This is a genomic window from Bradyrhizobium sp. Unk1 (assembly GCF_059512345.1).
Genome location: NZ_JCAMOP010000047.1, coordinates 1 through 55,546, shown reverse-complemented (window position 1 = coordinate 55,546; position 55,546 = coordinate 1). Strand labels below are relative to the sequence as shown.

Below are 55,546 nucleotides of genomic sequence, written 5' to 3'. Positions count from 1 at the left end.
CCCACGGCGTCTATGGCGTCACCCATCTCGCCTCGATTGCGCGGCTGCTGCCGGAGCGCGATCCGCACGAAGACATCTTTGCGATGCTCGAACATTCGTTCGATGATTTCGACGATATCGGCAGTGCCGCCGTGCACCTCATCCATTTCGAGCTGGCGATGCTCGCCGAGCTCGGCTTTGGGCTCGCGTTGGAAAACTGTGCGGTGACCGGCGAGACCACGGACCTGATCTATGTTTCGCCGAAATCCGGCGGCGCGGTGTCGCGCGGGGCCGGCGAACCTTGGCGCGACCGGCTGTTGCGCCTGCCGCCGTTCCTGCGTCGTGGCGAGGCCGCGAGCGACCTCACCGACCAGGATCTCCAGGACGGCTTCCGGCTTACCGGCCTGTTCTTGCTGCGCCATGTGCTGGAGCCGCGCGGCCAGGGCCATTCCGACGCGCGCGCCGGCTTCATCAATGCGCTGACGCGGCAGCAGGCGAAGGCGGCGATTCCGGCGCCATGACCTGGGGGGGCCTCTGCCTTGCCTGAGGGCATGATATTCCCCGGAACCAAATCCGCCTGGTTGAATTGGCCTCGCTGGGTTCCACAACGGGGACAGCCTAAATGTTGATCAAGGGATTCGCCTTGTCGGCGGCGCTGCTTGCATTCGCGCCTGACGCGGTGGCTGGCGAGCCGCAACCGGGTGTCTTTCGCCGGGCATCCTGCACCGTGGTCCGGTATTACGTGGCGAAATATTCCGCTGCGGCCGCAGAGGCATGGGCGCGGTCCAAGGGGGCAACGGAGGCCGAAATCGAGGTCGCCCGGCGTTGCCTGACCAATGCGCCGGTCACCGCGCAAGCCAAGACCCAGCAGCCAGTGACCGCCGGCTGGGCAGGGCAATAGCCGCCCACAGGGAACCAATCGATCCTTGCCCGATTCGCTTCCACGGTTTAACCGGGCGGCATGGGAAAACGATTGATTCCGCCGGAGGAACCGGCCGAAATTCACGAGGTGCCGCTGCGTGAGGCGCTGGAAGAGCGCTATCTCGCCTATGCGCTCTCCACCATCATGCACCGCGCGCTGCCGGATGCGCGCGACGGCCTCAAGCCGGTGCACAGGCGCATCCTCTACGGCATGCGCCTGCTCAGGCTCGACCCCGGCACGGCCTTCAAGAAGTCCGCGAAGATCGTCGGCGACGTGATGGGCTCGTTCCATCCGCATGGCGACCAGGCGATCTACGACGCTATGGTCCGCCTCGCGCAGGATTTCTCCTCGCGCTACCCGCTGGTCGACGGCCAGGGCAATTTCGGCAATATCGACGGCGATAACCCGGCCGCCTACCGCTACACCGAAGCGCGCATGACCGACGTCGCGCGGCTTCTGCTCGACGGCATCGACGAGGACGGTGTCGAGTTCCGCGCCAATTACGACGGCCAGTCGAAAGAGCCGGTCGTGCTGCCCGGCGGCTTCCCGAACCTGCTTGCCAACGGAGCGCAGGGCATCGCGGTCGGCATGGCGACCTCGATCCCGCCGCACAACGCGGCCGAGCTCTGCGACGCCGCGCTGCATCTGATCGAGAAGCCCGACGCGAAGTCGAAGGCGCTGCTGAAGTGGGTGAAGGGCCCGGATTTCCCGACCGGCGGCATCTGCGTCGATTCCAAGCAGGCGATCGCTGAGGCCTATACGACCGGTCGCGGCTCGTTCCGTGTTCGCGCGCGATGGGAGCAGGAAGAGGGTACGCGCGGTACCTGGGTCGTCGTCGTCACCGAGATTCCCTTCCTGGTGCAGAAGTCGCGCCTGATCGAGAAGGTCGCCGAGCTGCTGGACCAGAAGAAGCTGCCGCTGGTCGGCGACATCAGGGACGAGTCGGCCGAAGACGTCCGCATCGTGATCGAGCCGAAGTCGAAGAACGTCGATCCCGCCCTGATGATGGAATCGTTGTTCCGGCTGACCGAGCTCGAAAACAAGATTCCGCTGAACCTCAACGTGCTGATCAAGGGCCGCATCCCCAAGGTCGTGGGGCTCGCGGAGTGCTTGCGCGAATGGCTCGACCATCTGCGCGACGTCCTGATCCGCCGGACCAACTTCCGCAAGACGCAGATCGAGCACCGGCTCGAAGTTCTGGGCGGTTTGTTGATCGCGTACTTGAACCTCGACGAGGTGATCAGGATCATCCGCACCGTGGACGAGCCGAAGCCGGCGCTGATCAAGGCGTTCAAGCTTACCGAGGTGCAGGCCGAAGCCATCCTCAACATGCGCCTGCGCAGCTTGCGCAAGCTTGAGGAAATGGAGATCCGCACCGAGGACAAGAACCTCCGCGCCGAGCTCAAGGGCATCAACGCGGTGCTCGCCTCGGAGCCGGAGCAGTGGAAGAAGGTCGGCGAGCAGGTCGGCAAGGTCCGCGATATGTTTGGACCGAAGACGCCGCTCGGCAGGCGCCGCACCACCTTTGCGGATGCGCCCGAGCATGACCTCGCCGCGATGGAGGAAGCCCTCGTCGAGCGCGAGCCGGTGACGGTCGTGGTCTCCGACAAGGGCTGGATCCGCACCATGAAGGGCCATGTCGAGGATCTCTCGGGGCTGGCCTTCAAGCAGGACGACAAGCTCGGCTTTGCCTTCTTCGCGGAGACGACCTCGAAGCTGCTGCTGTTCGCCACCAACGGCAAATTCTACTCGCTCGATGTCGCAAAGCTTCCGGGCGGTCGCGGCCATGGCGAGCCGATCCGTCTGTTCATCGACCTCGAGCAGGAGGCCGCTCCCGTCGCGCTGTTCGTCAACAAGGGCGGGCGCAAATTCCTGGTCGCGAGCCACGAGGGCCAGGGCTTCGTCGTCAACGAGGACGATTGCGTCGGCACGACCAAGAAGGGCAAGCAGGTCCTCAACGTCGACATGCCGAACGAGGCGCGCACGGTCACCGAGGTGATCGGCGACACCGTCGCGGTCATCGGCGAGAACCGCAAGATGCTGATCTTCCCGCTCGACCAAGTGCCGGAGATGGCCCGCGGTCGCGGCGTGCGGCTGCAGAAGTACAAGGACGGCGGCCTGTCCGACGTCGCCGTGTTCGAGGCCAAGGCGGCCCTGACCTGGAAGGACTCCGCCGGCCGCGAATTCTCCGCGACCATGAAGGAGCTCGCCGAGTGGCAAGGCACCCGTGCGGATGCCGGCCGCATGCCGCCGAAGGGTTTCCCGAAGTCGAACAAGTTCGGCAAGGTGATCGGGTAAGCAGGCTCGTGTCCCGGATGCGCTGCAGCGTGAAACGCTGCTGCGCAGAGCCGGGATGCCACAACACAGGTGTCATGCCCCGGCTTGACCGGGGCATCCAGTACGCCGCGGCTTCTCGGTTTCATCACGCCCCTCTCCGGAATACTGGATCGCCCGCCCCTGTGCGCAATTGCGCACTAGGCGGGCGATGACAGCGAGTGTGGCGCAAACGCTTGGCAGATAGGCGTGAGCGCATAAGTGCCTGCGTCGATCGGGCACGAACATTGCTTTTTCTTTGCCTGCAAATGAACTCTCAAGAAGAAGCAAAAGGCACAATGTTCAAACTGAAGGCTTTTATTCCGGCGCTGTTCGGCCTCGCGCTGGTCGCGGCGCCCGCGCATGCGGCGGGCAATCTCGTTGCAGTGCTCGAGGCGGAGATCGTCACGCTCGATCCGCATTTTTCCACGGCCTACATTTCGCGCACGTTTGGCTACATGGTGTTCGACACGCTCTTTGCGAAAGACTCCAAGGGCGACATCAAGCCGCAGATGGTGCAGGACTGGAAAGTCTCATCCGACGGATTGACCTATACGTTCACGCTGCGCGACGGCCTGAAATGGCATGACGGCCAGCCGGTCACGGCGGCCGATTGCGTGGCGTCGCTGCGCCGCTGGGGCACCCGCAGCGCTCTCGGCCGTCGGATCTTCGCGATCACAGCCTCGCTCGAGCCGACGGATGCGAAAACCTTCGTGCTGACGCTGAAGGAGCCGTCCGGCCTCGTGATCGATGCGCTCGGCAATCCCGTCAGCCCCGTCGCCTTCATGATGCCCGAGCGCATCGCGAAAACACCCGGCGACCAGCGCATCACGGAGATCATCGGCTCCGGCCCGTTCGTCTATAGCAAGGGCGATCACCGAACCGGCGATCGCATGATCCTGAAGAAATTCGCCGACTATGTGCCGCGCCCTGAGCCCGCCGATTTCCTCGCCGGCGGCAAGCGCGTCGGCATCGACACGCTCGAGATCCGCGTCATCCCGGATGGCGCGACCGCCGCGTCCGCGCTGCAGGCCGGCGAGGTCGACTTCATGCAATATGCGCCGTTCGATCTGTTGCCGCAGCTGGAAAAGAACTCCCGCGTCAAGCTGGTCAATTTCACCGGCGGCAACATGTTCGCCGGCGCCTATCGTCTCAACGCCGCATCGAAGCCGTTTGATGATCCGGAAATTCGCCGCGTGCTGTGGAAGCTGGTCGACCAGCGCGAAGTGCTGGATGCGCTCGGGCTCGATGCCAAATACGCCGCTCCTTGCGCGACGTTCTTCACCTGCGGCACCACCTATGAGAGCAAGGCGGGCACGGAAGCCGCCGCGAAGACGTCGATTGAAGCGGCGAAAGCTGCGCTGAAGGCGACCAAATATGCCGGCGAGCCCGTGGTCGTCATGGAAGCCAACGACCTCGAAGCCCCGCGTGTCTCGGCGCAGGTGCTGGCCGAGCGGCTGAAGCAGGCCGGGTTCAACGTCGATCTCCAGGTGATGGACTGGGCGAGCGTGCTGGCGCGCCGCGCCAAGAAAGAGGGCTGGAGCGTCTATGGCGTTCACGCCGGCGGTTTTGACCTGGGCTCGCCGCTGACCAACGTCATGGTCGCCTTCAACTGCGCCGACTTCACCGGCTGGCAATGCGATGCGCGCATCACGCCGCTGATGGAAGCCTTCGCCAAGGCGCCCGCCGAGGAGGATCGCTAGAAGATCGCCGGCGAGATTCAGAGCGTCATGTACGATCAGGCGCCCGCGATCCCGTGGGGCCAGTTCGCGCAGCCGGCGGCCTATCGCGCCACCCTGCGTGGTCTGATACCGTCCGCCATCCCGGTGTTCTGGAACGTTGAGAAGTAACGCGATGTACGATGTCATTGTTGTCGGCGGCGGCTCCGCCGGCGCCGCTGTTGCGGCGCGGTTGTCCGAAGATCCCGCAAGGCGCGTCCTGTTGCTCGAAGCGGGGCTGGACTGGCGCGCGGACGAGGCGCCCTGGGAGGTGATAACCCCAAATCCGATCCCGATCATCCACAAGCGTGAGTACCAGGAGAAATGGCAATGGCCCGAACTCCTGACGCGCCGGGTGGCCGGGCAGGAGCCGCGCTTCTACTGGCGCGGCAAGGGGCTTGGCGGCTCATCGATGATGAACGGCCAGATTGCCATCCGCGGCGTCGCCGACGCGTTCGACGAATGGGCAGCCAATGGCTGCACCGGCTGGTCGGCCAAGGACGTGATGCCGCTGTTCTCGGTGATCGAAGATGATTTGGAATTTGGTGACGCCCCGGGCCATGGAAGCGGCGGACCGCTGCCGGTCTATCGGGCTCCGCCCGAGAAGTGGGGCCCGATCGATCGCGGCCTGCGCGATGCGGCGCTGGCGAGCGGCTATCCCTGGTGCGCCGACCTCAACAGTCCCGATGGCGAGGGCGTCGCCTGCTATCCCATCAACAGCCGCGACAGCCGCCGCATCACAACCAACGAGGGCTATCTCGAGCCGGCGCGCGGCCGTGCCAATCTCGAGATTCGCGGGCATGCGCTGGTCGATCGCGTGCTGATCAGCGACGGCCGGGCGACCGGCCTTCGGGTTCACATCGAAGGGCAGGGCACCCACGAGATCAGCGCGCGCCAGATCGTGCTCTGCGCCGGCGCCATCCACAGTCCGGCGATCCTGCTGCGTTCGGGCATCGGACCGGCGGATGAGCTGAAGGCGATGGGGATCGCGGTCGAGCGCGATCTGCCGGTCGGCCGCCACTTCTTCGACCACCCGCTGTTTCGCGCCACGATCCAGCTCCACGAAAACCTGCGGCCGACCGATCCAGACACCCGCCACACCAATTGCTGCGTGACTTATTCGTCAGGCCTCGCCGATGGCGGCAAGCGCGACATGATCCTGATCGCCTTCAACCACCGCGGCATCGGCGTGCCCGGAGCGATCGGCGCCGGCCTGTTCAACGCCTATTCGCGCGGCACGCTCAAGCTGGCTTCGACCGATCCGGCGATCGATCCCATCGTCGAGGAGAACATGCTGGCCGATCCCCGCGACATGCTGCGGATGAAGGATGCGGTGAAGCGACTGGCCGTGATCACCTCGCAGCCGGCGCTCTCGGGCGTTGCCGACTGGATACGGCTTGCCGACACCGATCTGACGCTTCCGCAGGCAGCTAGCCTGCCGGATCACGAGCTCGATGCGGTGCTGCGCCGTGAGACCGGAGACATCCAGCACGCAGCCGGCAGTTGCCGCATGAGCGGCGTTAACGACGCTGAGGGCGTGGTCAATCCGGACGGTACGGTGAAAGGCATTTCGGGTCTACGCGTCGCCGACGCCTCGATCATGCCGTCGGACTGTCGCGCCAACACCCATTTCACGACGGTGGTGATCGGCGAAGCCATCGCGCGGATGATGATGCGGTAGTTGTCGCAATACAGGTGGCATGCCCGCCTTCGTGGGCGTTGACGCTGAGAGTGGGGCTGGACGGGGCATCGCTCGGTTACACATTTCAAACAGCGGGCGAGCGTTCGCATTCTCGCGGCGCATTTCGCCCGAGCTTTGCTCCGTCACATTGCCCTCATCATAACAAGGGCGCAGGGAAGGCCGGGCGCCGGCTGGCACCCGCAGGTCCGTGCACCTTAGAAATGCACACGGGGTGGACCACAGGTTTCGCCGGATCGCCCGGCCTTCCCTGCGCAATGGTTTACGGCTTACTTCGCGCTCTCCCCGGGGAGCGATGCACTATTGCCCCCGTCGGCTTGCGGATGGCTGACGCGCGCACCCGGTTGGGCAGCACACATCACCACAAGACTTGACGCACAGACCCCGGGCGTCAGGACCACACGACTTGGCCGTCCGCGCACGTTTTCGCTGGGACTCCGAGAGGTGGCGTGTGCTCGCTCCCGAAGCCATGCGAAGATGCTGTCAGCGTCGTGTCGTATGCGCAAGAGCCATTGCTCACGGTGTCCCGCCCTGCAATGCCGATCGCGCCCGACGCTGTCGCGTCCATCGCTGCCCGGCCCGCGGTTCGTGACGATCGCGATCCGCCCCTTGTCTCGGGCCAGGATGTTTCGGACATACGACAAATCCGAATTTCGGTAAAGTGGAATATTTTAAGAGGCGGAGCTTGACACGTCATGAGGTCACGCAGCGCGGCTGTGTTGCCCGACAGGCAATCGTCGACGAGGGCGTAGGTGACGAGCTTTCGGCCAGAGGCGTGTACTCATCAAAGGCAGCTTCTGGAGTTTAAGCGGAAGTCGTCCCGCTTGCTCATCATCGACGGCTTGTGACCCGTTGCGGATCTTCGAGGGGCGGTCCAAGATGACGGACTTCACCGGCTTGAGCAGGGCGGATGGCAGTCGCAATCAATATCCGAGCTGATAACGATTCCGCGGACGAGATCGAACAGTTATGGGACCAAGTTGCTGCGTTGGAGGACGGGCCGTCGATGCGCACTCTGGCGTACCGACCACATCTGACATTCGCGATCTATGATGCGCCCGAGATTGACGAAAAGACGGCGTGGAAAGCAATGCTGTCTGCAAGCGCAGGCGAAACACAATTGCCTGTCACATTCGGGCGAATTAGGTGGTTCGTAGGCTCGCCACTTGTATTGTGGGCTGAGCCCGAACCGAGCGAGACCCTCAGAAGGTGGCACGCTTCAATCAGCGCTGCCATCGACCCGACCTACTGTCGGCCACATTATCGGCCCGGTGCGTGGACGCCCCACTGCACACTTGGCACACGCATCGCCGATAAAAACAGCAAAGGCGCTATTGCCTTTGCGCAGTCGTTCGACCGGCGCATTCAAGTCAATTTCGACGTAGTGGATTGCGTCGTTTTTCCACCTGTGCGGGTCGTTGCGCAACGGGAGCTGTCGAAGGGGCGTTCCGTTGCATAGCGATCCGCGAAGATGCTTCCTGCCGCTTAAGGTCTGCTCAGGGGAGGCTAGCAGACCGGAATTGCTCAGGTTGAGTGCTTCGCACCCAAATCCCTAATTGACGCCAGCTTTTCTCGGCCGTTGAATGCTTCTTGGAACGCCTAATGGAGGAACGCCTGCCCGCAGATTTCTGCGGCACTGCCTCGCGAGCGGCCGATCTTCACGCTTTCGGCTTCGAAGGTCTCGGTCCGCCGATGCGCATGGAGGTCTTAGCCATGAGGATTTCTTCGGCGCTTTTGGCCCTTTCGCTGACGTCGCTTGCTCCAGCGGGGGCGCTTGCACAAAGCCAAGACGGCCCGCCAGCATGGGCCTATCCGGTAAACCCGCCGAATTTCCAACGCGCCCCCGACGACGGCACGATCCGGCGAGTCCCTGACAGCGCCGCCGGTTTTACGCTCACGCAACTGCGCGATCTGTTCGCCGCTCCCGACTGGCATCCGGAAGACCATCCGGCTATGCCAGAGATCGTCGCAAGGGGGAGAAAGCCTGACGTGCTCGCGTGCGGCGTCTGCCACCGGGCAGACGGACCGGGCGGCCCTGAGAATGCCAGCCTGTTTGGCTTCCCCGCGGAATACATCATCCAGCAAACGGTGGAGTTCAAGACGGGCCTGCGTACGAATTCGGCGCCCCGCATCGCCACCGACCTGATGATCAAGACGTCCAAGGCCATCACCGATCAGGAACTCAAGGAGGCTGCGAACTATTTTGCGTCAATCAAACCGAGATCGAAGATTGCGGTCGTAGAGACCGACAACGTTCCGAAGACACATGTAAGGGACTTGTTCCTGGCGCCGATGGACGGCGGCGAGAAAGAGCCCATCGGCCAGCGCATCATCGAGATTCCGGAAAACGTTGAACACTTTGTCAGCCGGGACTCGCGCGCTCGTTTCATCGCCTATGTCCCGGTTGGCAGCATTCAGAAGGGGAGGGCGTTGGCAGCGAGCAGCGACCTCCGCGTCCAGTGCGCCGCTTGTCATGGTGCCGACCTCAAAGGGACTGCCGTGGCGCCAGGGATTGCGGCCCGTTCGCCCACGTACTTGTTCCGTCAGCTTTACGACTTCAAGTCGGGCGCGCGGAAGGGCGCCAATAGCGACCTCATGAAGCCGGCTGTTGAAAACCTCAGCATCGACGACATGATCGCGCTAGTCGCCCATACGGCGTCGCTCATACCTTAACGTTTCTTGGTGCTCGCACGCCCCGAGCCCGTTGTCGTTGTTCGGCTCGGAGCGCGCTCTCTTTGAATGTCGGCTTTTGGCCGCCCTAGATCATCCCCACCAGCCGCAACGCCACGCCCGCAGCGCAACTGCCCGCCAGCACCGTGAGCATGCCGAGCTTGAACCGGAAGATCGCAGTCGCCGCGGCGATCGATAGCACGAGCGCCGGAATATCAACGCTGCTCAACACCGGCCTGTCGAATGCGAACGGGAAGGCGTGCACCGGAACGGTCTCGCGGAACAGCGTGTGCAGCGCGAACCAGATCGAGAGGTTGAGGATCACGCCGACGACGGCGGCGGTGATCGCGCCGAGTGCGCCGGCGAGGCCCGTGTTGCCGCGCAGGCGCTCGATGTAGGGGGCGCCGACGAAGATCCAGAGGAAGCAGGGGGTGAACGTGACCCAGGTCGCAAGCAATCCGCCGAGCGTCGCTGCAAGCATCGGCGACAGGCCGCTTGGATCGCGATAGGCGGCCATGAAGCCGACGAACTGAAGCACCATGATCAGCGGGCCCGGCGTGGTTTCGGCCATGCCGAGACCGTCGAGCATCTCGTGCGGCTTCAGCCAGTGATAATGCTCGACCGCCTGCTGGGCCACATAGGCCAGCACCGCATAGGCGCCGCCGAACGTGACCAGCGCCATCTTCGAGAAGAACAGCGCGATCTGGCTGAACACGCTGGCTTGACCAAGAATCAAAAGCAGCGCGATCACCGGCACCAGCCAGAGCGCGAGCCATAGCGCACCGACGCGGATCGCGCGCGCGGTGTTGGGGCGCACATGCTCGGGAACGGCTTCGCCGAGCATGCTGTCGATCACGGCGGTGCTGCCGCCATGGCCGTGGCCGGCCGGTGCGAATTCCGGGCGGCCGGCCCGCGCGCCGGCATATCCGATCACGCCGGCGGCGATGATGATGATCGGGAAGGGGACCGCGAAGAAGAAGATCGCGACGAAGGCGATTGCGGCGAGCGCAATCATGATGCGGTTCTTCAGCGCGCGCTTGCCGACGCGCACCACGGCTTCGAGGACGATGGTGAGCACGGCGGCCTTCAATCCGAAGAACAGCGCCTCGACGAAGCTGACATTGCCGAAAGCCGCGTAGATGTAGCTCAGGCCCATGATCGCGATGATGCCGGGCAGGATGAAGAGCCCGCCCGCCATCAGCCCGCCGGCGGTGCGATGCATCAGCCAGCCGACATAGGTCGCAAGCTGCTGCGCCTCCGGCCCCGGCAGCAACATGCAGTAGTTCAGCGCATGCAGGAATCGGCCTTCGGAGATCCAGTTCTTCTCCTCGACCAGAATGCGGTGCATCACCGCGATCTGGCCCGCGGGCCCGCCAAAACTCAGGCAGGCGACGCGGAGCCAGACGCGAAAGGCTTCGCGGAAGCTGATGCCGTGACCGGCATCAGCTTCCGTTTGATTGGCGCGGATGTCCATCACGCCTTCACCTTGTTGGTCGGCCAGTTGTGGGTCTCGGCCGTCGCATCGCGGCACCAGCGGTAGAAGGCGTCGTAGAGCGTCATGCCGGCTTCGAGCTGCTCGAGATCGTCGTCGTACATCCGCGACAGCCCGAGCGAAGCCGCGAGCAGGCCGGGGGCTTCCGGTGCGAGGTCGGGCCGCGCGGTGTCGGCGCCACGGACCAACGTGGCGAGCCGCAGCAGCGGGGGCGTGGCAATCCCGAATTCCTCGATCATCACGTCGAAGGTGCAGAGCTCGCCGCGGTGGCTCCAGAACACGTTCTCGATGTCGAAGGGCGCCGCGTTGAAACGCTCGCCCACGGCGACGACCTCGGACGGCGCGACATACAGGAACACCGCGTTGGGATCGACGAAGCGCCGGATCAGCCAGGGGCAGGCGATGCGGTCGACCTTTGGTCGGGCCCGCGTCACCCAGACGGTGCGGCCCTTGGCGTCGCGCGGCGGCAGTTTTGCAGCATCGACCAGCGGCAGCTTTGCGTCCTTCCAGCCCTCGAAGCCGCCTTCCAGAGTCTCAGCCTGGACCCCTAGCTGCCTGAGCCAGGCCGCCGTGCCCTGCGCGAGCTTTGCGCCTCGCAGGCAGGCGACGATGGCGGAGCGGCCGGAAAATTCGCCGCCCCAGTCCGAAACGTTGCCGTGGCTGAACTTGATCGAGCCGGGGATCAGTCGCGGGTCTGCGGCAAAATCCTCGTCCGTGCGCACGTCGATCAGGGCAGGGGCGTTCGCCGTGCCGATCAGCCGTGCCAATTTGTCAGATGATATCGTTGTGTAGGAAGACATGATGCGCCCTCGTAAGAACAAACGGGACGCGATACTTGGGCTTGTCGCCTCGTGGGGAGATCGCTCAATCCCCATGGGCGCCATTACAACGAAACCGCGCCGGGCTGTCAATCGGCTCGTTGACTTGATTTTGCCCGGACGTTCCGCAGGTCTATATTGCGGGTCAACGGACCGGACCTTTCGGAGAGTTTTCGATGCATTCCCATTCGATCGAGCAATGGACCCATGACCACGCCTTTCTGGGCGAGAAGCACGACGAGAACGAGCGGCGCACCTGGCTCGTGGTCGTCCTGACGCTGGTGATGATGGTCGGCGAGATCGTCGCCGGCTCGCTGTTCGGCTCGATGGCGCTGCTCGCCGACGGCTGGCACATGGGCACGCATGCGGCGGCGCTCGGGATTGCCGCCTTTGCCTACCGCTTCGCGCGCCGGCATCTGGGGAATTCGCATTTCACTTTCGGCACCGGAAAGTTCGGCGATCTCGCCGCCTTCTCCAGCGCGATCATCCTGGGCCTGATCGCGGTCGAGATCGCCTATGAGAGCGTGCTGCGGCTGTTCACGCCGGTGCCGATCGTCTATGGCGAGGCCATCGCGGTCGCCGCCCTCGGCCTCTGCGTCAACCTCGCCAGCGCGTGGCTGCTGCGCGACAGCCATGATCACCATCATCACGGCCATGACCACGGCCATGGGCATGCGCATGATGATCACGACGATCATGATCACGACCACAATCATCACGGCCATCATCACGACAACAATCTTCGTGCGGCCTACGTCCACGTCATGGCCGATGCGGCCACCTCGGTGCTGGCGATCGCAGCGCTGGTGGTCGCGATGTATTCGGGATGGGTCTGGGCCGATCCGGCCGTCGGCCTGATCGGCAGCGCCGTGATCGCGAGCTGGGCGTTCGGCCTGGTCAAGACATCAGGCGCGGTGCTGCTCGACGTCCGCGCCGACGAGAAGCTCGAACGCACCATCCGCGCCCGCATGGAGGTCGGAGAGGACCGCGTCACCGACCTGCATCTCTGGCAGGTCGGGCCCGGCCATTGCGCCGTGCTGGTCTCGCTGGTGTCGGACAAGCCGAAGCAGCCGGCCGTCTATAAGAAGCGGCTCGCCGGGCTGAAGGGCCTGAGCCACGTCACGGTCGAGGTCGAGACCTGCCCGCATTGATGTGATCTGCCGAAACGGAATTCAGCGGCGCGGCCGGGGTTGATCCTCGGTCGCCGCCATACCGGGCGCTGCAAGAGGAACCAAGGATGATGCCAGGGATCAAGTTTGCTCTCGCCGTCGCCGCGCTGGCTCTGTCCGGCCACGCGGCCGTCGCGCAGTCCGAGAAATCGGGCGTCGAAAAGCTCTACGTCCTCAATTGCGGGGAGGGCACCGCCGGCGATATCTCGCGCTGGACGCCCGGCCTGAACGAAGGCAAGGCGATGGACTTCGTCGACAGCTGCTATCTCATCAAGCACAGCAATAAGGGCTGGTTTCTGTGGGACACCGGCATCGCCGATGCCGTGGCAGCCATGCCGAATGGCCTTGTTCCCGCCGATCCCAAGGCCGTCACCTGGCGCCGGCCGAAGACGCTGGCCGCCCAGCTCGAGCAGCTCGGCCTCAAGCCTGACGACGTCAAGGCGATGGCGGTGTCGCATACGCATCCCGACCATACCGGCAATGTCGAGCAGTTCCCGCAGGCCATGCTCTACGTGCAGAAGGCCGAATATGACTGGCCCGGCGCCAACAACGAACCGCGCTTCAAGCCCTCGCATCCGGTCGAGTTGCTCGCGGGTGACAAGGACGTGTTCGGCGACGGCAGCGTGACGATCCTGTCGACGCCCGGCCACACGCCGGGACACCAGTCGCTGCTGGTGAAGCTGCCGAAGACCGGCGCGGTGGTGCTGTCGGGCGACGCCGTCCACTTCAGGGATAATTGGGACAACCGCCGCGTCCCCAGCATGAACGCCAACAAGGACCAGAGCGCGGCATCGATGCAGAAGATCGCCGACACGCTGACCAAGGAGAAGGCGCAGCTCTGGATCAACCACGACAAGGCCCAGCGCGACAGCCAGAAGATGGTGCCCGAGTTTTACGACTGACGTTTGCGCCGAGGCTGCTGCCATGGCGTTGGCAGCAGCAGCGTGCTACGGCCCGCGAAAGGCTCCGCGATGGGAGACGAGCGTGGGAGAGTGGGCCGGGGTCGCGATCGCACTGGCGTCGAGCAGCCTCGGCGGCACGGCCGCGGCGATCACCCGCTATCTCGTCGGCGGCGCCGATCCGGTTCTGCTGGCGATCCTGCGCTGGGGGATCGGCTTTCTCTGCCTGTTGCCTTGCGCGCTGCTGCTTGGCGTGCGCTGGCCGCAGCGGCCCGACTGGTCGGCGGTGGCGCTGCTCGGCATCTGCTTCTTCGGCCTGTTCTTCATCCTCTACAATATCGCGGTGTCCTACACGACCGCCGCGCGCGCCAGCCTCGCGCTGGCAACGCTGCCGCTCCATACCATGGTGGTCGGTGCGATCCTCGGCGTCGAGCGTCTGACGGCGCGCAAGATCATTGGCGTCGGCATCGCCGTGCTCGGTGTGACAGCCGCGCTGGCAGCGGGGCTCGCCCAGAGCCCGCCCGGTGCCTGGCGCGGTGAGTTGATCATGACGGGTGCCGTGTTCTGCATGGCGTTCTACAACGTGCTGTCGCGCCCTCTGATGCAGCGCTCCAGCGCATTGGGTTTTCTCACCGTCGGCATGGGCGCGGGCGCCGCCGTGCTGGTTCTGGCGGGGTTCGTAAAGGGCAGCTTTGCGGCGCTCGATCATTTCACGGTGGCGCAATGGATTGCCGGCGTCTATCTCGGCATTGGCGGCGGCGCGCTCGCCTTCATCCTCTGGGTGATGGCGCTGGCACGGGCGACGCCGACCCGCGTTGCCAATACCATGACGGTCAATCCGATTGCCGCGACCTTGCTTGCGGCGTTGCTCATCGGTGAGCCGATCACGGCAAACCTTCTGATCGGGCTGGTTGCTGTGTTCGCTGGCATCTTTATCGCGACCAGCCAGGCGAAGACGGCCTAGCTGCGCGGTGCCGTGACCGGAGGCGGGCTGGCGTCCGGTGTCTTCTTCGGCTTGAGCGTGCCGGCGTAGAACGAGAGCAGCCACACCAGGAGGATGGCGAGGAGATAGACGCCCCAGGCCTGCGGCGGCGTGGTTGCCCAGCGCAGCAGGCCTTTGAAGGTGCGGGGCGGGCTGTTGTCTTCGCTCATGGCCCGCTTGTGCGCGAAAGCGGCTGCGCGGTCAATCCGGCCGCCGCTCGGCGCGGATCAGGAACAGCGTCGCCAGCGCCGAGAGGCTGAGCGCGGAGGAGACCATCAGCACCTTGGCGCCCATGACGTCGATGAGCAGGCCGAACGCCAGTGGCGCCACGGCCTGCGCCATCCGTGCCGGCGCGCCGATGATGCCGAGACGGTAGCCGAAATCTTTCGGGCCGAAGATCGACAGCGGCAGCGTGCCGCGCGCGATCGTGAGAATGCCGTTGCCCGAGCCGTGGAGCAGCGCAAACGCGCTTGCGGCGGGCGCGCCGAAGATGGCGAGGATTGCGGCGCCGAGCGGGTGGGTGACGCAGGCAAGGCGCGTGGACCACAGCGGATGGAAGCGGCTCAGAAAGCCCGCTTCGAGAACGCGCGCGGCCACCTGTGCCGGGCCGATCAGCGCGCCGGCGGCGATGGCCTCGACATGCGTCGCGCCCGTGGCCTCCAGCAGGCGCGGGAAATGGACGGCCATTGCGCCGGTGACGGTCCAGACCGCCGCGAAGACGAAGGCGAGCAGCACCATGGTGCGGTCGAGCGGCAAATGCGGCTTCTCGGTTGTCGCCGCGGCCTGCTTGGCGCCCATGATCGCCGGCAGCATGAAGAAGTTCAGGGGCAGGCCGATCAGGAGATTGGCGGCCGCCCATGCGAAACAGGTCTCGCGCCAGCCGATATGGGACAGGCCCCAGGCGGTGAGGGGCCAGCCGACAGTGGAGGCGAAGCCTGCCATCAGCGTGATGCCGGTGATGGGCCTGCGCGCCTCGGTGCCGTAGATGCGGCCGAGCGCTGCGAAGGCGGCGTCATAGAGCCCCATCGCCATGCCGATGCCGAGCACGAGCCAGGCGAACGCCATCACCGCCAATGAGTGCGAGAGGCCGAGCAGGACGAGACCGGCGGCCATCGTCAGGTTCGAGACCGACAGCACCTGCCGGCCCCCGAACAGATCGATCTGCCGCCCGATGCGAGGGCCGAGCATCGCCGAGATCACCAGCGAGGCCGAGAACGCGCCAAAGATCCAGTTGGAGGAGACGCCGAGGTCGCGCGCCATGGGATCGGCGAGCAGCGCCGGCAGATAGTAGCTGGAAGCCCAGGCCAGGGTCTGCGTGGTGCCGAGCGCCAGGATGATCGGAAGCTGGCGCTGGCTCATCCCGGTACGATTCTGGTCTCGGTGTGCGGCGGTGTCATCGGTTGCATTTGCGGCCCGCGGCGAAAGCGCGTCAACAGCGTCCGCGACATATTCGATCTGCTGCGGACGGGAGCCTTGGTTGCGTACGGTCCGTGCGTGGCCTTTCGCTCGTCACGAATGCACGCCATAATGGCGTATGCAATTGACCTCGCGCCTCGCGCTGATGAACTGGCTGACCGGCCAAGGGCTGACGGGCCTGCCCGAAAACGAGCTGCTCCGCGGCTTCTGCGAGCGCTGCCGCGCCGAAGGGCTGGAACTCTCGCGGGGGCTCGTCGTGATCGACACGCTGCATCCGATCTATGAGGGCCGCGGCTTCCGGTGGAGCGACCGGCAGAGCAACGAGAGCGATGTGTTCGAATATGGTTCGACCGCCGAAGGCGATGCCGCCAAGAGCTGGCGCCGCTCGGTGTTCTTCCACATGCTCGAGCACGGCGAGGACGAGAGGGTGATCGATCTCGCCGACGCGCCGTCGATGGATTTTTCGCAGATCGGTGAACTCGCGGAAAAAGGCCACAAGCACTATCTCGCCTTCGTGCATCGCTTCGGCGAGAACGGCGCGCTCGGCCTGATGGATTGCCTCTATTCCTGCTGGACCACGCGCCGCGACGGCGGCTTCTCCGAACCCGAGCTCGAAGCCCTGCGCGATCTCGTGCCGGTGCTGGGGCTCGCGATCAAGTCGGCGCAACAGGTCGACATCGCGCGAACCCTCGGCCGCGTCTATCTCGGCCGCGATGCCTCCGCGCAGGTGCTGGGCGGGCGCATCACGCGCGGCGTCACCGAGCGCATCAATGCCGTGCTGTGGTATTCGGATTTGCGCGGCTCGACCGGGATCAGCGAGAGCATCGGCCCGGACGAGATCATCCCGTTCCTCAACGACTATGCCCAGGCCGTGATCGACGCGATCCACGATGCCGGCGGCGACGTGCTGAAGCTGATCGGCGATGGCGTGCTCGCGATGTTCTGGGGGGAGGACATGTCGGATGCGCGGCGCGCTGCGCTGCGCGCCGAGCATCTGTTCCGCAAGAACGTCGCTGCGCTGAACAAGCGGCGGGAGGCCGACGGCCGTCCCACAACGTCGGCCTATATCGGCCTGCATGTCGGCGAAGTCTTTTATGGCAATATCGGCAGCCAGGATCGGCTCGACTTCACCGTCGTCGGCCCCACCGTCAACGAGGTCAGCCGCATCGCCTCGATGAGCCGCTCGGTCGACCGCGAGCTGCTGGCCTCGGCCGAGTTCTACAAGGGCCTGGACGCCACCGGCCGCCGCTACCTCGTCTCCACCGGACGCTATGCGCTGCGCGGTATCGGCCGCGCGCAGGACCTCTACACGCTCGATCCCGAGGTCGATACGAGCGAGCCGGTGACCGGGAGCTACGAGCGGTATCTGGCGAATTAGCGGCGGATCGTAGGGGCCGAGACATTAGGCGTTTTCGTTCGATCCTTGGCGGGCCATTGTTCGGAAAGCGGCGGCATCGAAGTCTCCTTGCCGGTCATGCGCTCAACGGCGACGGCGTAGACGGTGATGATGTCGAGCCGCGGGAAGAACCCCTTCGGTCGCGTCGTATCCGGCTTGCCGTATTTGGCCATCAACGTTTCGCAGAACCGCTGCTTGATGCCCGTGTCGCCCACGACCCTGATGCGGCCGAACAGGCATATGCTTCGATAGGCGAGACCGGAATCGCATTCGAACCGTCCATAGTCGAAGACACCTTCGTGCTCATCGATCTCGATGCAGACGCGGGGATCTCGCTCGATGTTTGCGCGCAGATGTCCCCGGGCGGCCGTCGTGTGCAGATACACCTCACCGTCGAGCCAGAGATAGAGGAGCGGGATACAGTAGGGAAAGCCGTCCTCGCTGACTGTCGCGAGATGGCCAGCATATCCACGTGCCAGCATCTCCAGGATCCGCTCCTGCGACATGGCGCGGTCCTCGCGACGGATTTGCGGTGAACTCATGGTGCAAGACGCTCCGCGCCGCCATCCGAATGAGCGGACATTTCAGGTTTCCTTGTTATCCGAAACAGGATAGAAAAATAGTGGTCTTGAGCAAAGGTCCACTTGGTCCTATCGCGGCATACCACTTCTGTGCGGCTCACCCTATCGGACGAGGACCCGTGAAGAGCAGGCAGAGCTGGGCAGAACTCTATTCCTTCAGCGTCGACCGTACGGCGGAGGCGCCGGTATTCCGCCAAATCTACCTCGAACTGCGATCGGCAATTCTGTCCGGAGCGCTTCGTCCGGCGGCCAAATTGCCCTCGACGCGCGACCTTGCGGCGCAACTCGGTGTCTCGCGTACCGCAGTTGTCTCGGCTTTCGAGCAGCTGCTAGCCGAGGGTTATGCCTTCGGCAGGAAGGGGGCGGGGACTTATGTTGCGTCCGATCTGCCTGAACCGTTTGCCGCGCCTCATGGCCGCAAGACGCGGGCGGCGCCGGCCGCGGCAGGCGCGGCCTCCTTTCACGGCCTCGGCGATTTTGTCGATGTGACGACGCAGAATGACGAGCGTCCCTTCAACCTCGGGCGCACGCTGTTGGATGCACGTAGCGCCGAATTGTGGCGCAAACTCACTGCGCGCACGCTGCGATCGTTTGAGCGACATCATCTCGGCTATGGCGATCCGCGTGGCTTGCTGGAGCTGCGCGAGTCGGTTTGCGACTATCTTCGGGCCGCACGCGGCGTGCGCTGCGAGGTCGACCAGATCGTGATCACCGCCGGCACGCAGCAAGCCGTGGACATCGTCGCACGTGTCATGCCCGGGCCGGACAAGGAGGTCTGGATCGAAGACCCCGGCTATACCCTGACCCGTCTTACCCTCGCTGCGTCAGGCGCGAAGGTTTGCGCCATCCCGGTTGACCAGCACGGCGTGCACGTCACGGAAGGGATCCGCCGCGCCCCGAAGGCGCGCGCAGTTTTCATAACGGCCTCGCACCAATTTCCGACAAGCGTTCCCCTGTCGATGGCGCGCCGCCTCGAACTTCTCGCCTGGGCCCGCGAGTCCGGCGCCTGGATCATCGAGGATGATTACGCGAGCGAATTCCGCTACGGCGGCCGTCCCCTCGCTTCGCTTCAGGGCCTGGATGAGGCCGGCCGTGTCATCTACGTCGGAACTCTCAACAAGGCGCTCTTCCCGGGACTGCGGCTTGGCTACGCCGTGCTACCACACCCGCTGGTGCGGAATTTCGTTGCCGCGCGCTATCTGATCGACCGTCAACCGTCGAGCCTCTGCCAGTCCGTTGCTGCGGCCTTCATGGAAGAGGGGCATTTCGCAGCCCACATCCGCAGAATGCGGGAAGTGTACCGCCGCCAGCGCGATACCCTCGTTGCGGCACTGAGGCGGCGCCTGGGCGACCATTTGTCGGTCGAGCCGCCGGACCAGGGCATGCACCTGGTTGCCTACACGCGACGGGGACTTTCCGATGTGAAGATCGAACGGGCCGCTCGCGACCACGGCGTCACCGTTCGCGCGATGAGCCGCCACTATATCGAGGCGCCGGCACAGTCGGCGCTGATGCTGGGCTTTAGCGGCTACCCGCAGCAGACCATTGCACCGGCGGTTGCCCGACTGGCGCGGGCTATCGCCGCTGATTGCGTACCGGACTAGCACCGCGCCGGCACTTCGTCCCCCACCATGGCCGGCTGCCGATCCAGCGCCACGGCGGGAGAGAGCCAGGTCACAAGTGCCTGCACGCCGAACACGGCGGCTGCGAGATACAGGCACGCCTCCGCGCTCCAGAGGCCGCCGACGATCGCGCCCAGCGCCGAGCCGAGCGGGCGGGCGCCGTAGCTCATGATGTTGATGGCGGAGACGCGTCCGAGCAGGCGCGGCGGCGTCACGGACTGACGCAGGGTCGTGGTCGAAATCACCCACAGGATCGGCCCGACGCCGAGCAGGAAGAAGCTCAAGGCCGCGAGCCAGGGCGAGGGGACCAGCACCGTCAGCGCCATCACCACCGCGGCGACGAAACCCGTGACCGGGCCAAGGCCGACCACCGTGCCGAAGGCGATGCGCTTCATCACGCGCGTGGCGAACAGCGCGCCGATCACCATGCCGACGCCGTACATCGTCAGCACGGTGCCGACGCCTGCGGCGGTCAGGCCGAGATGGCGCACCGCATAGGGCACGAACACGGCGATCTGGAGGAACCAGCCGGTGTTGAAGATGAACTGTGTGATGAACACCGGCCGCAGCAGCGGATGGTGGAACACGAAGGCCGCGCCCTCGCGGATGTCCTGGAACGGATGGCGCCGCGGCGAGGGTGTCCGGGTGGGCTCGTAGATGCCGGAAAGCAGCACGACGGCGATGGCCGAGAGTGCCGCGGCAAAGCCGAAGGCCGGGCTCGCGCCCCACCAGCCGACCAGCGCGCCGCCGAGCGCAGGCCCGCTTGCAAAGGCGATGGTGCGGGCGAGCTCGATGCGGGCATTTGCCGACGGCAACAGCTCCGCGCTTACCAGCGAGGGCACCAGCGCCGGCGCCGCCACGCTGTAGACGACCGTGCCGCATACGGCGGCAAAGCCGAGCAGAGCGAGAAGCAGCAAATTGAGCGCGCCAAGTGTGAGCAACAGGACGATGGCCGCCAGCGCGACCGCGCGCAGCGCTTCGGCACCCGCCATCAGCGAGCGGCGGGAGATGCGGTCGGCGAGCAGGCCGGCTGGAATCGCGAACAGGACGAAGGGCAGGGTAAGGGCGGTCTGGAGCAGGCCGGTCTGGCCTTCCGCAACACCCAGCGTGAGCACGGCGACGATCGGGGCCGCGGCCAGCGCGATCTGCTCGGCCGATTGCGCCGCCAGGTTGGACCAGGCGAGGCGGTTGAAGGTGTCGGGGAGGCGAAGCGGGTTTGACATGGCGCATTTCCTGCAAAGTCGCGTTGGCGCCAGTATCCGCCCCCGAGGACCGCCAAACCCACCCGCTTCCCGACAGGGCGGCGGATAACCGCCGCGCCGGGAACTCACGCGGCTAGATGCAGTTGCAAATGAGTTGCAATAAGCTTCGACTTCGGTATTCTGCTGCTATGGATGCCCGCTCCCCCGATTTGACCCGAGATGCCGCCGGCTGGCGCACTGATGCGCCTGCTACCAAGAGCCTCGCCGAGGTGAATGCCTCCGTCGCCATCCCCACGGCGGGGGTGTGGTGGCGGCGGCTGCTCGCCTTTGTCGGCCCCGGCTATCTGGTCTCGGTCGGCTACATGGACCCCGGCAACTGGGCGACCGACCTCGCCGGTGGGTCGAGGTTCGGCTACACGCTGCTTTCGGTCATCCTGCTCTCGAATTTGATGGCGATCCTGCTCCAGTCGCTGGCGGCGCGGCTCGGCATCGTCACCGACCGCGACCTCGCGCAGGCCTGCCGCGCGACCTATTCGCCGGCGGTGAACTTCCTGCTCTGGCTCGCCTGTGAGGCGGCGATCATCGCCTGCGATCTCGCCGAGGTCATCGGCACAGCGATTGCACTCAAACTGCTGTTCGGCATTCCCCTGATCGGCGGCGCGCTGCTTGCCGCGCTCGATGCATTCCTGCTGCTGCTCCTGATGAACCGCGGCTTTCGCTTTCTCGAAGCCTTCGTCATCGCGATGCTTGTCGTGATCGCGGTCTGCTTCGTGGTCCAGATCGTAGCCGCGGCGCCCCCGGTGGCGGAAGTCCTGCACGGTTTTATGCCGAAGACCGAGATCTTCACCAATCCGGAAATGCTCTACATCGCGATCGGCATCATCGGCGCGACCGTGATGCCGCATAATCTCTATCTGCACTCCTCGATCGTGCAGACGCGCGCCTATGAGCGCAACGACACCGGACGGCGCGAAGCGATCAAATGGGCGACGACGGACTCGACCATCGCCCTGATGCTGGCCCTGTTCATCAATGCCGCGATCCTCGTCGTGGCGGCCGCGACCTTCCACAAGAGCGGCCATTCCGACGTCGCCGAAATCGGCCAGGCTTTCGAGCTGTTGTCGCCGCTGCTCGGCCTCGGTATCGCCTCGACGCTATTTGCGATTGCGCTGCTCGCCTCTGGCCTGAACTCGACGGTGACCGCGACGCTCGCCGGGCAGATCGTGATGGAGGGCTTTCTCGACCTGCGCCTGCCGAGCTGGGCGCGCCGTTTGCTCACGCGAGGCATCGCCATCGTTCCGGTGATCGTCGTCACCGCGATCTATGGCGAACGCGGCACGGCCGATCTGCTGGTGTTCAGCCAGGTCGTGCTGTCGATGCAACTGCCCTTCGCCGTCATCCCGCTGGTGCGCTTCGTCTCCGACCGCCGCAAGATGGGGAAGTTCGCGATACCGCCATACGTCGCCGCGGTCGCTTGGATCGTCGCGGGCATCATCGTGATCCTGAACGTGAAGCTGCTGGTGGACACGCTGTTCGGGTGAGTGTTCGCCCAACACACCGCCGTCGTCGCCCGGCTTGACCGGGCGACCCAGTATTCCAGAGACGGTTGTGATTGAGCCTAGAAGCCGCGGCGTACTGGATGCCCCGGTCAAGGCCGGGGCATGACAGCGAGCTAATCCTGCGGCTCTGACGTCGCGTCACCTTGCGCATCGATGCGCAGCCAGCCCGACGGCGCGAGGCGCTGCTGCGGCAGGAAGCGGGCCTTGTAGTCCATCTTCTTCGAGCCCTCGATCCAGTAGCCGAGATAGACGTAAGGCAGCCCCTGGCGGCGGGCGCGGGCGATGTGGTCGAGGATCATGAAGGTGCCCATCGAGCGGCTGACCTGGCTCGGCTCGAAGAACGAATAGACCATCGACAGGCCGTCGCTGAGCACGTCGGTCAGCGCCACCGCGATCAGCTCCTCGCCGCGGCCGGTGATGCCGCTGTCAGGGCCGCGCTTGCGGTACTCGATGATGCGGGTCTCGACATGGCTGTCCTCGACCATCATGGCGTAGTCGAGCACGGTCATGTCGGCCATGCCGCCATGGCGGTGGCGGGAGTCGAGATAGGCGCGGAACACCGAATATTGCTCGGAGGTCGGCACGGCACTGCGCTGCTCGCCGATGATGTCGGCGTTGCGCGCGATGACTTTTCGGAAGTTGCGGGAGGGGCGGAACTCGTTGGCGATCACCCTGACCGAGACGCAGGCGCGGCACTGGTCACAGGCCGGCCGGTAGGCGATCGACTGGCTGCGGCGGAACCCGCCATGGGTCAGGAGGTCGTTGAGGTCGCCCGCGCGCTCCCCCACGAGGTGCGTAAACACCTTGCGCTCGTGCCGGCCCGGCAGATACGGGCAGGGAGAGGGCGCCGTGAGGTAAAATTGGGGGGTGTCGCGCGAGTGCTGGGTCAAGGGACGTCGTGGGCCTCCAAAGTGGGCATCAGCATCGCGCTACGAAGCCCCCCGGTCAATCGGTCTACGCGGCAGGTCAGATCAGTCAGTTTAGTCGGTCCTGGTTGATAGGTTCTTGATCATCAGGCTCTCAGTAGGTCCTTGCGGCCTGCGGAACGGGCGCGCGGACGGAATTGTTGATCACGACCGTTCCCAGCACGACATCATGCAGCAGGCGCCGACGGCCGTTGAACAGCCCAACCAGCACCACGAAAGGTGTCAGGAACGAGACCGTCACCCAGAACAGCACGGCATGGGTGGCGCCGAGCACGAAATAGCCGGGCGCGCCGTACCAGGTGCGCAGCTCCAGATCCATCAGGCGCATGCCGATCGTCGCGGACGACGGACCGCCGATGCAGGCACCGTAATAGACGATGGCCCAAACAACGGAGGCCGGCCAAGCCAGCCAGAACAGCGCCCAGCCGATGCCGAGCGTGACGATGCCAAACAGCGCGATGAAGACGTAGCCGAGGATCACGGGAACGGAGATCACGACCATGTCGATCAGGAAGGCGAACGCCCGCCGCGTCGCCACGCCACGGAACAATTCCGGGTGCAGATAGGGATCGTAGGCGTGCGGTTGCGCAGCGCCGTCATTGCGCCAGGCATTGCCCGAGTCCGAATACGACATGGTCCGTTCTCCCAAGGGAAACTCCCGTGGCAGGACATGGGAACAAGCCATCCCCGTGCCAAGGGTGCGCGGGCGTCAGCAAGCCGAAATATTCCGGCAATTCGGGGGCGGCGGACCGAGCCGTGCCGCAGGGTGGCCAAAGGCGCGTGGCGCCGTGCCCACCATCGTTCCGGGATCACTGGCTGGGATAGTGGGCGCGCGCCGCTTTGCCTACCCAACGATGCCTTACGTTTGGCTCCGCAGCTTCTCCGCCACCTTCGGCGCAAAATAGCTGAGCACGCCGTCGGCGCCGGCGCGCTTGAACGCCAACAGGCTTTCCATCATCGCGCGCTCGCCGTCGAGCCAGCCATTGTTGGCGGCCGCTGCGATCATCGCGTATTCGCCGGAGACCTGGTAGGCGAAGGTCGGCATCGCAAAAGTGTCCTTCACGCGCCGGACCACGTCGAGATAGGGCATGCCGGGCTTCACCATCACCATGTCGGCGCCCTCGGAGATGTCGAGGTCGACCTCGCGCAGCGCTTCGTCGGTGTTGGCGCTGTCCATCTGGTAGGTGCGCTTGTCGCCGGTGAGCGTCTTGGCCGAACCGATGGCGTCGCGGAACGGGCCGTAGAAGGCGGAGGCGTATTTGGCCGCATAGGCCATGATCTGCACATCGAGCAGACCTGAGCGGTCCAGCCCCTCGCGGATCGCGGCGACGCGGCCGTCCATCATGTCGGAGGGCGCGATGATGTCGCAGCCGGCTTCGGCCTGGACCAGCGCCTGACGCACCAGCACCGCGACCGTCTCGTCGTTCAAGATCTTGCCGTCGGAGATCAGCCCGTCATGGCCGTGGCTGGTGAAGGGATCGAGCGCGACGTCGCAGAGGATGCCGATGTCGGGAAACTCTTTCTTGATCGCGCGCACCGCCTGGCAGACCAGGTTGTTCGGATTGGTCGCCTCGGAGCCTTCCTCGTCGCGCAGGGACGGGTCGGTGTAGGGAAACAGCGCGAGGCAGGGGATGGTGAGCTTCATGGCGCGCTCGGCCTCGCGCACGGCCTGGTCGACGCTGAGGCGATCGACGCCCGGCATCGAGGCGATCTGCTCGCGCTTGTTGTTGCCGTCGATCAGGAACAGCGGCCAGATCAAATCGTCGGTGGTGAGCACGTTCTCGCGCACCATGCGCCGGGCCCATTCGGCCTTGCGGTTGCGGCGCGGGCGGACGGTCAGATCGAGGGCAGGGGAGGCTGCAGCGCCATCCCGGCGCGAAACCTCGCGCAATTCGATCGGACGTCCGTACTTGATCGCCATCATTCTTCCTCCGGCTGGAATTATTCTTATACCAGCTCGCATGGTTCCCGCCACCGCGGCTTGACCTGCCGCAAGGCAAAATTGAGGTCACGCGGGCAGCCGATTGATTTTGCGGGGCGAAGCAGCCAGAAGGGGACCATGTCCGAAATCTCCACCCGCGATGCGGCCCGCGACGGCGCCAGTGCCAGGGACGCCGCCAGAGACAACGCCAGAGACAACGCGATGTCGGTGGCGGCGATCTCGTCAGAGCGCCCCGAGTCCGACGACAATGTCTGGACGCGCCGGCTCGTGCTGTTCCTGCGCGTGATGGCGCTGCTGTCGATTCTGAAGGGCCTCTATCACTGGGCCCAGGTCACCGGCTTCGTCGGCGGCGAGGACGAGGCGTTCGAGAACCAGTCGATGGCCTGGCAGGCCGCCACGGTCTATTTCGCCGTGATCGAGCTCGTTGCCGCGGTCGGCCTCTGGCTCGCGACGCCCTGGGGCGCGGTGGTGTGGCTGACGACCGTGGTGTCGATGGCGGTGATCGAACTGATGTTCCCGGGCATCTACGGCGGCAGCCTGGTCGTCGTCGGCGTCGAAGCCTTCATGCTCGCCGCCTATCTCGCACTCGCCTGGATGGCTGCGCGCGAGCGGCCGCCGTAGCGCGCAGTCGATTTCAACGTACACTCTCTCGTGCCCCGGACGCAGCGCAGCACGTAGTGATGCGCTGCAGAGCCGGGGCCCATCACGCCGCAATTTCGCTTTTGGCTTTTCTGGGTCCCCGGATCTGCGCTTCGCTTGTCCGGGACACGAGAGCGGCATTTCCGAAGTCGTGGCTTGGTTGACCGCTGGTTGCCTAAAATTCGAGGTAACTTTTCATTGACTCCGTGCATCCCGCCACAGCTCTTACGCGCCCGTTTCGAAACGGGGCGGCCCTGTACTGGAATGCGACAGAGGTCGCGGACGGAGGGTGAACAGGACCTTGCGAGGGTCAACAGACGGTTGCGAAAAGCCCTTGTGACACAGGCTTAATCCGCAATTCACTGTCTTAAATTCATGATCTCTTTATTCTCTTATTTAAGCCGATCTTCAAACGCCCCTCTTAAGTTGCACCTATCAGACGGAGCACAAGTTTCGTCGAATAAGTGTCGATAAAAACGACAACAGGGGAAGTGTCATGATGAAAGCCGTCGCAACTGCGGCAGATACCGCAGAGCGCGTCTCCGGCCAGCAGGGTTCGGTGCAGTCGCTCTATCTGGAAGCTTTGACTCTGGTGGAGCGGCTGCATCGCCGGCTCCTCGACGTCATCAAGGACGAGTTCGATCGCCGCGGCCGTGCGGACATCAACTCGGTGCAGGCGCTGCTGCTTTACAACATCGGCGACAAGGAGCTGACCGCGGGCGAGCTGCGCACGCGCGGTTACTATCTCGGCTCCAACGTCTCCTACAATCTGAAGAAGCTCGTCGAGCTCGGCTTCCTCGATCATCAGCGCTCGCGCGTCGATCGCCGCTCGGTGCGCATCCGCTTGACCCCGCAGGGCCAGGAAGTCCGCCGCATCGTCGACTCCCTCTACCAGAAGCACGTCAAGACGGTGGAGCAGGTCGGCGGCATCTCGGGCGAGGAGTTCTCGACCCTCAACAAGTCGCTGCACCGCCTCGAGCGGTTCTGGACCGACCAGATCCTGTATCGTCTCTGAGTTCTTTACGACGGGACTTGGCCAAGCCGGCCCACAACAAGACCGGCAAGCCTCCCGAACGTGCCTGACCTCCCCAAGCGCGCCGGCCCGGCTCTGCCCGGACCGGTGCGTTTTGTCGTTTCGCGACTGCGAAATAATTACCCGGCCGGGCGGAACCAGTTCCCCGCACCGCAGTTGTTACTGCGGATCGGAGGATGCGATGCTGGTCGAGCGCGGGCTTCAGGCAATGAACGTCGAACTCGTGAGCGATGCCTATGCCATCGCCGCGAATTATCTCCGCCGCTCCGGCGCGATTCCCGACACGCTGGTCACCAACGAACGCCTGCTCGAGATCGTCATCAAGCTGCTCCAGCACGGCGAATTCAACAAGATCAGGCTCGCCAACAAGGCCATTGGCCGGTTCGAGGCCCAGTCCGGGTCTCGCGCGGTTGCCTGATCAAGACTCCCAAAATTCGACAGAACCAGAGGGTGACATGGAAGCTGCCATCGACCGGATCATGCAGACCTATGACCTGCTCGCCAATCGCACGGCGGCGGCCAGCGAGGAGGCCCGCGTCAAGGTCACGAACTACCTCAATACCCTGATGGAAGCCGGCGAGAAGGACCCCCACAGGTTGACGGTCTGCGGACTGACCTATCTGCGCCAGCTCGACGGCAGCGTGGACCCGGTGAAGGCGGGGTATACCGGGTTGTAGGGGGCCGGTCCGGCCGGCACGGATTTTAAGGTCCAAATCGGACCCTTCAGGACTTATCGAGTCGGACGGTTCAGAAGCCGTCCTCTCGCCCGGATCCTTCCATCCCCACCATATCTTGCATAAATATCAGGCCCGACCCGCAAATACTTGGCCGGGGGCGGGTGATGTGGTAGATCGCGCTCGCCGCTTCCGATCGCCACACCAGACCGCCCGTAGCCCGCCAAAAGGCTGCGGCGGTGGAGATATTCGCAAGATGACCTCAGCCAGAACCGCCTCCGCGCCCGACTCGTTTTTCACCGCCTCGCTCGACCAGGCCGACCCGGAAATCGCCGCCGCCATCAAGGGCGAGCTCGGCCGGCAGCGCCATGAGGTCGAGCTGATCGCCTCCGAGAACATCGTCAGCCGTGCCGTGCTGGAAGCGCAGGGTTCGGTGATGACCAACAAGTACGCAGAGGGTTATCCGGGCGCGCGCTACTATGGCGGTTGTGAGTGGGTCGACGTCGCCGAGAACCTCGCGATCGATCGCGCCAAGAAGCTGTTCGGCGCCAACTTCGCCAATGTGCAGCCGAACTCCGGCAGCCAGATGAACCAGGCCGTGTTCCTGGCGCTGCTGCAGCCCGGTGACACCTTCATGGGCCTCGACCTCGCGGCCGGCGGCCATCTCACTCACGGCTCGCCCGTCAACATGAGCGGCAAGTGGTTCAAGGCCGCGCACTACACCGTGCGCCGCGAGGACCAGATCATCGACATGGACGCGGTCGCCAAGCAGGCCGAAGAGGTCAAGCCCAAGCTGATCGTCGCCGGCGGCTCGGCCTATTCGCGCGCCTGGGACTTCAAGCGCTTTCGCGAGATCGCGGACAGCGTCGGCGCGTACCTCCTGGTCGACATGGCGCACTTCGCCGGTCTCGTCGCCGGCGGCGTGCATGCCTCGCCCGTGCCGTATGCCCACGTCACCACCACCACCACGCACAAGTCGCTGCGCGGTCCGCGCGGCGGCCTGATCCTCTCGAACGACGAGGCGCTCGCCAAGAAGCTCAACTCGGCGATCTTCCCGGGTCTGCAGGGCGGCCCCTTGATGCATGTGATCGCGGCGAAGGCGGTTGCCTTCGGCGAGGCGCTGCGTCCGGACTTCAAGATCTATGCGAAGAACGTCGTCGAGAACGCCAAGGCGCTGGCCGAGGCGATGAAGAGCCACGGGTTCGATATTGTCTCCGGCGGCACCGATAACCATCTGATGCTGGTCGACCTCAGGCCGAAGGGCCTGAAGGGCAACGTCTCGGAGAAGGCGCTGGTCCGCGCCGCCATCACCTGCAACAAGAACGGCATTCCGTTCGACCCCGAAAAGCCCTTCGTCACCTCGGGCCTGCGTCTCGGCACCCCGGCGGCGACGACCCGCGGCTTCGGCGTCGCCGAATTCCAGCAGGTGGGCGGCATGATCGCCGAAGTCCTCAACGCGATCGCGCAGTCCGACGACGGCAAGGCGCCGCTGGTCGAAGCCGCGATCAAGGAGCGGGTCAAGGCACTCACCGATCGGTTCCCGATCTATCAGTAAGGTCTAGGGTACACGGATGCGCTGCCCGAACTGCAACAGTCTCGATACGCAGGTAAAGGACTCGCGTCCGACCGAGGATTCTTCCGTGATCCGCAGGCGGCGCGTGTGCGTCGCCTGCAATTTCCGCTTCACCACTTTCGAGCGCGTGCAGTTGCGCGAGCTCACGGTGATCAAGCGCAACGGCCGCCGCGTGCCGTTCGACCGCGACAAGCTGATGCGCTCGGTGTCGATCTCTTTGCGCAAGCGGCAGGTCGAGCCGGAGCGGGTCGAGAAGATGGTCTCCACCATCGTCCGCGAGCTCGAGACCGGCGGCGAGGCCGAGATCTCCTCCGAGGTGATCGGCGAGACCGTGATGGAGCATCTGCGCACGCTCGACGACGTCGCCTATGTGCGCTTTGCCTCGGTCTATCGCAATTTCCGCGAGGCCAAGGATTTCGCCGACGTGCTCGGCGAGCTCTCCGGTGAGGAGGAAGCGCGGCTCGCCGCGATCCGCAAATGATCTTCCGGATCCTGGAGGATCAGTTCGCGCAGAAGGCCCGCGAGTCCAAGGACGCCGATCGCCGCTTCATGCAGCTTGCGCTGGCGCTGGGTAAGCGCGGGCAGGGGCGCACCTGGCCCAATCCTGCCGTGGGCGCTGTCATCGTGAAGGACGGGGTCATCATCGGCCGCGGCTGGACACAGCCAGGCGGGCGGCCGCATGGCGAGCCCGAAGCGCTGCGCCGGGCCGGCGAGGCCGCGCGCGGCGCCACGCTTTATGTCACGCTTGAGCCGTGCTCGCATTTCGGCAAGTCGCCGCCTTGCGCAGACGCGGTGATCGCCGCCGGCATCACGCGGGTGGTCGCGGCGATCGAGGATCCCAATCCGGAAGTCGCGGGTCAGGGTCATGCGCGCTTGCGCGCCGCCGGCATCAATGTGGATGTGGGTCTGTGCGCGGCGGAGGCCGCGTTCGACCACGCCGGGCATTTCCGCCGCATCCGTGACAAGCGCCCGCATGTGATCCTGAAGCTCGCGGTCTCGCCTGACGGCAAGATCGGTGCGGCTGGCGGCAAGCCGCTTGCGATCACGGGCGAGGCCGTGCGCAATCGTGTGCATCTGCTCCGCGCCCAGAGCGACGCCATCCTGGTCGGCATCGGCACGGTGCTGGCAGATGATCCGCAGCTGAATTGTCGCCTGCCGGGCATGGAAGCACGTTCTCCCATACGCGTCGTGCTCGACCAGAATCTGCGCATTCCGGCCGCGAGCCAGCTTGGTCGTTCCGCGCGGGAGACGCCGCTCTGGGTGATCGGCTCCGAGCTTGCGGAAGCTGCCGCCGCCACGCGGCTCGGAGCGGCCGGCGCTCAGATCATCCGCGTACCGCCGGGAAACGCTTCCGGGCTTGATCTTTCGGCCGTGCTGCATGTGCTGGCGGAGAAAGGCATCACGCGGCTGATGGTCGAGGGCGGCAGCCGTGTCGCGGCGTCCTTCGTCGCGGCCGACCTCGCCGACGAGATCTGGCTGTTCCGCGGAGCGGAAGAGGTCGGCCCGGGCGGCGTCGATGCGCTCGATGCATTGCCCCTGTCGAAAATCACGCAGTCGCGGGCCTATAAGGTTCATGCTAGCGAGACATTCGGCAAGGATACTCTCACCATCTACGAGCGCTCGTAATGTTCACTGGCATTGTCACCGATATCGGCGAGATCGTCGGCTTCACGCCGACAGCGCAGGGCCAGTTGCACAGGCTGCGCATCGCTTGCCGCTACGATCAGACCACCATCGCCGATGGTGCCTCGATCGCCTGCAGCGGCGTCTGCCTGACGGTCGTTGCTTCCGGCGTCGAAGGCGGCAGAACCTGGTTCGACGTCGATGCCGCCGCCGAGACGCTGGCGCTGACAACTGCAAAGCACTGGAAGGTCGGCACGAGGCTCAATCTCGAGCGTGCGCTCAAGATCGGCGACGAGCTCGGCGGCCATATCGTCGCCGGCCATGCCGATGGTGTCGCCACCCTCGTCAGTCGCGAGGACCTGCCTGATATGGCGCGGTTCGAGCTCGCGACCACGCGGGAGCTCGCGCGATTCATCGCCACCAAGGGCTCGATCACGCTCGACGGCGTGTCCCTGACGGTCAATACGGTGAGAGACGTGACCTTTTCGGTGCTGATCATCCCGCATACGCTGACGGTCACGACGATCGGCGGCTGGAAAGCGGGCGCCGAGGTCAATATCGAGGTCGACCTGATGGCCCGCTATGCAGCGCGGCTGACCGAAATGACGGTTTAAAACTTGGCTTACCCGCTCGCGGCGACTACATAACGCGCCGACCCAAGAGACGACTTAACTAAACGGATTTAGACGATGGCAGACGCGCGGCGCGCACCCCTGAAGGACCAGACCGACATTTCCGGCGCACGCGCGCTGATTGTCGAGGCACGGTTCTATGACGATCTCCAGGATGCGCTTCTGGACGGCGCGGTGACCGAGCTGAAGGCGGCCGGTCTGACGCATGACGTGATCACGGTTCCAGGAGCACTGGAAATCCCGGCGGCGGTCGCCATCGCGATCGATGCCGCGGCGGCGAACGGCAAGCCCTATGACGCGGTGATCGCGCTCGGCTGCGTGATCCGCGGCGATACCATCCATTTCGAGATCGTCTCGCAGGAATCCTCGCGCGCGCTGATGGATCTTGCGGTTTCGCGAAAGCTACCGCTGGGCAACGGCATCCTCACCGTCAACACCGAGGCGCAGGCCTGGGCGCGGGCGCGCGCCAGCGAGCTCAACAAGGGCGGCGATGCCGCGCGCGCCGCGATCGCGATGCTGCGCATCAAGCGCCGCCTGGCGCGGGCCTGAGCGATGGCTGACAACAGCAAAAAACCGCCTGTCGGCACCGAGAAGAAAGCGAACCGGCGCGGTGCGGCGCGGCTCGCGGCCGTGCAGGCGCTGTATCAGATGGACATTGCCGGCGCTGGCATCAACGACATCTTTGCGGAGTTCGAGAGCCACTGGCTCGGCAACGAGGTCGAGGGCGATACTTACCTGCCGGCGGAAGCGGCCTTCTTTCGCGACGTGGTCTCCGGCGTCGTGCGCGACCAGAAGATGCTCGATCCCCTGATCGACGAGGCGCTGTCGAAGGGCTGGCCGCTGAAGCGGATCGAGGCCATCCTGCGCGCGGTACTGCGGGCAGGGGCCTATGAGCTCCAGCATCGCAAGGACGTGCCGGGCCGCGTCGTCGTGTCGGAATATGTCGACGTCGCGAACGCCTTCGTCGACCGCGAGGAGACCGGCATGGTCAACGCCGTGCTCGACCAGATCGGTCGCCAGTTCCGCGGCGACGAGTTCGGGCGGGGCTAATTGAGACGATGACTTCCGCCGTAGCCGTCATCCTGAGGTGCCGGAGCGAAGCGGAGGCCTCGAAGGACGACGGCGTGCCGCTGAGGTGCTGCTCGGCCGTGCATCCTTCGAGGCTCGCAAGGGCTCGCACCTCAGGATGACGGGTCTGCTATCGTGACGCAGAACGACGATCAGGGCTCCGCCGAAGACTCCCTCATCGCGCGCTATTTCAAGCCGCTGGCGACTGACCCCGGCGCGTTCGGGCTGGTCGACGATGCCGCGGTCCTGTCCTCGTCCGGCGACGACATCGTCGTCACCACCGACGCCGTCGTCGAGGGCGTGCATTATCTGACCACTGATCCACCGGGCACCATCGCCCGCAAGGCACTGCGGGTGAACCTGTCGGATCTCGCCGCCAAAGGCGCGGTGCCCGCCGGCTTCGTGCTGACGCTGGCGCTGCGCAGCAAGGAGGATGCCTGGCTCAGGCCGTTCGCCGATGCGCTCGGCGAGGACAGCAGGACTTTCGCGTGCCCGCTGCTTGGCGGCGACACGGTGTCGACGCCGGGGCCGCAGATGATCTCGATCACCGCCTTCGGCCGCGTGCCGAAGGGACGGATGGTCGGCCGTACCGGCGCGCGGCCGGGCGACAGCATCCTGGTGACGGGAACGATCGGAGACGCCGCGCTCGGCCTCGACGTGCTCACAGGCGGCGCCGCGGCCGGGGCGCTCGCGTCCGAACCGCAGGCGAAGGAGATGCTGGTCTCGCGCTATCGCGTGCCGCAGCCGCGCAATGTGCTGGCGCAGGCCGTGAGGGACCACGCGACGGCCGCGATGGATGTCTCCGACGGCCTGGCCGGCGATCTGACGAAACTCTGTGCGGCATCCGGCGTCTCGGCCACGGTTGACGTCGCGAACGTGCCGCTCTCGGCTGCTGCGGCTGGCCTGATCGCGGGCAACGTCGTTTGCGTTGAGACGCTGCTCGCCGGGGGCGACGATTACGAGGTGCTGTGCACCGTGCCGCCGGGGCAAAGCGATGCGCTGATTGCCGCGGGGCAGGCGGCGGGTGTGGCTGTCACGGCGATCGGTACGATCGTCGCGGGCCATGAGCGGCCGCGCTTTTTGGACGGGCGAGGCCAGGAACTGGCCTTGAGGCGCCTGTCTTACAGCCACTTCTGAATTCAAATCCGCCCGAACCCCGATCTGTCCCGGCCTTTCCCGGTCGCCGGTTGGCGCAACCCTGGCGACAGCAAGCGGCTGTATCAGCGCCATAGCCACCAAAGCAGCCAATGGACGTGATTCGATGACGGCGGCCGTTTCGAGTTTGAGCGAGGCGCGAACTGTTCCCTTGAGGGAGTGCGGAAGCTGCACGCTCTGTTGCAAGGTCTACAACGTGGTCGAGCTCGGCAAGGCCGCTGGCAAATGGTGCTCGCATTGCAAGCCCGGCCGGGGTTGCACGATCCACGACAATCTGCCGGACGAGTGCGCCGCGTTCAATTGTCTCTGGAAAACCATGCCGTCGATGTCCATGCAATGGAAGCCGGATCAGTCGAAGATGGTGCTCACCTTGCATCCCGGGACTAACAACATTCATGTCGTGGTCGATCCCGGCCTGCCATCGGCCTGGACCCGGGAGCCTTATCACGGCCAGTTGCGCGGGTTGTCGAAGGCCAACATGGCGAAAGGCCATCTTGTCGTGGTGTTGGTCAATGAGCAGGGGACGCTCATCCTGCCCGACCAGGATGTGCCGCTCGGCATCCTCAAGCCCGAGCAGGCCGTTTCGGTGACGCTGGAGGCTGGCCCCAATGGCGGCGTCTACGACGTCAAGATCTTCAACCGGCGTACAACAGCCGACGGGCAGACCTTGGAACTGGCGGCAGCGTCTCGCCATCCCGTGAGGTCGGCCGCATAGGCGTGGCCGCGGCCAAGCCTCGCCGGTTTCGGAGAGGCGCCTCGCGGAGTTGCGTCAAGCCGTCGGTCAAACGCACCAGAATTGGCCTAAATACCTGCCGAGATCGGCTTTTTCGACCTTATCCGGCGTTGCACCCTCAATTTGATTTTGGCAAGCTTGTGACCGACCAGGGCCACACCTTCGTGCGAGGGGCGGCCCTGTTCAACATAAGGGCGCCCACCGCATGACGGAAAAACAAAAGGCGCCGGGGGTACGTACATCAAGGATCTGAGGCAAAAATCACATGACAGCATTATGGTTGATAGTGCTCTGCGGAGTGCTTTCTATCGTCTACGCGATCTGGGCGACGTCTTCGGTGTTGAGTGCGGATGCGGGGTCACCGCGCATGCAGGAAATTGCAGGCGCAGTCGCTGAAGGCGCACAGGCATATCTGCGGCGCCAGTATACGACGATCGGTATCGTCGGCATCGTCATCTTCGTCCTGCTCGTCTATTTCCTTGGTCTCTACGTCGGCATCGGCTTCTTGATCGGCGCCATCCTGTCGGGGGCGGCCGGCTTCATCGGCATGAACGTCTCGGTTCGCGCCAATGTGCGCACCGCCCAGGCAGCGACCACGTCGCTTGCCGGCGGCCTCGAGCTCGCCTTCAAGGCAGGCGCCATCACGGGCATGCTGGTGGCGGGTCTCGCGCTGCTCGGCGTGACCCTCTATTTCGGCTTCCTGGTGCACTCGCTGAAACTCGCGCCCGATAGCCGTCTCGTGGTCGACGCCCTGGTGGCGCTCGGCTTCGGTGCCTCGCTGATCTCGATCTTCGCCCGTCTCGGCGGCGGCATCTTCACCAAGGGTGCGGACGTCGGCGGCGACCTCGTCGGCAAGGTCGAGGCCGGCATCCCCGAGGACGATCCGCGCAACCCGGCCACCATTGCCGACAACGTTGGTGACAACGTGGGCGACTGCGCCGGCATGGCTGCCGACCTGTTCGAGACCTATGCGGTGACTGCGGTCGCCACCATGGTGCTCGCGGCGATCTTCTTCGCCAAGACGCCGATCCTCATGAACATGATGACGCTGCCGCTCGCCATCGGCGGCATCTGCATCATCACCTCGATCATCGGCACCTTCTTCGTGAAGCTCGGGCCGAGCCAGTCGATCATGGGCGCGCTCTACAAGGGCCTGATCGCAACCGGCATCCTGTCGCTGATCGGAATCGCTGGCGTGATCTACTATCTGATCGGCTTCGGCAAGCTCGACGGCGTCGACTACACCGGCATGTCGCTGTTCCAATGCGGCATCGTCGGCCTCGTCGTCACCGCGCTGATCATCTGGATCACCGAATACTACACCGGCACCGACTATCGGCCGGTGAAGTCGATCGCCCAGGCGTCGGTGACCGGTCACGGCACCAACGTGATCCAGGGTCTCGCCGTCTCGATGGAAGCGACCGCGCTGCCCGCGATCGTCATCATCGCCGGCATCCTGGTCACCTACAGCCTGGCCGGCCTGTTCGGCATCGCGATCGCGACGGCCACCATGCTGGCGCTGGCCGGCATGGTCGTCGCGCTCGACGCCTTCGGCCCGGTCACCGACAACGCCGGCGGCATCGCCGAGATGGCGGGCCTGCCGAAGGAGGTGCGCAAATCGACCGACGCGCTCGATGCGGTCGGCAACACCACCAAGGCGGTGACGAAGGGCTACGCGATCGGTTCCGCCGGTCTCGGTGCCCTCGTGCTGTTCGCGGCCTACAACCAGGACCTCAAGTTCTTCGTTGCGGACTCCGCGCACCATCCGTACTTCGCCGGCGTCAATCCGGACTTCTCGCTCAACAACCCCTACGTGGTTGTCGGCCTGCTGTTCGGCGGCCTCTTGCCGTATCTGTTCGGCGCGATGGGCATGACTGCGGTCGGTCGCGCGGCAAGCGCGATCGTCGAGGAGGTGCGCCGGCAGTTCCGCGAAAAGCCGGGCATCATGCAGGGCACCGACAAGCCGGATTACGGCAAGGCGGTCGACCTGCTGACCAAGGCGGCGATCAAGGAGATGATCATCCCCTCGCTGCTGCCGGTGCTGTCGCCGATCTTCGTCTACTTCGTCATCTATGCGATCGCGGGTGGCGGCCCGGCCGGCAAGTCGGCTGCGTTCTCCGCGGTGGGCGCGATGTTGCTCGGCGTGATCGTGACGGGCCTGTTCGTCGCGATCTCCATGACCTCGGGCGGCGGCGCCTGGGACAACGCCAAGAAGTACATCGAGGACGGTCACTTCGGCGGCAAGGGCAGTGATGCCCACAAGTCGGCCGTCACCGGCGACACCGTCGGCGATCCCTACAAGGATACGGCGGGACCGGCGGTGAACCCGATGATCAAGATCACGAACATCGTGGCCTTGCTGCTGCTGGCGATCCTCGCGCACTGAACGGCGTAAGCGACACACGACAAAACCCCGCGGCGCGAGCCGCGGGGTTTTTGTTTGACGGGCTGGAGGCTCTCACCACGTCATTGCGAGGGTAGCCACACCCAAGCTGTCATCGCCCGAGAAGGCGGGCGATCCAGTATTCCAGAGACAGCACCGTTATGCGGAGAAGCCGCGGCGTACTGGATTCCCCGCCTTCGCGGGGAACGACAGCAGTGCGTGCAGCCGCTACCCCCCGCGCCAACGTCTCACGCGAACGCCTACTGCACGTCCATCTGCAGGCCTTCCTTCTGGATGATGCCGGCGAACTTCTTCGTCTCGGCATCCACGAAGTCGGCGAACTGCTGCGGCGAGCCGTAATCGGCGCGGGCGCCCATGGCGGAGATGTTTTTCTTGATGTCGTCGCGCTCCAGCATCGCCTTGACCTGAAGATTGAGCGCTTCCAGCACGGTGGGCTGCACACCCTTCGGCAGGAACACCGAGAACCACGACGACACGTCGAAATTGGCCAGCTCCGGCGCGCTCTCGCGCATGGTCGGCAGGTTCGGCGCGAGGTCGCTGCGGTCGGTCGTGGTGACGCAGAGGCCGGTGAGGGTGCCGTTCTGCACCTGCGGCAGGCTCGGATAGAGATTGTCGAACAGGATCTGGATGTCGCCGGCCAGCGCGGCCTGGAGCGCGGGGCCCGCGCCACGGAACGGGATATGCGTCATCTTCAGTCCGGTGAGCTGGAGGAACCAGGCGCCGGTGAGGTGAGGGCTTTGGCCGACGCCGGACGAGGCGTAGCTGAGCTTGTCCGGGTTGGTCTTCAGATACGCGATCAGCTCGGCGACCGACTTGATGCCGGTCTTCGGATGCGCCGAGACGATGTTCGGGATCCGGATCATGTTGGAGACCGGCTGGAGCTGGTCCGGCTTGTAGGTGAGATTCTTGAAGATGCTGTAGGCGATCGCGTTCGGCCCGGGGTTGCCGATCAGGATGGTCTGGCCGTCAGGCTTGGCGCGGACGGCCTCGGCCGTGCCGATCGTACCGCCGCCGCCGGAGCGGTTCTCCACGACCGCCGACTGGCCCCAGGCGGTTTGCAGATGCGCGGCCAGGAGCCGGCCCATGACGTCGGTCGAGCCGCCGGCCGCAGCCGGCACGATGATGCGGACGTTTTCGGTGGGTTTCCAGTCCGCCAGACTCGATCGCGGCAGGATCGCGGCGGCCGAGAGGCCGGCAGCACCGGCGAGCACGCGACGGCGGGACAACAAAGTCCTTTGAAGTTTCTTGGGCACGAATCCACTCCCTGCTTCTTGTTTTGCAGGGAGCGTATGGAACCGGGCGGGCAACGGCAAGTCGCACGCGACGGCAAGTGCCGCGCGGAGGGCAGCACGAGGCCGCAGGCTGAAGACTCAGTTAAAGCTGAGCAGCTTGAACAGTGGCGTGAGGTAGTTCATCTCCTGACCCGACGTCGCCGTGGTCCGGCTGATGAAGTCGAAGATTTTGCCGTCCTGAAGGCCGTAATTCGCCAGCCGGCGCACGCGCCGGTTCTTGTCGAAATAGACCGCGATGACGCGCTGGTCGACCACCCTCTGGTTCATGAAGGCGACCATCCGCTCCGAGCGCTGTGAGATGTAGTAAAACACCTCACCGTCGAGGGTTGCGACCGTGGAGGGCGTGCCCATCACGATCAGCACCTGGTCCTGGCTTGCGCCGATCGGAATTTGCTCCAGCGCGCCGGGTGGCAGGATGTAACCCTTCTGGAATTGCTCGCCGGTGCAGCCGGCAAGGGCGGCGCCGACCAGGGCGACGGCCGCGAGCATGCGCAAACCGCGCCAGCGTGCATGAAGGCCGCGCGGCTTGTTGGCGCGCAGGCTGGTCTGGTTCGTTATCGTCATAGTGGAACTGATTCCGTCCCCTTGCGTCGCGCGAGGCGCTGAAGTACCGGGCGGAGACTGCAATTGCAACACGCACACGCCCGCTTGCGGAACCCACAATGGTTTGGCCGTTCAATCACTTCAGGAAACCCCGGCAAGCCCCGCGCGGCACCATTGAAGCCATCTATGGCATGATCGTGACGCAGGCGCGAGAACCCATATTTTACCGCGACTTGGGCGTGCCCGATACGGTTAACGGGCGTTTCGACCTGCTGCTGCTGCATCTCTGGCTGCTGCTGCGACGCCTGCGCACGGTCCAGAGCGCCAGCCAAGGCGCCACGGAGCTGTCACAGGCGCTGTTCGACCGCTTCTGCGAGGACATGGACGACAATCTTCGCGAGATGGGGATAGGCGACCAGACCGTGCCGAAGCGGATGCGGGCCTTCGGCGAGGCGTTTTACGGCCGCGTCCAGGCCTATGACCAGGCCATCGATGGTGGCGGCGAGGCGCTGGCGGCCGCCATCTGCAAGAATATCCTGAATGGGACCGGTATGGACCAGGCACGGCAGCTCGCGGCCTACGCCCGGGCCACCGAGGCCGATCTCGGCCGGACAGACGAGGCCACGTTGCTGTGCGCCTCCTTCAAGTATCCCCCAGCGCTCACTGAGGACATCACGCGATGAGCCGACCGAACGCCGAATCCAGACCCGATCCCTGGCGGTCTCCCGTCATCGTCGCGCAGATCCCCGACACCGGCCTGCACCGCAAGCTCGAGGCATCGGTCGCCGAGCGGCAGGCCATCGCCGAGGTCGGCGGCTTGCGGGAGGTGCTCTCCGCCCAGGCTGCTTTCGACGTCGTGCCCAAGAGCGGCGGCCGGATCCAGGTAACGGGGCACGTCCGCGCCCGGATCGGCCAGATCTGCGTCGTCACCCTCGATCCGATCGAGAGCGAGATCGAGGAGGACGTCGATCTGGTGTTCGCCCCCGAAGCCGAGGTTCGGAAGATGGCCGACCTGATCGAGGAGGGGCAGGACGACGCGGAGCCGCCGGAAGTGATCGATCCGCCGGAGGCGATCGTCAATGGAATCATCGACCTTGGCCGGATCGCGACCGACGCGCTGTTCCTGGCGGTCGATCCCTATCCGCGCAAGCCGGGTGTCGTGTTCGAGGCCGAGGTCACCGCGCTTGACCCCGAGGACCATCCGTTCGCGGCGCTGAAGGCGCTCCAGGACAAGAAGAAAGGCAAATAGCTGGGCATTCCCGGGGAGGATGGCTTCGCGAGGTGCGTAAGCCGCCTGTCCGAATGGTTTGACAGGTGCCCATATCTGTTTGATTTTAATATGCTTATTGTGAATTTTCGCCGCCGCCCGCGGATCGCCCCGAATGCAAAAGGCTGGGGGCAAGAGGTTGTTTCGGGATAACAAAACGCTATTGTCGCGCCCCGGTCCGGGCGCGGCGTGGCGCTAGGCCGGTCGCCAGGTCCATGGCGAATTCATTTGCGGCCCCGCTCGTTCAAGACCGCACCAGACCAGGTTTCCAGGACTTTTATGCCAAGCAAGGTTCGCATCGCGCTTGACGCCATGGGGGGCGACGTCGGCGCCGCCGTGGTCATTCCAGGCGCCGCCATCTCGCTTCACAGGCATCGCGAGATCGAATTCCTGCTGGTCGGGGACCGCGCCAAGATCGAGCCCGAGCTCGAGAAGCATCCCGCCCTCAAGGCCGCTTCGAAGATCATCCATACCGACGTCGCCGTCAGCATGCATGACAAGCCGAGCCAGGCGCTGCGGCGCGGCCGCAAGACCTCCTCGATGTGGCTCGCCATCGACGCGGTGAAGAAGGGCGAGGCGGATGTCGTGATCTCCGCCGGGAATACCGGCGCGCTGATGGCGATGTCGCGCTTCCACCTGCGCACGCTGCCGGGCATCGACCGCCCGGCGATTGCCGGGGTATGGCCGACCAAGCGCGGCGAATCGGTCGTGCTCGACCTCGGTGCCACCATCGGCGGCGACGCACACCATCTGGTCTCGCTTGCCGTCATGGGCGCCGCGATGGCGAGCGTGCTGTTCAACAAGCCCCGGCCCACGGTCGGCCTGCTCAATATCGGGACCGAGGAGATCAAGGGGCACGAGGAGATCCGCGAGGCCGGGGACAGGCTGCGTGCGGTGAACCTGCCGGAACTCGATTATCTCGGCTTTGTCGAGGGCGACGGCATCGGCAAGGGGCTGGCCGACGTCATCGTCACCGAAGGCTTCAGCGGCAATATCGCCCTCAAGGCCGCCGAGGGAACCGCACGGCAGATGGCGGAATTACTTCGCAATGAAATGCAGCGGAGCTGGCTGTCCAAGCTCGGCTATCTTCTGGCGCGCAGCGCCTTCCAGGCCCTGCGCGACAAGATGGATCCCAACAAGTCCAATGGCGGCGTGTTCCTTGGATTGAAGGGGATCGTGGTCAAGAGCCATGGCGGAATCAGCGCCGAAGGCTTTGCCTATGCGATCGATGTTGGCTATGAGATGGCTCACTACGATCTCCTGAACAAGATCAATCAGATGCTCAACCGCGAGGGTGGTGCACTTAGTTCCGTGCAGACCGCGCCGGAGGATGTTTCGTGACTCAAATTCGTTCGGTCGTGCTGGGCTGCGGCTCTTATCTGCCGGAGCAGGTGGTGACCAACGCCCAGCTGGCGGCCCGCATCGACACGTCCGACGAGTGGATCGTGCAGCGCACCGGCATTCGCGAGCGGCATATCGCGGCCGAGGGCGAGTTCACCTCGCATCTGGCGATCAAGGCGGCGCAGGCTGCGCTCAGCGACGCCGGCGTGGACGCGCAGTCGATCGAGCTGATCGTGCTGGCGACCTCGACGCCTGACAACACCTTCCCCGCAACCGCGGTCGCGGTGCAGCACGCGCTCGGCATCAACCATGGCGCGGCGTTCGATCTCCAGGCGGTGTGCTCGGGCTTCGTGTTCGCGCTCGCCACCGCCGACAATTTCCTGCGCACCGGCGCCTTCAAGCGCGCGCTGGTGATCGGCGCCGAGACCTTCTCGCGCATCCTCGACTGGAACGATCGCGGTACCTGCGTGCTGTTCGGCGACGGTGCCGGCGCGGTGGTGCTGGAGGCACAGGAGCAGCCGGGCAATGCCGCGACCGACCGCGGCGTCGTGACCACTCACCTGCGCTCCGACGGCCGCCACAAGGCAAAGCTGTTCGTCGACGGCGGTCCGTCCTCGACCCAGACCGTCGGCCATCTGCGCATGGAGGGCCGCGAGGTCTTCAAGCACGCGGTCGGCATGATCACCGACGTGATCGTCGACGCCTTCGAGACCACCGGGCTCAATGCCGACAGCATCGACTGGTTCGTGCCGCATCAGGCCAACAAGCGAATCATCGACGCCTCCGCCCACAAGCTGCACATCGCGCCGGAGAAGGTGGTGCTGACGGTGGACCGCCACGGCAACACCTCGGCGGCCTCGATCCCGCTGGCGCTGTCGGTGGCGCGCAAGGACGGCCGCATCAAGCGCGGCGACATGGTTTTGCTGGAGGCGATGGGCGGCGGGTTCACCTGGGGCTCCGCGCTGGTGCGCTGGTAGAGCCAATCGATAGAATTTTGCCGGAATTAGCCGCGATTATCGATGCGCCTGCATTGATGAGCGCTGTTGACCGGCGTATCGTAACCTCATAATTTCAGACAACAATTGTTCGCCGTGATGTGGGGCAGGGCGATGACCGACCAAAGCAAAACCGTAACGCGTGTTGATCTCTGCGAGGCCGTCTACCAGAAGGTGGGCCTGTCGCGCACGGAATCGTCTGCGTTCGTGGAACTCGTCCTGAAGGAGATCACCGACTGCCTCGAGAAGGGCGAGACGGTGAAATTGTCCTCTTTCGGCTCCTTCATGGTCCGCAAGAAGGGTCAGCGTATCGGCCGTAACCCGAAGACCGGCACCGAGGTGCCGATCTCGCCGCGCCGCGTCATGGTGTTCAAGCCGTCGGCGATCCTGAAGCAGCGGATCAACACCCAGCATCGCGGCAATGGCGACGCCAGCAAGGCTCAACCCGAGGCGTAACCGCCTGCTCGAAGGATTTGGCATTTGGACAAGGCGCCGGATGCGTTCCGAACCATCAGCGAAGTAGCGCAGGAACTCGACATTCCGCAGCACGTGCTGCGGTTCTGGGAGACCCGATTCTCCCAGATCAAGCCGATGAAGCGCAGCGGCGGCCGCCGCTACTACCGCCCCGACGACGTCGACCTGCTCAAGGGCATCCGCCGCCTGCTCTACGGGGAGGGCTACACCATCCGCGGGGTGCAGCGCATCCTCAAGGAGCACGGCGTCAAGTCGGTGCAGGGCCTCGCCGACGGCGCGGCCGCGGTCTCGTTCGGGGCCATCGAGGATGCCATCGGCGCGAGCCTGATGGAGCCCGACGACGACGACGAGGCGCCCATCAAGGGCGTCACGGATGCTGATGAAGACGACTACCAGGGCGATGAGGAGGAAGGCATCGACTTCCGTTTCACGGAGGTCGACGACGAGGACATCCTCACCACCTTCCGCAAGGGCGGCACCCCCGCCGCACCTGCCGGGCCCAGCGCGCTGGACCGGGAGCGGCTCGGACGGGTGCTCGCCGACCTCGTCGCGTGCCGGGAGATGCTGGATCAGGCGCTGAAGGACGGCTAGGGCGCTTTTCGCGAGCTTTGCCGGCAGTTCCGGGAGCTGTGGGCGCGAGCGCCAAAATGCTGCGACCTCGCCTTGCGCAAAGCGGCGATCCTAGCTAATGGAACGACGTTCGGAGCGTGGCGCAGCCCGGTTAGCGCACTAGTCTGGGAGACTAGGGGTCGGAGGTTCAAATCCTCTCGCTCCGACCAATGAAATCAAAGACTTAGCCGGCAATCTGGAGAATGGCTATAAAATTTGTAGCCGCTTTGTAGCCAGCGACTGCTGGTACCGGCAATAGTGGGAGAAATTCTCCCACTATTCTCTTTGACCCTGTCTCGCTGCAGATCCTCCCAAATCTCTTTTCGACGCTTGATGTGTAGCGCCTTCTCGGCCGGAGATAATTCTGAGCGCCAGGTTCTCGTCGATCAGCACGCGTAGAACGGCGTGTTTTTTGGTAACAGTTTGTTACAAATCGATTGTACGTACGGTTTGTGCCGCATTTGTTCTAATCTCATTTGATATCAATTTGCCTCCACCGCCAACCATAGGGGGCAACCGATGGCGAACATCAGGGTTAGGGAGGCAGCCGAATATCTCGGCGTCTCGAAATCCTTTCTCGACAAAGCGCGCTGCTACGGGACCAACGGTCCCGCGTTTATGCGGTTCGGCAAGGCAGTCGTTTATTCAACCGAGGCGCTTGATGAGTGGGCGCGGTCCTGCACCGTAGCCAACGACAATTCAAAGAGCGGCACCCAAGCCGCCTAACGCTCGATCGGCCCTTTAGCCGAGAGCACCCGCGCCAGTGGCGCAACCCCTTAGAGGGGACTTCACATTGCGAAAATTAGCAATCCGAACCCGCCTACCGGGCTCGACGACGCTCGCGCGTTTTGACCTCGAACTAAATGACCACCTCAAACTCTACAACCTCGCTCCGCGGCAGCGCCCAGGTGAGAGGTCCTGGACCGTTGCGCCCAATGCCTTCAGCGAGCGAACTGCCGCTTTTGGCGAGCAGTTCAACCGCGCGATTTCTGATCTTGCCCTTGCGAAACTCTTGGAGCTTCCGACCGATGCAAACCGCAGCTAAGACTTCCACTGACCCCACCGAGGCCATCGTACATCTGCGCCGCGGCCTAATCGCGCAGGGATACCGAGTCGTTCCCTGCAGTGGGAAGAAGGCCTGTGGCCTGGGCTGGTCAAACTCAAAGTGGTCAGCAGAGCAGATGGAGGGCCTGGCGCGGTTGTACCCGCACGGTCATAACACCGGCGTTCTTACTGGCTCTGTCGTCGCTATAGACGTCGATACGCCAGACCAAGCAACATCAGATGCCATTCTTGCAATGGTCGCGAAACTTCCGGGTCTCGCAGCCGCGCCGTATCGCATCGGGAAAGCACCAAAGCGCTGTTATGTATTCCGCAGCGACAGTCCGCGCGGAAAGGTAGCAACCGGCGCGTATTTGATCGACGGCCAAAAATGCCAGGTCGAGGTGCTGGGCGCCGGGCAACAATTCGTGGCCTACGGCACACATCCCGAAACCGGCCGCAATTACGAGTGGTTCAACGGTTCGCCGGCCGAAACGCCGTTCGTCGAGCTTCCTGAGATCCACGTCGATGACATTGACGCGATGCTCGCCAGCGCCGAGGCGTACCTTTCGGGACACGGGACGCTCATAAAGCACGGCAGTAAAGCCCCAGCCAATGACAATGAGAAGCCGGTGCACGCATGGTCTGACCATCCGTGGTCGGCACTCAACCAGCGTGCCTATGACTATCTTGACACTTGGGTGCCCCAGCTGGGTCTTGAAGAGCTGAAGCGATATCACGCCGGCTACCACGCGGTTGCGAGTTTCCGTCCGTCGAATAGTTCGACGGCAAAGAAACGTGGGCGCGCTCTAAATATCCAGCCGGAGGGCATCTGCGATTATGCGGATAACAACCGCGGATATTCGCCCATCGATCTGGTTGGAGTGTGTCGAAGGCTGCAATCGCACGAAGCGGTGGATTGGTTGAGGGAGCGCGTTGGCGAGCCAGACGACGGCACGCACGCGGTTAGCCCTGACGCGCTGCTGAAGAAAAGGGATGCCGGGAATGTTGGTGTAGACGATGACGAGGACACCGGGGACGCGTTCCCCGGCATCATGTCGTCAGGGGAGTTCGTGCGCGGGTTTGTTCCGCCGGATTATTTGATAGACGGCATTATTCAATCTGGATTCCTCTATTCGATTACAGGGCAGACCGGCGCCGGCAAGACGGCCGTAGCTCTACTGATGACTTCGTGTATCGCACGAGGTGAGCCGTTATCCGGGCAAGGTGTTAAGCGTGGTCGGGTTCTGTATTTCGCGGGCGAAAACCCGGATGACGTACGGATGCGCTGGATTGGATTGTGCCACGAGTCAGGTCTGAATCCAGACGACGTTGATGTCCACTTTATTGAGGGCGTGTTTTCGATCCCGGAGTTCGCCGAACGCATCGAGCAGGACGTCATCGCCCTTGGCGGTGTTGATACGATATTCGTCGACACCACGGCAGCCTACTTCCCCGGCACCGACGAGAATAGCAACGTGGAAATGGGGGCCTACGCGCGACTTCTTCGCTCCCTGACGCGTATGGAGTGCAGACCCGCCGTCATCGCAGCGAGCCACCCTATTAAGAATGCAAGCGAAGGCAACCTTCTGCCGCGTGGCGGCGGGGCGTTCCTGAATGAGGTGGACGGCAATCTCGCTCTAGCAAAGAAGGGCGAGCGCACATCCGAACTTCATTGGCAGGGCAAATTCCGAGGCCCCGAATTTGCTCGTATCACGTTCGACCTTCCCGAGATCCGCGTTCCGACCCTTGTGGATAGTCGTGGCAGGCAGATTCCCACCGTCATGGCGAGAACTGTAAGTGACGGCGAGCTTTCCGCGCGAGCGGCTGCTGCCATGAAAGAGGACCAGGAGATGCTTATTGCTATTCGCGCCAATGGCAAACGCAGCCTGCGCGACTTGGCGGAATTCCTGAAGTGGGGCGATGACGACGCAGCCAAGCGCAAGGCACAGACCGTGACGGACCGTCTCAAGAAGGCGCAGATGATACAGTATGACCTTGGTGTTTGGTCACTTACCAAAAAGGGCGAGCAAGCAGCCCCCGAAGCCGCGCGCGTACTGCACGCTGAGAACGCGGCACGGCAGAGCGCTGCGAACGTCGTTTCGTCAGGCCGGCGGAAGCATACGTCGGCCGTACCTGCCCGCGGGCGCTACGGTACGGACTAATAAAAAAATTATATAAAACAATAGTTTGTGTGCGTACGCCGTGCAGGACGCGCAAACATAAAACCAAATACTATGACGGGGTGTGTGTTTTACACACCCCGTCATTGGGAGAAAATCTATTCGTACGTACCCTCTATTTCTCTGGGGGGCACGCTGTACGGTACGACGTGCCATAGGGCAGAGGTCACCTCGATCCCTCCCGCCGTCCACTCAGGGACCTGGCGCCCCAAGGCGGACTTTCACGCGTGCAGAACCAAAACCCAAACACGGGGAAGTGTGCAGCCGGCAGCCGGCCACGCCAAGACCGCTGAAGCGGCAAAAAACGAAACCCTTCAAGGGTGCACAACACGTGTATAAACCAGCAAACGACAACGGCCCCATTCAGGTCGCCGACTTCACCGACCTTGCAGCCGCCGTGCATGGCTAGAATCCGCACCGGCTACCCCCGCAACCCACCGCGCTCAGTCGCCCTCTTTGCGGGACAGTATGCGCCTCGGATGGCGGAAAAGTTGCTGCGGAAGCGCAGGGCTATGACAAGGCGGGGGTAGGGGCCATCTCGATCTCTCCACCGTGGGCCTCAACTTCCGGCCGCACAGTCGCACGTTAAATCCCGCAGGTTTTTAAATTGTTTTCCCCCTGAGTGCAGCCGGAAACCGGCCACGCCAAAAGCCCGACAGGTGCCAGACCGTCACGTTACGAGACAATCCATGCATCGCACCCCAATCGAGTCCCGCCTAGCGCCGGAAGGCGCTCTGATTTGCGCCTACTGCAAGATTACGCCAGACCATCTAAGCCAGAACCGGCAAACGACAACCTGCCTAGCGGCTATAGCGCCGACCTGCGCCTGGAGGTGCGCCCGTCGCCCGATGAACTGCTGAGGCTGGCCCTTCAGGACGCCATCGTTGCGCGCCCGTAAGGGCCTGTCAGCCTGGCCGATATCGACCGGGCAACCGGGCAGCGTATCCGCTTCAAGGATGGCCGTATTGATCAATGGCTCGGCGGAGACGGGCGTTGGCACTCTGCGGAGCCACACTACCGACATGAGCGTGGCAAACGCCCCCGCTCTGAGGTCGACATGCAGGAGGATGCCGCCCGCCACCTGGCACTACCCGCCACAGGCCAGCTTCCGAGCGCCGCCTACAAAGGCACTGGGAGGCCCTGCAGCTATATCGCGCTCTTGCAGCGGCTCGGCGTGAGCGGGTTCTACAGCTTCGACGAGGCGTGGGCTAACGCCGGCTTATACCCAGCGTGTCGGGTGACGCGCCACATGGTCGGCATCGCCAGCGGTGTGCAGTTCATGGCCGGAAGGGTTCGCCGGAACGCCTGTGCCTCAGAGGCGTGTTTCGTCGGCCCTGAAGACGCCATTCTCGCCGGCCTTGATGCCCCCGTGTTGCGGCTGCGCTTGGCGATCACTGCGATGTGTTGGAGCGCTCGCTGGACGGCGACACCGCACGTGAGATCGCCGTGGCGAATGGTTGGGGCAATGGCAAGGCGGGCGAGCGACGGGCGGTCACGGCACAGGACAACGCGCTAGCGGCGTTGGCCACGCTGGAGAAAAGGCTCGCGGCTTAGCAAATGAAACCATGCTCTAGCCTCATTTGAGACTGGAATCGCCGATCAATATCCTCCGCGCTATAACGGCGGAGGCGGCGAGACGTGGCGAACGAGCGGCGACGCAATGTCTATGCTGCACAGATATTGGTCGACGGTAGCCCCGTGCGGTGCAAGGTTCGCCACCTCACGGAATCCTCTGCGATAGTCCAAATCGATAATGCGCCTTTCGTGCCCGAGGCTTTTGGCCTGCGCGTTCCAAGTGCTGGCCTAGATATTGATTGCTCGGTTGTATGGCGTGATGGGCGCCGTCTCGCTGTGAAGTTTCTGAACTAGCGGCCTGCTTTTTTTGTGGACACGCGTCCCCGCCCGGGGGTGGGACCGTATTGACATGTAGGGATGCTGATCCCGACGTGACGTGCAAACTGGAGCCGATTTCGGCTGGCGTCCTTAATCCGGCTTGGCGTCAGCTGCATGCGGCCTAATAACCGCCGATCATAGTCGAGCTTCAAGAGGTATCGATCTCGGCAAATCCCGCTTGCTCGGCGAGTTTTTAGTGCGCGCGCCCCTAACGCCAATACGAACAATCTAGCCGCGCGCCGCAGGATTGAGGCGGCTATGTGCCGTCGACCAATCCCGCTTAGGACCTGAAGCGCGTGGACCGGGGAGGGGTTGTATCAATCCCTCCCATCGTCGCCGACAACGACCGGGCCAATCCAAAAATTCGCGCATCTGCAATTCAGAACATGAGGTATCTGAGGTTGCATTATCTAGTAACGCACCTGACGAGAGGTCCACGCCGTGTGAAAGTGTGCGGAGATCAGCGCTCCCGCTCCGTAGTCGAAGAAGAGATCCTTCTGAAGCCACTCGCAATCGACCCGATCGACCCGGAGCCGTCTCCTTGGATCTCCGCGCGGAGGACATCGGCGCGTTGTTTGGGGGGCGCCGAGGAGATGATACCGGCTGCCGCGAGCGGCCGCGGCTTGGATCCGGCTAATTTCGTGGAGACGGAGGACTTTCTCGTCGCCCTCGGCTTGAATACTCGTGACCTAATGAAATTGTGAAAGTCCCACCCTTCCTAAGCTTGAGCGTGTGGTCGCAGTTACACAGAGAACACGTACAAAACGCCTAATTCGGCATGTGTCTTGAAGTACGCTTGCATTTTCCCAACAAAAGAACGGTTCGTCCGCAATTTTTTCCGAAGTACTGACGGAATTTCCTTACCAGCGCTCTCCAGCTCGACGCTTTCAAGGCTCTTTACTGCTTGAGGATCGCTTGCAAGGAGTTCACCAATGCGCCGTCGGCCGGACGGCTTCGGATAGCCTCCCGTTCCCGGCAGTGGGGCCCAAGCCGGTGCGGCGCCGTTGGCACGTTCGAGCCTACCCTATCCTGACGCTCCATGGTCGCAGGAGCGCTCCCCCCGAACTATCCGGTTCACCCGGCCGGTAAGAGTTCGATCACGAGCGCACAAGGCACAAGGTCCGGGCCTTCCATGACCACGACATCGTCATCATCGACCTTAACGCCCCTCTTTGACGTGGGTGGATTGCGAGGAGCTGAAGCGGATCGCGTCGCGGCTAAGAGGAACCGCTCGAATTTCAAAAGCTGAGCCAGGCCGGTTTTTAGGTATGGGCTTCAGGACCGCGAGTCGTTCCAGTCGAACCCCGGACGTTCGTCCATTCGCATTTAAGCGGGCGAACAATGCCCGTGGTTTGGCACCATTCAGTCCTGACGTCGTTAGGCTAGCATGGAAGAACGATCGACCGACACTACCGGCACTAGGAACGGCGAAAAGCTGGAACAGCTCCGACGGCACATCCGCATATTGGTCGATATCGGGCGTCTTTCGGCAGAGAGCATCGAGATAGATCGTTTTTTGGACAAGGCCGTCGTTCAGATCGCCCGGGCTGTAGAGATAGATCACGTAAAGGTCCTTCGATATCGTCCCGAGACTTCCGATCTCCTGCTAGTGGCAGGTATCGGCTGGAAAGAGGGTGCCGTCCGCAGCGCTGCATTCTCCGTTGACCTGCGCTCGCCGCCGGGGCGAGCTTTCCAAACAGCGGAGCCGGTCACCATCGTAGATTTTAGCGAACAAGATGGATACGTTAGGTCCGAGTTTTTAAAGCAGCACGGCATTGTCTCGCTGAGCAACGTGCCTGTGCTGATCCGAGGTGCGGCATGGGGCGTGTTAGAGGTCGATAGCACCACGCTGCGAGATTTCAGCGAAGATACTACGGAATTCTTGAGCGCTGCAGCCACCCTGATGGGCACTGTGTTGAGTCACAACACAGGACCCATTGAACGAGAGCGCCTGCTGGCTGCTGTAGCGGAAGCTCATAAACGCGAAATTCTGCTCCGCGAGATGCAGCATCGCGTCAAAAACAATTTTCAGATCATTCTATCCTCTATTTCAATTCAGAAAAATCGTACCGACAGCGCGGAGGTTCATCGGGCGCTGAATCACGTTGCGAGCAGGATCAGTGCGATCTCGCTTGCACATGACCAGCTTGCGCCTCGTCAAGACGGCCAGATCGTCAGACTTTCGCACTACATTCGAGCGCTTTGTAGCGCGATCAGGCAGCAGGTCGAGGAAGTTGAGCTCGATGTCGAGTGCGATGAGCTGGAAATGAATATCGACAGGGCCTTATCGGTCGGCTTGATCCTGAATGAGACCGCTACGAACAGCATAAAGCATGCCTTCGGCACGGGCGGCGGCAGAATCACTGTGAGCTTGGTAGGAGGCGTCGGATACGGCGAAGCCCGTTTGACGATTTCCGACAATGGCCGAGGCATGCAGAACGCTTACAGCAATGGATCTGGACTCAAGCTGAGCGCGTCCCTCGCTAGACAAATCGGAGGAACCATCGAAAGCGCGAGTGACAGCCGTGGTACTGTCACAACGCTTACCTTTCCACTTATGAGCTGATGGGCCAGTGCTCAGATGACCACACGCTTTCGGGGATCATCCGACAGCGGTACGCAACAAATTGCGGGCGCCGGCGCGCTCGGCCGCTGTCTCGGTGGGGCGCTGGACTCGGCGCGCACGGCGCCGGAATCCTCGCCGCCGACCAGCAGATAACCCGCCCTCGCTGCGAGTACTGCTATTGCCAATAGTGTCAACGTGGACTTCCGCGCACTCCGTTTCACAGCGCCTCCAATCCCTTTGACGACAAAGGGTTGCGTCACCGGTCCCCATTCTGAAATTAGAACCAAGGACCTGTTTCGGAGTTGTGGATTCCCAAATCCAAAGGGAGCGGACAGATGGCCGTTGTCAACGTGAAGCCGACAGATGCCGACGTGCGGATCGAGCCCACAGCGCGGGGTTCGCTGTGCCGGATGTTATTCATCTCGAACGTCGCATCTCCGCAGTTGTTCGTCGCGCGGTTGTTCGGGTGAGTCCGGCATCGGCGCACGGAATCTTCCGGCGATGGTCCTGGTGCCCGCGCGACCCGTTGCTAAGAGGCAGAAAGACCCCATTCAGGTCACCTCCTCGAGTCGGGAAAAATTGGAACTTCTCAGGTCGGGATATGTTGTGCCGGTCCACTACTGGAGGACGATATGAATAAAAAGTTTGTTCTGTTGCTGGCGGCTGCTTCGTTTCTGGCCAGTCCGTCGTTTGCGCAAAATCCCCCGGCAACCGATCGGCCGAACAACAACGCGGTTAACAGCTCCGGCCAGAATAATTCTAACAAGCCGGTAGCAGGTGCCAACAGCTTCACCGAAGGCCAGGCCAAATCGAAGATCGAGGAAGCGGGCTACACCAACGTCATGTCCCTGAAGAAGGACGATAACGGCGTGTGGCGCGGGAAGGCCAGCAAGGGCGGCGCCTCTACCAACGTCAGCCTGGATTTCCAAGGCAACGTGAACGCGGCCAAGTGACCGAGCGCGCAGCAACGAACCCAAGAAGGATTCGATATGACCGTTACGATTTCACGTCTCTATGACAACTATTCCGACGCGCAACGCGCAGTGACGAGCCTGGAGGCGGCCGGTGTGCCGCATTCGGATTTGAGCATCGTCGCCAACAACTCGGACAACTGGTACAGCACCGACAAGAAGGTCGATCGCGACCGCGATGGAGTCGACGATCGCGCCGAAGGTGCGGCTACGGGAGCCGGCCTCGGCGCGGGCCTCGGCGGCGCCGCAGGCTTGCTCGCAGGCCTTGGGCTGTTGGCGATCCCGGGCTTGGGCCCGGTCGTCGCGGCGGGGTGGCTCGCGTCGACTGCACTGGGCGCCGCTGCAGGGGGTGCCACGGGCGGTGTCGTCGGTGCGCTGACGCAGGCCGGGGTTTCCGACGAGGAAGCGCCCCTCTATGCCGAAGGCGTAAGGCGCGGCGGCACTCTGGTATCGGCCCGCGTCCCCGATGGTGATCGCGCGCGGTACGAAGCGATCCTGAACCAATCCGCTGTCAATCTGCGCGACCGCAGCGCGGCCTGGCAGAAGGCGGGGTGGAAGAATTACGATCCGTCCGCCCAGCCTTACGGTGCGGACGAGGTGCGCAGGGAGCGCCAACTCTACGGCACCGGCGTACGGTAAGTCAGTCGGCGGCCCGCCCAGGCGGGTCGCCTTTTTTGTTGCGCGCGACATCCCAGATCTAGGAGCCGAACATGAGCCGCGGAATGCCATCGATGACCGCCCTCTTGGGTATGCTCGCCCTCGCCGGCTACCAAAATCGGGACAAGTTGGCGGACATGTTCCGCAACGCTACCTCCGGTCAGCCGGCGAGCAGCGGCAAGGATTCCCTGAGCGGCATGCTCGGCAATCTTGGTGGCCTGATCGGTGGCGGTGGCGTGGGATCGCTGCTGAACGGCGGGATCGGCGAGTTGCTGGAGCACTTCAAGCAGAACGGCCAAGGTGACGCCGCTCAATCTTGGATCAATCAGGGGCCGAACCGGGAGGTCACCCCTCCCGAACTCGAGCAGGCTATCGGTCCGGACGTTCTGCAACAACTGGAGCAGCAGACCGGCCTGTCGCGGCAGGAGATCCTCGGCCGATTGTCCCGCGAGCTTCCGGCAGCCGTGGACAAATATACGCCCGACGGACGACTTCCCGCACGGTCGGCTGGATAACGGCATCACAAGCGTTGGAAGAGAGATGGGCATCATTTGGACGATCATCATCGGCTTCGTCGCAGGTGTCATCGCTAAATTGATCATGCCCGGCGACAACGAGCCGGCGGGTTTTATCTTGACCACGATCCTTGGAATCATTGGGGCGTTCGTAGGGACTTATCTTGGTCAGGCTCTAGGCTGGTACCGGCCCGGTGAAGGGGCGGGGCTGGTGGGCGCAGTCGTCGGCGCCATCATCGTGTTGTTCGTCTACGGGCTGGTAGCCGGCAGAAGTCGCCGGGCTATCTAGCCACAGAAAAGGCGATCGGCAAGATTAGATGGATGCTCGTTCTCTTGGAGGCATGACACCGGTCAACACCGACTTGGTCTTCGACAAGTTCGCCGATGCCTTGCCGCAGAGGAACAGATACGAAAGCACCACACCACGCTTTCGAGGCATGGGACGGTCGAGGCCGCTCTGTCGTGGCTCTCCCCCGGAACGAACGGAGTGATCCGGAGGGAATTCGAACCCCGCCTGGAACGTACTTCGCGTTGCCGCCTTTTTCCCATCAAGGTTTGGCGGAGGCGACCGTATGAGCAGATCGGGAAATCCAGTAACGCGAGCGGTCGCGGTTTCTTTGGCCTTCGCGATATCGACGTCGACGACATCTGCCCAACCTGTGAGATGGACCACCTATACGATCCCGGCGACCGGCACTTCTGTCGATTTTCCCGCCTCGATCTTCACCGAGGACGCCGGCAGACCGGATGGTGAGGGACAGCGCTTCAGGACCGCAGACGGCCGAGCCGACCTCACGATCCAAGCCGCGCCCAACCTCTCCAACGACTCGCCGGCCGTCTTTCTCGCCAAGAAGAATCCGCCTTCGCGCATCCAGTACAAGCGCGTGACGTCGCGCTTCTTCGCGGTATCGAGCTACAAGGGCGACAAGGTTTTCTACGACAGGTGCAACTTTTCGGGTCGTATGGTTCACTGCGTCCTGATCAATTATCCCGCCAGCGAAGAGCGCGATTGGGACGGGATCGTCACGCGCATTAGCCTGTCGCTCCGGGGCAGATAGATGTTTGAAAAAGCGGCGGTCATTGTATTCAGGCGAACTGCCTGCCGCCCTTGTCAGTCGGGCGGACACTCAGGACACGTTTCGCCGATCGAATCCAGGACGCTTCGGACTTCGGTGACAGCTTCGTCCGGGGAGACCTCGTCCGGCGGATTCTGGCGGGCATGATCGAGAGCGCGTTCGCGCGCGTGCGGGTCGGCTCGGTCCTTCGCCCAGCCGTGCTCTTCGCATTCGTGGATAGCGCCGGCCTCCTGCAGCACGTCGATCGCCCAGCATCGCAGCGTCCGGCTCCGCGGCCTTTCTTTCGTCATCGGCATCAAACAGCTCCTACCAAGACGAATCCTTCCGACCGCTTGCGCGTTCCTGGCGATTAGCACGGGGCAGGGATTCAAAAATGCCGAGGCTCTGGCTTGTCCCCCCGTTCCGCGGATCTGTGAAGAACCCTAAGGGGTCGTCGCGGCATCTTCCTTCACGCCGCGTGCGACGATGCGCAGCGCCCCGTCCGGAAGAGACCGATGCAGCTTCAGGGCTTCGTCCGTAGGCGCGGTGATCCAGGTCTCGAGCTCTTCCGGGGTCGTCAGGATTACCGGCATTGCCTTGGGGTGGATGGTGCCGACCTCGGCGTTCGGCCCTGTAGTCAGGAACGCGTAGAGGTCGTTCGTGGTCTCGCCCTCCTTGACCTTCCGGACCGACGTCCAATTGGTCCAGATGCCGGCGAAACACGCAAGCGGGCGTGTCTCGTCGAGCGCGAACCAGATGTCGCCCCCTTCGGCCTTGTTGAACTCGCTGAACGAATTGAACGGGACCACGCAGCGATTCTCCGGACCCAGCCACCGCGTCCAATGTTTGCTCTTCACGTTGCGGATGTTGGTTGTGCCGCCGTCGGGTTCCATTCGCAGCAATTCCTTGAAATCGACTTCCTTGCCCTTGGCCTGTAGCTTCGCGGCGCGCTTTTTCGTGGCATCCATCAGCGCCTTCGATGACGACGGCATGCCCCAGCGCGCGGTCGCGAGCTCGCGGCCATCGATGCCGTTCCGGACGATCGGCGCTTTGTAGTCAGGAAAGACCCCAGGCATCGGTGCCAGGTTGCCGACGTATCGGTTGACCACGCGGAACAGCGCGCTGATGGCGGCTTGATTGGTGGTGATCGAGTAAAGATTGCAGATGTGGACGGCCCCCCACTTGTCAGGATTGTAGCAGACTTTTGGCCAGATCGCTTGCTATCAGATGTCCGGCCTCACATGATGGTTCCTCTGTCAATGGCTTTCTGCCAACGGCGATCCGAGGTGAGCTCTCTTGCTGCAG

General features: G+C 63.8%; 54 protein-coding genes and 1 tRNA gene (1 of these 55 cut by a window edge). 42 read left to right on the top strand and 13 right to left on the bottom strand.

Annotated features, from left to right (window positions below; translation table 11 throughout):
* The 7 genes from recO to AC5ZFO_RS39400 form a co-directional block, all read left to right on the top strand.
* On the top strand, positions 1-500 hold the 3' portion of the coding sequence (gene recO / locus AC5ZFO_RS39430) for a DNA repair protein RecO (protein WP_282525103.1). Its footprint begins 253 nt before the window's first position; 500 of the gene's 753 nt are visible here — the last part of the coding sequence; the start codon falls outside the window, past its left edge; its stop codon occupies positions 498-500.
* A gap of 101 nt (positions 501-601) precedes the next feature.
* Positions 602-880: a hypothetical protein gene (locus AC5ZFO_RS39425; protein WP_264621248.1), complete on the top strand. Its 279-nt coding sequence runs from the start codon at positions 602-604 to the stop codon at positions 878-880.
* A gap of 60 nt (positions 881-940) precedes the next feature.
* Positions 941-3,199 (top strand): DNA topoisomerase IV subunit A, encoded by a 2,259-nt coding sequence (parC, locus tag AC5ZFO_RS39420; protein ID WP_496123532.1) that lies wholly within the window; start codon positions 941-943, stop codon positions 3,197-3,199.
* A gap of 314 nt (positions 3,200-3,513) precedes the next feature.
* Positions 3,514-4,917: an ABC transporter substrate-binding protein gene (locus AC5ZFO_RS39415; protein WP_282525105.1), complete on the top strand. Its 1,404-nt coding sequence runs from the start codon at positions 3,514-3,516 to the stop codon at positions 4,915-4,917.
* Between the two features lie 151 nt (positions 4,918-5,068).
* Positions 5,069-6,613: a GMC family oxidoreductase gene (locus tag AC5ZFO_RS39410; protein WP_496123531.1), complete on the top strand. Its 1,545-nt coding sequence runs from the start codon at positions 5,069-5,071 to the stop codon at positions 6,611-6,613.
* 928 nt (positions 6,614-7,541) lie between these two features.
* Positions 7,542-8,090 (top strand): 2'-5' RNA ligase family protein, encoded by a 549-nt coding sequence (locus tag AC5ZFO_RS39405; RefSeq protein WP_282525107.1) that lies wholly within the window; start codon positions 7,542-7,544, stop codon positions 8,088-8,090.
* A 143-nt stretch (positions 8,091-8,233) separates the two neighbouring features.
* Positions 8,234-9,304 (top strand): c-type cytochrome, encoded by a 1,071-nt coding sequence (locus AC5ZFO_RS39400; protein ID WP_282525108.1) that lies wholly within the window; start codon positions 8,234-8,236, stop codon positions 9,302-9,304.
* Positions 9,305-9,389: 85 nt separating this feature from the next.
* Here AC5ZFO_RS39400 and chrA read toward each other — a convergent pair whose 3' ends face one another.
* Positions 9,390-10,775, bottom strand: coding sequence for a chromate efflux transporter (gene chrA, locus AC5ZFO_RS39395; protein ID WP_282525109.1), 1,386 nt, complete (start codon positions 10,773-10,775; stop codon positions 9,390-9,392).
* Positions 10,775-11,593: a chromate resistance protein ChrB domain-containing protein gene (locus tag AC5ZFO_RS39390; protein ID WP_282525110.1), complete on the bottom strand. Its 819-nt coding sequence runs from the start codon at positions 11,591-11,593 to the stop codon at positions 10,775-10,777. Before AC5ZFO_RS39390 ends, chrA begins: the two co-directional genes overlap by 1 nt.
* Positions 11,594-11,787: 194 nt before the next feature.
* Between AC5ZFO_RS39390 and dmeF the strand changes: the two genes are divergently transcribed.
* The 3 genes from dmeF to AC5ZFO_RS39375 all read left to right on the top strand — a co-directional run bounded on the left by dmeF (position 11,788) and on the right by AC5ZFO_RS39375 (position 14,643).
* Complete coding sequence (dmeF, locus tag AC5ZFO_RS39385) at positions 11,788-12,762, top strand: CDF family Co(II)/Ni(II) efflux transporter DmeF (RefSeq protein ID WP_282525111.1); 975 nt, start codon at positions 11,788-11,790, stop codon at positions 12,760-12,762.
* An 86-nt stretch (positions 12,763-12,848) separates the two neighbouring features.
* A complete protein-coding gene (locus AC5ZFO_RS39380) occupies positions 12,849-13,682 on the top strand; it encodes an N-acyl homoserine lactonase family protein (protein WP_282525112.1) in 834 nt (277 codons plus the stop codon).
* Between the two features lie 82 nt (positions 13,683-13,764).
* Complete coding sequence (locus AC5ZFO_RS39375) at positions 13,765-14,643, top strand: DMT family transporter (protein ID WP_282525113.1); 879 nt, start codon at positions 13,765-13,767, stop codon at positions 14,641-14,643.
* On the opposite strand, the gene AC5ZFO_RS39370 is transcribed toward AC5ZFO_RS39375, so the two are convergent.
* Both AC5ZFO_RS39370 and AC5ZFO_RS39365 read right to left on the bottom strand, forming a co-directional pair.
* Positions 14,640-14,831 (bottom strand): hypothetical protein, encoded by a 192-nt coding sequence (locus AC5ZFO_RS39370; protein WP_282525114.1) that lies wholly within the window; start codon positions 14,829-14,831, stop codon positions 14,640-14,642. The two genes, AC5ZFO_RS39375 and AC5ZFO_RS39370, sit on opposite strands and share 4 nt — an antisense overlap.
* A 31-nt stretch (positions 14,832-14,862) precedes the next feature.
* Positions 14,863-16,020 carry an MFS transporter gene (locus AC5ZFO_RS39365; RefSeq protein ID WP_282525115.1) on the bottom strand — a complete coding sequence of 386 codons (1,158 nt, stop codon included), beginning with the start codon at positions 16,018-16,020 and terminating at the stop codon, positions 14,863-14,865.
* 175 nt (positions 16,021-16,195) lie between these two features.
* Here AC5ZFO_RS39365 and AC5ZFO_RS39360 point away from each other — a divergent pair, with 175 nt between their 5' ends.
* Positions 16,196-17,455, top strand: a complete 1,260-nt coding sequence (locus AC5ZFO_RS39360; RefSeq protein ID WP_282525116.1) for an adenylate/guanylate cyclase domain-containing protein — start codon at positions 16,196-16,198, stop codon at positions 17,453-17,455.
* Here AC5ZFO_RS39360 and AC5ZFO_RS39355 read toward each other — a convergent pair.
* Positions 17,452-18,015, bottom strand: coding sequence for a pyridoxamine 5'-phosphate oxidase family protein (locus AC5ZFO_RS39355; protein WP_282525117.1), 564 nt, complete (start codon positions 18,013-18,015; stop codon positions 17,452-17,454). The genes AC5ZFO_RS39360 and AC5ZFO_RS39355 overlap by 4 nt on opposite strands.
* A gap of 158 nt (positions 18,016-18,173) precedes the next feature.
* On the opposite strand from AC5ZFO_RS39355, the gene pdxR reads away from it, so the two are divergent.
* Entirely contained in the window at positions 18,174-19,658 is a 1,485-nt protein-coding gene (pdxR, locus tag AC5ZFO_RS39350; protein WP_282525118.1) for a MocR-like pyridoxine biosynthesis transcription factor PdxR, read from the top strand.
* On the opposite strand, the gene AC5ZFO_RS39345 is transcribed toward pdxR, so the two are convergent.
* On the bottom strand, positions 19,655-20,899 hold the full coding sequence (locus AC5ZFO_RS39345; protein WP_282525119.1) for an MFS transporter: 1,245 nt from the start codon (positions 20,897-20,899) through the stop codon (positions 19,655-19,657). The two genes, pdxR and AC5ZFO_RS39345, sit on opposite strands and share 4 nt — an antisense overlap.
* Positions 20,900-21,066: 167 nt before the next feature.
* Here AC5ZFO_RS39345 and AC5ZFO_RS39340 point away from each other — a divergent pair, with 167 nt between their 5' ends.
* Positions 21,067-22,419, top strand: coding sequence for an Nramp family divalent metal transporter (locus AC5ZFO_RS39340; RefSeq protein ID WP_282525120.1), 1,353 nt, complete (start codon positions 21,067-21,069; stop codon positions 22,417-22,419).
* 131 nt (positions 22,420-22,550) lie between these two features.
* On the opposite strand, the gene AC5ZFO_RS39335 is transcribed toward AC5ZFO_RS39340, so the two are convergent.
* From AC5ZFO_RS39335 to hemB, 3 genes are all read right to left on the bottom strand, one after another.
* Positions 22,551-23,327, bottom strand: a complete 777-nt coding sequence (locus AC5ZFO_RS39335) for an arginyltransferase (protein ID WP_039147800.1) — start codon at positions 23,325-23,327, stop codon at positions 22,551-22,553.
* Between the two features lie 130 nt (positions 23,328-23,457).
* The gene (locus AC5ZFO_RS39330; RefSeq protein WP_282525121.1) at positions 23,458-23,997 is read right to left on the bottom strand and encodes an RDD family protein; all 540 of its coding nucleotides are present in this window, start codon (positions 23,995-23,997) and stop codon (positions 23,458-23,460) included.
* A gap of 225 nt (positions 23,998-24,222) precedes the next feature.
* Entirely contained in the window at positions 24,223-25,284 is a 1,062-nt protein-coding gene (gene hemB / locus AC5ZFO_RS39325; protein WP_282525165.1) for a porphobilinogen synthase, read from the bottom strand.
* A gap of 138 nt (positions 25,285-25,422) precedes the next feature.
* Between hemB and AC5ZFO_RS39320 the strand changes: the two genes are divergently transcribed.
* The 13 genes from AC5ZFO_RS39320 to AC5ZFO_RS39260 all read left to right on the top strand — a co-directional run bounded on the left by AC5ZFO_RS39320 (position 25,423) and on the right by AC5ZFO_RS39260 (position 36,821).
* Positions 25,423-25,926 carry a DUF6163 family protein gene (locus tag AC5ZFO_RS39320; RefSeq protein ID WP_282525122.1) on the top strand — a complete coding sequence of 168 codons (504 nt, stop codon included), beginning with the start codon at positions 25,423-25,425 and terminating at the stop codon, positions 25,924-25,926.
* A gap of 514 nt (positions 25,927-26,440) precedes the next feature.
* Positions 26,441-26,959, top strand: a complete 519-nt coding sequence (gene ldtR, locus AC5ZFO_RS39315) for a transcriptional regulator LdtR (RefSeq protein ID WP_011087797.1) — start codon at positions 26,441-26,443, stop codon at positions 26,957-26,959.
* A gap of 199 nt (positions 26,960-27,158) precedes the next feature.
* Positions 27,159-27,395, top strand: a complete 237-nt coding sequence (locus AC5ZFO_RS39310; RefSeq protein ID WP_282525123.1) for a hypothetical protein — start codon at positions 27,159-27,161, stop codon at positions 27,393-27,395.
* A gap of 37 nt (positions 27,396-27,432) precedes the next feature.
* A complete protein-coding gene (locus AC5ZFO_RS39305; RefSeq protein WP_074118440.1) occupies positions 27,433-27,654 on the top strand; it encodes a hypothetical protein in 222 nt (73 codons plus the stop codon).
* A gap of 253 nt (positions 27,655-27,907) precedes the next feature.
* Positions 27,908-29,206 carry a serine hydroxymethyltransferase gene (gene glyA / locus AC5ZFO_RS39300; protein WP_028152497.1) on the top strand — a complete coding sequence of 433 codons (1,299 nt, stop codon included), beginning with the start codon at positions 27,908-27,910 and terminating at the stop codon, positions 29,204-29,206.
* Between the two features lie 16 nt (positions 29,207-29,222).
* The gene (gene nrdR / locus AC5ZFO_RS39295) at positions 29,223-29,705 is read left to right on the top strand and encodes a transcriptional regulator NrdR (RefSeq protein ID WP_007603426.1); all 483 of its coding nucleotides are present in this window, start codon (positions 29,223-29,225) and stop codon (positions 29,703-29,705) included.
* The gene (ribD, locus tag AC5ZFO_RS39290) at positions 29,702-30,850 is read left to right on the top strand and encodes a bifunctional diaminohydroxyphosphoribosylaminopyrimidine deaminase/5-amino-6-(5-phosphoribosylamino)uracil reductase RibD (protein ID WP_282525124.1); all 1,149 of its coding nucleotides are present in this window, start codon (positions 29,702-29,704) and stop codon (positions 30,848-30,850) included. The genes nrdR and ribD overlap by 4 nt, the downstream gene beginning before the upstream one ends.
* Entirely contained in the window at positions 30,850-31,461 is a 612-nt protein-coding gene (locus AC5ZFO_RS39285; RefSeq protein ID WP_282525125.1) for a riboflavin synthase, read from the top strand. The genes ribD and AC5ZFO_RS39285 overlap by 1 nt, the downstream gene beginning before the upstream one ends.
* A 75-nt stretch (positions 31,462-31,536) precedes the next feature.
* The gene (ribH, locus tag AC5ZFO_RS39280; RefSeq protein WP_282525126.1) at positions 31,537-32,028 is read left to right on the top strand and encodes a 6,7-dimethyl-8-ribityllumazine synthase; all 492 of its coding nucleotides are present in this window, start codon (positions 31,537-31,539) and stop codon (positions 32,026-32,028) included.
* Between the two features lie 3 nt (positions 32,029-32,031).
* Positions 32,032-32,529: a transcription antitermination factor NusB gene (gene nusB / locus AC5ZFO_RS39275; protein ID WP_282525127.1), complete on the top strand. Its 498-nt coding sequence runs from the start codon at positions 32,032-32,034 to the stop codon at positions 32,527-32,529.
* 153 nt (positions 32,530-32,682) lie between these two features.
* Positions 32,683-33,684, top strand: a complete 1,002-nt coding sequence (gene thiL, locus AC5ZFO_RS39270; RefSeq protein WP_282525128.1) for a thiamine-phosphate kinase — start codon at positions 32,683-32,685, stop codon at positions 33,682-33,684.
* A 124-nt stretch (positions 33,685-33,808) separates the two neighbouring features.
* Positions 33,809-34,417 carry a hypothetical protein gene (locus tag AC5ZFO_RS39265; RefSeq protein WP_282525129.1) on the top strand — a complete coding sequence of 203 codons (609 nt, stop codon included), beginning with the start codon at positions 33,809-33,811 and terminating at the stop codon, positions 34,415-34,417.
* Positions 34,418-34,700: 283 nt separating this feature from the next.
* The gene (locus AC5ZFO_RS39260) at positions 34,701-36,821 is read left to right on the top strand and encodes a sodium-translocating pyrophosphatase (protein ID WP_282525130.1); all 2,121 of its coding nucleotides are present in this window, start codon (positions 34,701-34,703) and stop codon (positions 36,819-36,821) included.
* A gap of 257 nt (positions 36,822-37,078) precedes the next feature.
* Here the strand turns inward: AC5ZFO_RS39260 and AC5ZFO_RS39255 are convergent, their stop codons facing one another.
* Both AC5ZFO_RS39255 and AC5ZFO_RS39250 read right to left on the bottom strand, forming a co-directional pair.
* Positions 37,079-38,092 (bottom strand): Bug family tripartite tricarboxylate transporter substrate binding protein, encoded by a 1,014-nt coding sequence (locus tag AC5ZFO_RS39255; protein ID WP_496123530.1) that lies wholly within the window; start codon positions 38,090-38,092, stop codon positions 37,079-37,081.
* A gap of 117 nt (positions 38,093-38,209) precedes the next feature.
* Entirely contained in the window at positions 38,210-38,695 is a 486-nt protein-coding gene (locus AC5ZFO_RS39250; protein WP_063982860.1) for an outer membrane protein assembly factor BamE, read from the bottom strand.
* 98 nt (positions 38,696-38,793) lie between these two features.
* Between AC5ZFO_RS39250 and AC5ZFO_RS39245 the strand changes: the two genes are divergently transcribed.
* From AC5ZFO_RS39245 to AC5ZFO_RS39170, 16 genes are all read left to right on the top strand, one after another.
* Entirely contained in the window at positions 38,794-39,357 is a 564-nt protein-coding gene (locus AC5ZFO_RS39245) for a ubiquinol-cytochrome C chaperone family protein (protein ID WP_282525132.1), read from the top strand.
* Complete coding sequence (locus tag AC5ZFO_RS39240; protein WP_282525133.1) at positions 39,354-39,923, top strand: YceD family protein; 570 nt, start codon at positions 39,354-39,356, stop codon at positions 39,921-39,923. The genes AC5ZFO_RS39245 and AC5ZFO_RS39240 overlap by 4 nt, the downstream gene beginning before the upstream one ends.
* A 297-nt stretch (positions 39,924-40,220) precedes the next feature.
* Positions 40,221-41,282, top strand: coding sequence for a phosphate acyltransferase PlsX (gene plsX / locus AC5ZFO_RS39235; protein ID WP_282525134.1), 1,062 nt, complete (start codon positions 40,221-40,223; stop codon positions 41,280-41,282).
* Positions 41,279-42,259 carry a beta-ketoacyl-ACP synthase III gene (locus tag AC5ZFO_RS39230; protein ID WP_282525135.1) on the top strand — a complete coding sequence of 327 codons (981 nt, stop codon included), beginning with the start codon at positions 41,279-41,281 and terminating at the stop codon, positions 42,257-42,259. The genes plsX and AC5ZFO_RS39230 overlap by 4 nt, the downstream gene beginning before the upstream one ends.
* Positions 42,260-42,391: 132 nt before the next feature.
* On the top strand, positions 42,392-42,733 hold the full coding sequence (locus tag AC5ZFO_RS39225; RefSeq protein WP_028152484.1) for an integration host factor subunit alpha: 342 nt from the start codon (positions 42,392-42,394) through the stop codon (positions 42,731-42,733).
* A gap of 24 nt (positions 42,734-42,757) precedes the next feature.
* Positions 42,758-43,342 (top strand): MerR family transcriptional regulator, encoded by a 585-nt coding sequence (locus AC5ZFO_RS39220; RefSeq protein WP_282525136.1) that lies wholly within the window; start codon positions 42,758-42,760, stop codon positions 43,340-43,342.
* 110 nt (positions 43,343-43,452) lie between these two features.
* A tRNA-Pro gene (locus AC5ZFO_RS39215) sits at positions 43,453-43,530 on the top strand.
* A gap of 349 nt (positions 43,531-43,879) precedes the next feature.
* Positions 43,880-44,086 (top strand): helix-turn-helix transcriptional regulator, encoded by a 207-nt coding sequence (locus AC5ZFO_RS39210; protein ID WP_354114333.1) that lies wholly within the window; start codon positions 43,880-43,882, stop codon positions 44,084-44,086.
* Positions 44,087-44,388: 302 nt separating this feature from the next.
* Positions 44,389-46,566, top strand: coding sequence for an AAA family ATPase (locus AC5ZFO_RS39205; RefSeq protein WP_496123529.1), 2,178 nt, complete (start codon positions 44,389-44,391; stop codon positions 46,564-46,566).
* A gap of 3,298 nt (positions 46,567-49,864) precedes the next feature.
* Complete coding sequence (locus AC5ZFO_RS39200) at positions 49,865-51,043, top strand: sensor histidine kinase (RefSeq protein ID WP_496123528.1); 1,179 nt, start codon at positions 49,865-49,867, stop codon at positions 51,041-51,043.
* A 335-nt stretch (positions 51,044-51,378) separates the two neighbouring features.
* A complete protein-coding gene (locus AC5ZFO_RS39195; protein WP_496123527.1) occupies positions 51,379-51,513 on the top strand; it encodes a hypothetical protein in 135 nt (44 codons plus the stop codon).
* 162 nt (positions 51,514-51,675) lie between these two features.
* Positions 51,676-51,996, top strand: a complete 321-nt coding sequence (locus AC5ZFO_RS39190; RefSeq protein WP_496123526.1) for a hypothetical protein — start codon at positions 51,676-51,678, stop codon at positions 51,994-51,996.
* 36 nt (positions 51,997-52,032) lie between these two features.
* Positions 52,033-52,653: a hypothetical protein gene (locus AC5ZFO_RS39185; protein WP_496123525.1), complete on the top strand. Its 621-nt coding sequence runs from the start codon at positions 52,033-52,035 to the stop codon at positions 52,651-52,653.
* Between the two features lie 71 nt (positions 52,654-52,724).
* Positions 52,725-53,186: a YidB family protein gene (locus tag AC5ZFO_RS39180; RefSeq protein WP_496123524.1), complete on the top strand. Its 462-nt coding sequence runs from the start codon at positions 52,725-52,727 to the stop codon at positions 53,184-53,186.
* Between the two features lie 25 nt (positions 53,187-53,211).
* A complete protein-coding gene (locus AC5ZFO_RS39175) occupies positions 53,212-53,475 on the top strand; it encodes a GlsB/YeaQ/YmgE family stress response membrane protein (RefSeq protein WP_496123523.1) in 264 nt (87 codons plus the stop codon).
* 283 nt (positions 53,476-53,758) lie between these two features.
* Positions 53,759-54,244, top strand: coding sequence for a hypothetical protein (locus AC5ZFO_RS39170; protein ID WP_496123522.1), 486 nt, complete (start codon positions 53,759-53,761; stop codon positions 54,242-54,244).
* Between the two features lie 53 nt (positions 54,245-54,297).
* Here the strand turns inward: AC5ZFO_RS39170 and AC5ZFO_RS39165 are convergent, their stop codons facing one another.
* Positions 54,298-54,558, bottom strand: a complete 261-nt coding sequence (locus AC5ZFO_RS39165) for a hypothetical protein (RefSeq protein ID WP_496123521.1) — start codon at positions 54,556-54,558, stop codon at positions 54,298-54,300.
* Between the two features lie 126 nt (positions 54,559-54,684).
* Positions 54,685-55,407, bottom strand: a complete 723-nt coding sequence (locus tag AC5ZFO_RS39160) for an SOS response-associated peptidase (protein ID WP_496123533.1) — start codon at positions 55,405-55,407, stop codon at positions 54,685-54,687.
* Positions 55,408-55,546: the final 139 nt, after the last annotated feature.

What these genes read in the sequence shown, in the direction of transcription:
- AC5ZFO_RS39425 (WP_264621248.1), top strand. Translation starts at nt 602, where the DNA reads ATGTTGATCAAGGGATTCGCCTTGTCGGCGGCGCTGCTTGCATTCGCG.
- parC (WP_496123532.1), top strand. Translation starts at nt 941, where the DNA reads ATGGGAAAACGATTGATTCCGCCGGAGGAACCGGCCGAAATTCACGAG.
- AC5ZFO_RS39415 (WP_282525105.1), top strand. Translation starts at nt 3,514, where the DNA reads ATGTTCAAACTGAAGGCTTTTATTCCGGCGCTGTTCGGCCTCGCGCTG.
- AC5ZFO_RS39410 (WP_496123531.1), top strand. Translation starts at nt 5,069, where the DNA reads ATGTACGATGTCATTGTTGTCGGCGGCGGCTCCGCCGGCGCCGCTGTT.
- AC5ZFO_RS39405 (WP_282525107.1), top strand. Translation starts at nt 7,542, where the DNA reads ATGGCAGTCGCAATCAATATCCGAGCTGATAACGATTCCGCGGACGAG.
- AC5ZFO_RS39400 (WP_282525108.1), top strand. Translation starts at nt 8,234, where the DNA reads ATGGAGGAACGCCTGCCCGCAGATTTCTGCGGCACTGCCTCGCGAGCG.
- chrA (WP_282525109.1), bottom strand. Translation starts at nt 10,775, where the DNA reads ATGGACATCCGCGCCAATCAAACGGAAGCTGATGCCGGTCACGGCATC.
- AC5ZFO_RS39390 (WP_282525110.1), bottom strand. Translation starts at nt 11,593, where the DNA reads ATGTCTTCCTACACAACGATATCATCTGACAAATTGGCACGGCTGATC.
- dmeF (WP_282525111.1), top strand. Translation starts at nt 11,788, where the DNA reads ATGCATTCCCATTCGATCGAGCAATGGACCCATGACCACGCCTTTCTG.
- AC5ZFO_RS39380 (WP_282525112.1), top strand. Translation starts at nt 12,849, where the DNA reads ATGATGCCAGGGATCAAGTTTGCTCTCGCCGTCGCCGCGCTGGCTCTG.
- AC5ZFO_RS39370 (WP_282525114.1), bottom strand. Translation starts at nt 14,831, where the DNA reads ATGAGCGAAGACAACAGCCCGCCCCGCACCTTCAAAGGCCTGCTGCGC.
- AC5ZFO_RS39365 (WP_282525115.1), bottom strand. Translation starts at nt 16,020, where the DNA reads ATGAGCCAGCGCCAGCTTCCGATCATCCTGGCGCTCGGCACCACGCAG.
- AC5ZFO_RS39360 (WP_282525116.1), top strand. Translation starts at nt 16,196, where the DNA reads ATGCAATTGACCTCGCGCCTCGCGCTGATGAACTGGCTGACCGGCCAA.
- AC5ZFO_RS39355 (WP_282525117.1), bottom strand. Translation starts at nt 18,015, where the DNA reads ATGAGTTCACCGCAAATCCGTCGCGAGGACCGCGCCATGTCGCAGGAG.
- AC5ZFO_RS39345 (WP_282525119.1), bottom strand. Translation starts at nt 20,899, where the DNA reads ATGTCAAACCCGCTTCGCCTCCCCGACACCTTCAACCGCCTCGCCTGG.
- AC5ZFO_RS39340 (WP_282525120.1), top strand. Translation starts at nt 21,067, where the DNA reads ATGGATGCCCGCTCCCCCGATTTGACCCGAGATGCCGCCGGCTGGCGC.
- AC5ZFO_RS39330 (WP_282525121.1), bottom strand. Translation starts at nt 23,997, where the DNA reads ATGTCGTATTCGGACTCGGGCAATGCCTGGCGCAATGACGGCGCTGCG.
- hemB (WP_282525165.1), bottom strand. Translation starts at nt 25,284, where the DNA reads ATGGCGATCAAGTACGGACGTCCGATCGAATTGCGCGAGGTTTCGCGC.
- AC5ZFO_RS39320 (WP_282525122.1), top strand. Translation starts at nt 25,423, where the DNA reads ATGTCCGAAATCTCCACCCGCGATGCGGCCCGCGACGGCGCCAGTGCC.
- ldtR (WP_011087797.1), top strand. Translation starts at nt 26,441, where the DNA reads ATGATGAAAGCCGTCGCAACTGCGGCAGATACCGCAGAGCGCGTCTCC.
- AC5ZFO_RS39310 (WP_282525123.1), top strand. Translation starts at nt 27,159, where the DNA reads ATGCTGGTCGAGCGCGGGCTTCAGGCAATGAACGTCGAACTCGTGAGC.
- AC5ZFO_RS39305 (WP_074118440.1), top strand. Translation starts at nt 27,433, where the DNA reads ATGGAAGCTGCCATCGACCGGATCATGCAGACCTATGACCTGCTCGCC.
- glyA (WP_028152497.1), top strand. Translation starts at nt 27,908, where the DNA reads ATGACCTCAGCCAGAACCGCCTCCGCGCCCGACTCGTTTTTCACCGCC.
- nrdR (WP_007603426.1), top strand. Translation starts at nt 29,223, where the DNA reads ATGCGCTGCCCGAACTGCAACAGTCTCGATACGCAGGTAAAGGACTCG.
- ribD (WP_282525124.1), top strand. Translation starts at nt 29,702, where the DNA reads ATGATCTTCCGGATCCTGGAGGATCAGTTCGCGCAGAAGGCCCGCGAG.
- AC5ZFO_RS39285 (WP_282525125.1), top strand. Translation starts at nt 30,850, where the DNA reads ATGTTCACTGGCATTGTCACCGATATCGGCGAGATCGTCGGCTTCACG.
- ribH (WP_282525126.1), top strand. Translation starts at nt 31,537, where the DNA reads ATGGCAGACGCGCGGCGCGCACCCCTGAAGGACCAGACCGACATTTCC.
- nusB (WP_282525127.1), top strand. Translation starts at nt 32,032, where the DNA reads ATGGCTGACAACAGCAAAAAACCGCCTGTCGGCACCGAGAAGAAAGCG.
- AC5ZFO_RS39265 (WP_282525129.1), top strand. Translation starts at nt 33,809, where the DNA reads ATGACGGCGGCCGTTTCGAGTTTGAGCGAGGCGCGAACTGTTCCCTTG.
- AC5ZFO_RS39260 (WP_282525130.1), top strand. Translation starts at nt 34,701, where the DNA reads ATGACAGCATTATGGTTGATAGTGCTCTGCGGAGTGCTTTCTATCGTC.
- AC5ZFO_RS39250 (WP_063982860.1), bottom strand. Translation starts at nt 38,695, where the DNA reads ATGACGATAACGAACCAGACCAGCCTGCGCGCCAACAAGCCGCGCGGC.
- AC5ZFO_RS39245 (WP_282525132.1), top strand. Translation starts at nt 38,794, where the DNA reads ATGGTTTGGCCGTTCAATCACTTCAGGAAACCCCGGCAAGCCCCGCGC.
- AC5ZFO_RS39240 (WP_282525133.1), top strand. Translation starts at nt 39,354, where the DNA reads ATGAGCCGACCGAACGCCGAATCCAGACCCGATCCCTGGCGGTCTCCC.
- plsX (WP_282525134.1), top strand. Translation starts at nt 40,221, where the DNA reads ATGCCAAGCAAGGTTCGCATCGCGCTTGACGCCATGGGGGGCGACGTC.
- AC5ZFO_RS39225 (WP_028152484.1), top strand. Translation starts at nt 42,392, where the DNA reads ATGACCGACCAAAGCAAAACCGTAACGCGTGTTGATCTCTGCGAGGCC.
- AC5ZFO_RS39210 (WP_354114333.1), top strand. Translation starts at nt 43,880, where the DNA reads ATGGCGAACATCAGGGTTAGGGAGGCAGCCGAATATCTCGGCGTCTCG.
- AC5ZFO_RS39205 (WP_496123529.1), top strand. Translation starts at nt 44,389, where the DNA reads ATGCAAACCGCAGCTAAGACTTCCACTGACCCCACCGAGGCCATCGTA.
- AC5ZFO_RS39200 (WP_496123528.1), top strand. Translation starts at nt 49,865, where the DNA reads ATGGAAGAACGATCGACCGACACTACCGGCACTAGGAACGGCGAAAAG.
- AC5ZFO_RS39195 (WP_496123527.1), top strand. Translation starts at nt 51,379, where the DNA reads ATGGCCGTTGTCAACGTGAAGCCGACAGATGCCGACGTGCGGATCGAG.
- AC5ZFO_RS39190 (WP_496123526.1), top strand. Translation starts at nt 51,676, where the DNA reads ATGAATAAAAAGTTTGTTCTGTTGCTGGCGGCTGCTTCGTTTCTGGCC.
- AC5ZFO_RS39185 (WP_496123525.1), top strand. Translation starts at nt 52,033, where the DNA reads ATGACCGTTACGATTTCACGTCTCTATGACAACTATTCCGACGCGCAA.
- AC5ZFO_RS39180 (WP_496123524.1), top strand. Translation starts at nt 52,725, where the DNA reads ATGAGCCGCGGAATGCCATCGATGACCGCCCTCTTGGGTATGCTCGCC.
- AC5ZFO_RS39175 (WP_496123523.1), top strand. Translation starts at nt 53,212, where the DNA reads ATGGGCATCATTTGGACGATCATCATCGGCTTCGTCGCAGGTGTCATC.
- AC5ZFO_RS39170 (WP_496123522.1), top strand. Translation starts at nt 53,759, where the DNA reads ATGAGCAGATCGGGAAATCCAGTAACGCGAGCGGTCGCGGTTTCTTTG.
- AC5ZFO_RS39165 (WP_496123521.1), bottom strand. Translation starts at nt 54,558, where the DNA reads ATGCCGATGACGAAAGAAAGGCCGCGGAGCCGGACGCTGCGATGCTGG.